Source organism: Bradyrhizobium hereditatis (assembly GCF_020329435.1).
Lineage (GTDB): Bacteria > Pseudomonadota > Alphaproteobacteria > Rhizobiales > Xanthobacteraceae > Bradyrhizobium > Bradyrhizobium hereditatis.
Map to the genome: position 1 here is coordinate 844,097 of NZ_JAGKJK010000001.1, position 56,478 is coordinate 900,574.

55 protein-coding genes, 2 tRNA genes and 2 pseudogenes (2 of these 59 only partly in view) are annotated in these 56,478 nt (G+C 62.5%); 15 read left to right on the forward strand and 44 right to left on the reverse strand.

Going from position 1 to position 56,478, the window contains the following annotated elements:
* On the reverse strand, positions 1–1,121 hold the 5' portion of the coding sequence (locus J6524_RS04160; RefSeq protein ID WP_225669077.1) for a caspase family protein. It extends 1,318 nt beyond the left edge of the window; 1,121 of the gene's 2,439 nt are visible here — the first part of the coding sequence; its start codon is at positions 1,119–1,121; its stop codon lies off the left edge, out of view.
* Positions 1,122–1,359: 238 nt separating this feature from the next.
* Here J6524_RS04160 and J6524_RS04165 point away from each other — a divergent pair, with 238 nt between their 5' ends.
* Positions 1,360–1,827, forward strand: coding sequence for an aminoacyl-tRNA deacylase (locus J6524_RS04165; RefSeq protein WP_225669078.1), 468 nt, complete (start codon positions 1,360–1,362; stop codon positions 1,825–1,827).
* Positions 1,828–1,952: 125 nt separating this feature from the next.
* Here the strand turns inward: J6524_RS04165 and J6524_RS04170 are convergent, their stop codons facing one another.
* The 6 genes and pseudogenes from J6524_RS04170 to J6524_RS04195 form a co-directional block, all read right to left on the reverse strand.
* On the reverse strand, positions 1,953–2,372 hold the full coding sequence (locus J6524_RS04170) for a CBS domain-containing protein (RefSeq protein ID WP_225669079.1): 420 nt from the start codon (positions 2,370–2,372) through the stop codon (positions 1,953–1,955).
* 186 nt (positions 2,373–2,558) lie between these two features.
* Positions 2,559–3,019 (reverse strand): annotated as a pseudogene (gene adh, locus J6524_RS04175) (aldehyde dehydrogenase); the annotation flags it as partial.
* A complete protein-coding gene (locus J6524_RS37575; RefSeq protein WP_312002296.1) occupies positions 2,995–3,195 on the reverse strand; it encodes a hypothetical protein in 201 nt (66 codons plus the stop codon). The pseudogene adh and the gene J6524_RS37575, both read right to left, overlap by 25 nt.
* A gap of 479 nt (positions 3,196–3,674) precedes the next feature.
* The gene (locus tag J6524_RS04185; protein WP_225669080.1) at positions 3,675–4,118 is read right to left on the reverse strand and encodes a DUF2846 domain-containing protein; all 444 of its coding nucleotides are present in this window, start codon (positions 4,116–4,118) and stop codon (positions 3,675–3,677) included.
* A gap of 241 nt (positions 4,119–4,359) precedes the next feature.
* Complete coding sequence (dnaE, locus tag J6524_RS04190) at positions 4,360–7,863, reverse strand: DNA polymerase III subunit alpha (protein WP_225669081.1); 3,504 nt, start codon at positions 7,861–7,863, stop codon at positions 4,360–4,362.
* Positions 7,864–8,316: 453 nt separating this feature from the next.
* On the reverse strand, positions 8,317–9,063 hold the full coding sequence (locus J6524_RS04195) for an outer membrane protein (RefSeq protein ID WP_225669082.1): 747 nt from the start codon (positions 9,061–9,063) through the stop codon (positions 8,317–8,319).
* A 290-nt stretch (positions 9,064–9,353) separates the two neighbouring features.
* On the opposite strand from J6524_RS04195, the gene J6524_RS04200 reads away from it, so the two are divergent.
* Together J6524_RS04200 and J6524_RS04205 are read left to right on the forward strand one after the other, a co-directional pair.
* Positions 9,354–9,644: a DUF3551 domain-containing protein gene (locus J6524_RS04200; RefSeq protein ID WP_225669083.1), complete on the forward strand. Its 291-nt coding sequence runs from the start codon at positions 9,354–9,356 to the stop codon at positions 9,642–9,644.
* A gap of 132 nt (positions 9,645–9,776) precedes the next feature.
* Positions 9,777–10,040 (forward strand): DUF3551 domain-containing protein, encoded by a 264-nt coding sequence (locus J6524_RS04205; RefSeq protein WP_225669084.1) that lies wholly within the window; start codon positions 9,777–9,779, stop codon positions 10,038–10,040.
* A gap of 8 nt (positions 10,041–10,048) precedes the next feature.
* On the opposite strand, the gene J6524_RS04210 is transcribed toward J6524_RS04205, so the two are convergent.
* From J6524_RS04210 to J6524_RS04245, 8 genes are all read right to left on the reverse strand, one after another.
* On the reverse strand, positions 10,049–10,747 hold the full coding sequence (locus J6524_RS04210) for an ABC transporter ATP-binding protein (protein ID WP_225669085.1): 699 nt from the start codon (positions 10,745–10,747) through the stop codon (positions 10,049–10,051).
* Between the two features lie 7 nt (positions 10,748–10,754).
* Positions 10,755–12,035 carry a lipoprotein-releasing ABC transporter permease subunit gene (locus tag J6524_RS04215; RefSeq protein WP_225669086.1) on the reverse strand — a complete coding sequence of 427 codons (1,281 nt, stop codon included), beginning with the start codon at positions 12,033–12,035 and terminating at the stop codon, positions 10,755–10,757.
* Between the two features lie 69 nt (positions 12,036–12,104).
* Entirely contained in the window at positions 12,105–13,424 is a 1,320-nt protein-coding gene (gene proS / locus J6524_RS04220) for a proline--tRNA ligase (protein WP_225669087.1), read from the reverse strand.
* 224 nt (positions 13,425–13,648) lie between these two features.
* Positions 13,649–14,152 carry a copper chaperone PCu(A)C gene (locus J6524_RS04225; RefSeq protein WP_225669088.1) on the reverse strand — a complete coding sequence of 168 codons (504 nt, stop codon included), beginning with the start codon at positions 14,150–14,152 and terminating at the stop codon, positions 13,649–13,651.
* Between the two features lie 105 nt (positions 14,153–14,257).
* Positions 14,258–14,764: a TlpA family protein disulfide reductase gene (locus J6524_RS04230; protein ID WP_225669089.1), complete on the reverse strand. Its 507-nt coding sequence runs from the start codon at positions 14,762–14,764 to the stop codon at positions 14,258–14,260.
* Positions 14,761–15,975 carry a sialidase family protein gene (locus tag J6524_RS04235; RefSeq protein ID WP_225669090.1) on the reverse strand — a complete coding sequence of 405 codons (1,215 nt, stop codon included), beginning with the start codon at positions 15,973–15,975 and terminating at the stop codon, positions 14,761–14,763. Before J6524_RS04235 ends, J6524_RS04230 begins: the two co-directional genes overlap by 4 nt.
* A 29-nt stretch (positions 15,976–16,004) precedes the next feature.
* Complete coding sequence (locus tag J6524_RS04240) at positions 16,005–18,389, reverse strand: TonB-dependent receptor family protein (RefSeq protein ID WP_225669091.1); 2,385 nt, start codon at positions 18,387–18,389, stop codon at positions 16,005–16,007.
* A 94-nt stretch (positions 18,390–18,483) separates the two neighbouring features.
* Positions 18,484–18,855, reverse strand: coding sequence for a DUF2946 domain-containing protein (locus J6524_RS04245; RefSeq protein WP_225669092.1), 372 nt, complete (start codon positions 18,853–18,855; stop codon positions 18,484–18,486).
* Between the two features lie 461 nt (positions 18,856–19,316).
* On the opposite strand from J6524_RS04245, the gene J6524_RS04250 reads away from it, so the two are divergent.
* From J6524_RS04250 to J6524_RS04265, 4 genes are all read left to right on the forward strand, one after another.
* On the forward strand, positions 19,317–19,718 hold the full coding sequence (locus J6524_RS04250) for a globin (RefSeq protein WP_225669093.1): 402 nt from the start codon (positions 19,317–19,319) through the stop codon (positions 19,716–19,718).
* 153 nt (positions 19,719–19,871) lie between these two features.
* Positions 19,872–20,891 carry a sugar ABC transporter substrate-binding protein gene (locus J6524_RS04255; RefSeq protein ID WP_225669094.1) on the forward strand — a complete coding sequence of 340 codons (1,020 nt, stop codon included), beginning with the start codon at positions 19,872–19,874 and terminating at the stop codon, positions 20,889–20,891.
* A 6-nt stretch (positions 20,892–20,897) separates the two neighbouring features.
* Positions 20,898–22,400 carry a sugar ABC transporter ATP-binding protein gene (locus J6524_RS04260; protein WP_225669095.1) on the forward strand — a complete coding sequence of 501 codons (1,503 nt, stop codon included), beginning with the start codon at positions 20,898–20,900 and terminating at the stop codon, positions 22,398–22,400.
* Positions 22,401–22,410: 10 nt separating this feature from the next.
* Entirely contained in the window at positions 22,411–23,448 is a 1,038-nt protein-coding gene (locus tag J6524_RS04265; protein WP_225669096.1) for an ABC transporter permease, read from the forward strand.
* Positions 23,449–23,605: 157 nt separating this feature from the next.
* Here the strand turns inward: J6524_RS04265 and mtnK are convergent, their stop codons facing one another.
* Complete coding sequence (mtnK, locus tag J6524_RS04270) at positions 23,606–24,913, reverse strand: S-methyl-5-thioribose kinase (protein WP_225669097.1); 1,308 nt, start codon at positions 24,911–24,913, stop codon at positions 23,606–23,608.
* Between the two features lie 147 nt (positions 24,914–25,060).
* A complete protein-coding gene (locus J6524_RS04275) occupies positions 25,061–25,666 on the reverse strand; it encodes a class I SAM-dependent methyltransferase (protein WP_225669098.1) in 606 nt (201 codons plus the stop codon).
* A gap of 228 nt (positions 25,667–25,894) precedes the next feature.
* Here J6524_RS04275 and J6524_RS04280 point away from each other — a divergent pair, with 228 nt between their 5' ends.
* Both J6524_RS04280 and J6524_RS37825 read left to right on the forward strand, forming a co-directional pair.
* Positions 25,895–26,533, forward strand: coding sequence for a class I SAM-dependent methyltransferase (locus J6524_RS04280; RefSeq protein WP_225669099.1), 639 nt, complete (start codon positions 25,895–25,897; stop codon positions 26,531–26,533).
* Between the two features lie 370 nt (positions 26,534–26,903).
* Positions 26,904–27,494, forward strand: a complete 591-nt coding sequence (locus J6524_RS37825) for a PilZ domain-containing protein (RefSeq protein ID WP_376711972.1) — start codon at positions 26,904–26,906, stop codon at positions 27,492–27,494.
* A 28-nt stretch (positions 27,495–27,522) separates the two neighbouring features.
* On the opposite strand, the gene J6524_RS04290 is transcribed toward J6524_RS37825, so the two are convergent.
* The 22 genes from J6524_RS04290 to J6524_RS04395 all read right to left on the reverse strand — a co-directional run bounded on the left by J6524_RS04290 (position 27,523) and on the right by J6524_RS04395 (position 47,834).
* Complete coding sequence (locus J6524_RS04290; RefSeq protein WP_225669100.1) at positions 27,523–27,798, reverse strand: DUF1467 family protein; 276 nt, start codon at positions 27,796–27,798, stop codon at positions 27,523–27,525.
* A gap of 6 nt (positions 27,799–27,804) precedes the next feature.
* Positions 27,805–28,209: a methylmalonyl-CoA epimerase gene (mce, locus tag J6524_RS04295; RefSeq protein ID WP_225669101.1), complete on the reverse strand. Its 405-nt coding sequence runs from the start codon at positions 28,207–28,209 to the stop codon at positions 27,805–27,807.
* A gap of 66 nt (positions 28,210–28,275) precedes the next feature.
* Complete coding sequence (locus J6524_RS04300; protein ID WP_225669102.1) at positions 28,276–29,946, reverse strand: ribonuclease J; 1,671 nt, start codon at positions 29,944–29,946, stop codon at positions 28,276–28,278.
* Positions 29,946–30,752 carry a biotin--[acetyl-CoA-carboxylase] ligase gene (locus tag J6524_RS04305; protein ID WP_225669103.1) on the reverse strand — a complete coding sequence of 269 codons (807 nt, stop codon included), beginning with the start codon at positions 30,750–30,752 and terminating at the stop codon, positions 29,946–29,948. The genes J6524_RS04300 and J6524_RS04305 overlap by 1 nt, the downstream gene beginning before the upstream one ends.
* Positions 30,753–30,813: 61 nt before the next feature.
* The gene (gene nuoN / locus J6524_RS04310; protein WP_225669104.1) at positions 30,814–32,250 is read right to left on the reverse strand and encodes an NADH-quinone oxidoreductase subunit NuoN; all 1,437 of its coding nucleotides are present in this window, start codon (positions 32,248–32,250) and stop codon (positions 30,814–30,816) included.
* 66 nt (positions 32,251–32,316) lie between these two features.
* Positions 32,317–33,828, reverse strand: coding sequence for an NADH-quinone oxidoreductase subunit M (locus J6524_RS04315; protein ID WP_225669105.1), 1,512 nt, complete (start codon positions 33,826–33,828; stop codon positions 32,317–32,319).
* Positions 33,828–35,900, reverse strand: coding sequence for an NADH-quinone oxidoreductase subunit L (gene nuoL / locus J6524_RS04320; RefSeq protein WP_225669106.1), 2,073 nt, complete (start codon positions 35,898–35,900; stop codon positions 33,828–33,830). Before nuoL ends, J6524_RS04315 begins: the two co-directional genes overlap by 1 nt.
* A 9-nt stretch (positions 35,901–35,909) precedes the next feature.
* On the reverse strand, positions 35,910–36,218 hold the full coding sequence (nuoK, locus tag J6524_RS04325) for an NADH-quinone oxidoreductase subunit NuoK (RefSeq protein WP_171712524.1): 309 nt from the start codon (positions 36,216–36,218) through the stop codon (positions 35,910–35,912).
* Complete coding sequence (locus J6524_RS04330; protein ID WP_225669107.1) at positions 36,215–36,853, reverse strand: NADH-quinone oxidoreductase subunit J; 639 nt, start codon at positions 36,851–36,853, stop codon at positions 36,215–36,217. Before J6524_RS04330 ends, nuoK begins: the two co-directional genes overlap by 4 nt.
* Positions 36,854–37,057: 204 nt before the next feature.
* A complete protein-coding gene (gene nuoI, locus J6524_RS04335) occupies positions 37,058–37,552 on the reverse strand; it encodes an NADH-quinone oxidoreductase subunit NuoI (RefSeq protein WP_028345787.1) in 495 nt (164 codons plus the stop codon).
* Between the two features lie 7 nt (positions 37,553–37,559).
* Positions 37,560–38,630, reverse strand: a complete 1,071-nt coding sequence (nuoH, locus tag J6524_RS04340; RefSeq protein ID WP_225669108.1) for an NADH-quinone oxidoreductase subunit NuoH — start codon at positions 38,628–38,630, stop codon at positions 37,560–37,562.
* Positions 38,631–38,640: 10 nt separating this feature from the next.
* Positions 38,641–40,716, reverse strand: coding sequence for an NADH-quinone oxidoreductase subunit NuoG (nuoG, locus tag J6524_RS04345; protein ID WP_225669109.1), 2,076 nt, complete (start codon positions 40,714–40,716; stop codon positions 38,641–38,643).
* Between the two features lie 7 nt (positions 40,717–40,723).
* Entirely contained in the window at positions 40,724–41,209 is a 486-nt protein-coding gene (locus tag J6524_RS04350) for a hypothetical protein (protein ID WP_225669110.1), read from the reverse strand.
* Positions 41,210–41,214: 5 nt separating this feature from the next.
* Positions 41,215–42,540: an NADH-quinone oxidoreductase subunit NuoF gene (nuoF, locus tag J6524_RS04355; protein WP_225669111.1), complete on the reverse strand. Its 1,326-nt coding sequence runs from the start codon at positions 42,538–42,540 to the stop codon at positions 41,215–41,217.
* A 21-nt stretch (positions 42,541–42,561) separates the two neighbouring features.
* On the reverse strand, positions 42,562–42,777 hold the full coding sequence (locus J6524_RS04360) for a hypothetical protein (RefSeq protein WP_376711973.1): 216 nt from the start codon (positions 42,775–42,777) through the stop codon (positions 42,562–42,564).
* Entirely contained in the window at positions 42,774–43,385 is a 612-nt protein-coding gene (nuoE, locus tag J6524_RS04365; protein WP_225669112.1) for an NADH-quinone oxidoreductase subunit NuoE, read from the reverse strand. Before nuoE ends, J6524_RS04360 begins: the two co-directional genes overlap by 4 nt.
* 12 nt (positions 43,386–43,397) lie before the next feature.
* The gene (locus J6524_RS04370) at positions 43,398–44,354 is read right to left on the reverse strand and encodes an FkbM family methyltransferase (protein ID WP_225669113.1); all 957 of its coding nucleotides are present in this window, start codon (positions 44,352–44,354) and stop codon (positions 43,398–43,400) included.
* On the reverse strand, positions 44,354–45,544 hold the full coding sequence (locus J6524_RS04375) for an NADH-quinone oxidoreductase subunit D (RefSeq protein ID WP_225669114.1): 1,191 nt from the start codon (positions 45,542–45,544) through the stop codon (positions 44,354–44,356). The genes J6524_RS04370 and J6524_RS04375 overlap by 1 nt, the downstream gene beginning before the upstream one ends.
* Before the next feature lie 5 nt (positions 45,545–45,549).
* On the reverse strand, positions 45,550–46,161 hold the full coding sequence (locus J6524_RS04380; protein WP_225669115.1) for an NADH-quinone oxidoreductase subunit C: 612 nt from the start codon (positions 46,159–46,161) through the stop codon (positions 45,550–45,552).
* Positions 46,162–46,172: 11 nt separating this feature from the next.
* A complete protein-coding gene (locus J6524_RS04385; RefSeq protein WP_225669116.1) occupies positions 46,173–46,763 on the reverse strand; it encodes a NuoB/complex I 20 kDa subunit family protein in 591 nt (196 codons plus the stop codon).
* Positions 46,754–47,119, reverse strand: coding sequence for an NADH-quinone oxidoreductase subunit A (locus J6524_RS04390; protein ID WP_225669117.1), 366 nt, complete (start codon positions 47,117–47,119; stop codon positions 46,754–46,756). Before J6524_RS04390 ends, J6524_RS04385 begins: the two co-directional genes overlap by 10 nt.
* 199 nt (positions 47,120–47,318) lie before the next feature.
* Positions 47,319–47,834, reverse strand: a complete 516-nt coding sequence (locus tag J6524_RS04395) for a MarR family winged helix-turn-helix transcriptional regulator (protein ID WP_225669118.1) — start codon at positions 47,832–47,834, stop codon at positions 47,319–47,321.
* A 255-nt stretch (positions 47,835–48,089) separates the two neighbouring features.
* Between J6524_RS04395 and J6524_RS04400 the strand changes: the two are divergent.
* Together J6524_RS04400 and J6524_RS04405 are read left to right on the forward strand one after the other, a co-directional pair.
* A pseudogene (locus tag J6524_RS04400) lies at positions 48,090–48,413 on the forward strand (SRPBCC family protein); the annotation flags it as partial.
* A gap of 320 nt (positions 48,414–48,733) precedes the next feature.
* Positions 48,734–48,928 (forward strand): hypothetical protein, encoded by a 195-nt coding sequence (locus J6524_RS04405; RefSeq protein WP_057840492.1) that lies wholly within the window; start codon positions 48,734–48,736, stop codon positions 48,926–48,928.
* Positions 48,929–49,024: 96 nt separating this feature from the next.
* Here J6524_RS04405 and J6524_RS04410 read toward each other — a convergent pair.
* Positions 49,025–49,101 (reverse strand) — tRNA-Asp (locus tag J6524_RS04410).
* 318 nt (positions 49,102–49,419) lie between these two features.
* Here J6524_RS04410 and J6524_RS04415 point away from each other — a divergent pair.
* From J6524_RS04415 to J6524_RS04425, 3 genes are all read left to right on the forward strand, one after another.
* The gene (locus tag J6524_RS04415) at positions 49,420–49,719 is read left to right on the forward strand and encodes an HU family DNA-binding protein (RefSeq protein WP_225669119.1); all 300 of its coding nucleotides are present in this window, start codon (positions 49,420–49,422) and stop codon (positions 49,717–49,719) included.
* A 115-nt stretch (positions 49,720–49,834) separates the two neighbouring features.
* Positions 49,835–51,091: a peptidase T gene (pepT, locus tag J6524_RS04420; RefSeq protein ID WP_225669120.1), complete on the forward strand. Its 1,257-nt coding sequence runs from the start codon at positions 49,835–49,837 to the stop codon at positions 51,089–51,091.
* A gap of 69 nt (positions 51,092–51,160) precedes the next feature.
* On the forward strand, positions 51,161–51,538 hold the full coding sequence (locus J6524_RS04425) for a hypothetical protein (RefSeq protein WP_225669121.1): 378 nt from the start codon (positions 51,161–51,163) through the stop codon (positions 51,536–51,538).
* A 418-nt stretch (positions 51,539–51,956) separates the two neighbouring features.
* Here the strand turns inward: J6524_RS04425 and J6524_RS04430 are convergent, their stop codons facing one another.
* Positions 51,957–52,817 (reverse strand): class I SAM-dependent methyltransferase, encoded by an 861-nt coding sequence (locus J6524_RS04430; RefSeq protein WP_225669122.1) that lies wholly within the window; start codon positions 52,815–52,817, stop codon positions 51,957–51,959.
* Between the two features lie 319 nt (positions 52,818–53,136).
* Between J6524_RS04430 and J6524_RS04435 the strand changes: the two genes are divergently transcribed.
* Positions 53,137–53,802 (forward strand): hypothetical protein, encoded by a 666-nt coding sequence (locus J6524_RS04435; RefSeq protein WP_225669123.1) that lies wholly within the window; start codon positions 53,137–53,139, stop codon positions 53,800–53,802.
* A gap of 137 nt (positions 53,803–53,939) precedes the next feature.
* Here J6524_RS04435 and J6524_RS04440 read toward each other — a convergent pair.
* From J6524_RS04440 to lon, 3 genes are all read right to left on the reverse strand, one after another.
* Positions 53,940–54,016: transfer RNA gene (locus J6524_RS04440), tRNA-Val, on the reverse strand.
* Between the two features lie 216 nt (positions 54,017–54,232).
* Positions 54,233–54,634: a GFA family protein gene (locus J6524_RS04445; RefSeq protein WP_225669124.1), complete on the reverse strand. Its 402-nt coding sequence runs from the start codon at positions 54,632–54,634 to the stop codon at positions 54,233–54,235.
* Positions 54,635–54,723: 89 nt separating this feature from the next.
* Positions 54,724–56,478: the 3' portion of an endopeptidase La gene (gene lon / locus J6524_RS04450; protein ID WP_225669125.1), read on the reverse strand. It continues 672 nt past the right edge of the window; only the last 1,755 of its 2,427 coding nucleotides appear in the window; its start codon lies off the right edge, out of view — the gene reads right to left on this strand; it ends in the stop codon at positions 54,724–54,726.

Sequence of the window (56,478 nt, forward strand, 5' to 3'; positions counted from 1 at the left end):
AATGTCGGCGGCGGCTCGAGCGGCGCTGTGAGAATGGCCAGCCGGCGGCGCGCATCGGCCGCATGTGGCCCCCGCGGATAACGTTGCAGATACGACCAATAGGCGTTCGGGGTATCCGTGCGGTAGGTGCGACGCCAGGTGATCGCTTCACGCCGCGCCGCCGCGATCGCCCTCACCCGCTTGGCCAAAGGATCGCTCCCATAGGCGGCGAGAAACTCCTCATATCCCTGCAGCGTGTCGCGCTCGAGCGCCGCGGCGTAGGCTTCCTGCACGCCGAGATCGCGGATTGGTTTATCGCGGATGGCGGCGACCTGATCAGGCGCCCCCGGGGCCGGCGCATCGGGGGCGCGTTCGAAGAAGGTGAAGATAGCATCGACCTTCTGGCTGTCCCACGGCACCTGTGCGCCCTTGCTCGCTTCGTTGACGCGAAGCCGCACGCGATTGAACACCTCCGGCAGCGGCAAACCACCGGTGCGGATCATCTCGGCCAGCGACTGGGCGTAGATCCCGTACGGCCCCTGCTCGGTCGGCGCCACGGTGCCGGGCGCCGCATTGAACGCGATCAGCATGTGCGGGTCCGCCTCGACCAAGGCGAGACCGCTTGCGATCTGTCCGTTGACGAAAGGCTGCTGCCGCGCTGCGTCCAGCACGACGATTCCAGCCTTCAGCGGCAACGACGCGAGCTGCCGGATGTAGTCGCCGGTGCGCAACGCCTCGATTGGAACATCGGTGTCACGGTTGATCGCTGAATCCACCGGAACGAAATAATTGTCGCCCGCCAGCTGCAGCCCGTAGCCGGCGAGATACACCATCGCGACCGTATCCGGTCCCGAGCTTTCGGCCTTCTGGATGAAATCGCGGAAACTCTTGCGCAGCGTGTCGCCGTCGAGATCGCGGGCGCCGATCACGTCGAAGCCGGCCGCCTGCAAGGTCTGCGCGATCAGGCCCGCATCATTCGCCGCTGTCGCGAGCGGCGATTTCGCGTAAGCGCCGTTGCCAACCACGAGCGCAATTCGCTTTTCCGGTTGCTGTGCGGCGGCGGCGTGGAAATAGCCAGCAACGCCGGCCGTCGCCGCGAGACAGATCGAAAGGATCGACAAACTTCTTAGTAACCGCCGCATGGATCCCACCCTGTCGCCGCCCGAGTGCCGTATGGAAGGCGCCTCAAGCTGAACATTTCTTGAACAATTGCGCTCTCAGCAAGGCATCGCAGCCGGCTTCGTCCGGTTCCGGCACCGAAATCGGCATTGTCGGCGCTTCCCGGCGGGCGTATCCTTTCGCTCAGATCGCCCGCATCGTGAGGCGACGGCGCGAGTTCCTCCCGATGTGGCGGATTGCCCATGCAATGGAGGAGCCGCCATGACCGTTTCCCCGACCCTGCAAAAATACCTGGATCAAGGCGTCAGTTACGACCTGATCCCCCATGCCCCAACCATGTCATCAACGCGCACGGCCGAAGCCTGCCACGTGCCGGGCGACGCGCTGGCCAAAGCGGTCGTGCTGCGGCGCGACGGCGGTTACATGATGGCCGTGCTTCCGGCCTCGCATCACCTGCACCTGTCCGCCCTGAAAAGTCAGCTCGGCCACAAGGTCGACCTGGCGAGCGAGGACGAAATCGAACGGCTGTTCGGGGACTGCGAGCGCGGCGCCATACCGGCGCTGGGCGAATGCTACGGGCTCGACGTCATCGTCGACGACAGCATCGACGCGCAAGGCGACATCTACATGGAAGGCGGCGATCACACGACGCTGATCCGCATGGATGGTGAGGAGTTCGCACGGCTAACGGCGAAGGCCTGGCGCGGCCACTTCAGCACCCACGATTGAGGCCGCGCGATCCGCCGGCCGCGCCAGCGCGGTCGAGTGATTTCAAGGAGACCCGCGCGCCTGTTCGCGATCAACAGGCGCGAAGGGTCTGACACGTATCATTTCAATCGCGCGAGGGCGCGGCTTCAGTGATGGGCCGCAACGCTCTTCACGCAACCGGCCAGCAAATCATTAGGCGCCAGGCGGCCGACGTCGCCGAGGCTGATCATGCCGACCATTCGCTTGTTCTTGTTGATCACTGGCAGCCTGCGGATCTGCAGCGTCTCCATGTGATGGACCGCCTTAGCAAGGTCGTCGTCCTCCCGGCAGCAATGAATGCCTTCGGTCATCACGTCGCGCGCCTTCGCGCGGGCGGCATCGAACTTGCCGTCTGCAAGTCCTTTGCAGACGATGTCGCGATCGGTCACCATCCCGATCAGCTTGTCGTCCTCTCCAATCGGAATGCAGCCGATGTCATGTTCGCGCATCAGTTTCGCGATTTCGGTAATCGGGGTGTCGGGATTGACCCAGTCGACCCCCTTGTGCATTGCGTCTTTGACTTTCATGGCGGACCTCCGTCACTGCGATTTCAGGTGATAATTCACGTGATGCAGCACAGTTTCCCCCTTTGAACCGCGATTATACGACGCATCGGGTTGGGCCGGAATCGCAAAGGCAATGACAACTTCTTGAAGAAGTTGAAGGCGCAGCGCACAGACCGGAGTGGTCCGTGCGCCACGCCATTTTGCATGTCAGAGCCAAGTTGCAGATCGGAAGAAGCCGAGCTTCTTCGGGCTGTAGCTGACCAAGAAGTTCTTCGTCTGCTGGTAGTGGTCGAGCATCATCTTGTGGGTCGCGGCCGACGCCCGATTGCTTGTAGCCGCCGAACGCGGCGTGCGCCGGGTAGGCGTGATAACAATTGGTCCAGACCCGGCCCGCCTGGATGGCGCGACCGAAGCGGTAGAGCCGGCTGGCATAGCGGCTCCAGATACCGGCGCCGAGGCCGTAGAGCGTGTCGTTGGCGATCGCGATCGCCTCGTCATCGTCTTTGAAGGCGGTGACCGAAACGACGGGGCCAAAGATCTTCTCCTGGAAGATGTGCATCTTGTTGTTGCCCTTGAACACCGTCGGCTTGACATAGAAGCCGCCGGCAAGATCGCCGGGCAGTTCGTTGCGCGCCCCGCCCCGTCAGTACCTGCGCGCCTTCCCCGCGCACTCCTCGCTCCAGACCGTTCCGGTCCACAGGCCACACGCCTTGAACGTCTCGTCATCGGAGACGGGGCCGCGACGGTCGACCGGCACGCCGTTGCGATCGGCCAGCAGCACGCAACAGCCGCCGCCGCCGACCGCCAGAAACAGCCGGTCGAGATTGGATTGCGCGGCGCGCACCAGCGGGTCGATCTGCTGGCGCGTTTTCGAATTCGGCCTGACTCAAGCGACGCGGCAGATTGCGTTCGGCGGGATCGAGACGATGAAAATTCGATGAGCGTCGCCAGGACGCGACCATGGCCGATGTTGCGGCCTAGCCATGCGCGAGCGTCGCCTGCACCTGATCGGCATGCCGCTTGGTAGTCTGCGCCACGCTCCTTCCTCCCCGAATGCAATCCTACCCGGCGAGCGTGACATAGCGAATTGATCTGGATCAAACGAGGGCGATCTTGGTCTATCTCGCGTCAAGCTGCAGGGGGTCGTGGCCAGCACCGCGCCGCTTAGCAGGCGCTGCGCGCGCGACGTTTCTACCTAGCTTCGGTGAAATAGATCCGTGCTCTGTAAGCTCCGAGAGCGCCGATGCCGACATGACATGGCTGTCGCGACGGCGATGGACGCGTCGCTTCACCGGCGTAACGGCAAATCATGCCACCGGCGGGCTATTGGGCCAGCTTAAGCTCCGCGATGGTCATCCTCGCGGCTGCCTCGTCCAGCGGAAAAAAATCGATCGGCCCGGGATTGTCATAGCCCGACGTAAAGGCGGTGCCGAGTGCCAGCCCCAATATTCCGCCGCCGGTAGCGCCCGCGGCGGCGATCATGGCGTTCTTTCTTTTACTTGTCCGCGCCACGAAGAAATAGGTTTGGCCGGCTTGGGCCGTGATTTCATGCCTGGTCACGCCCGGAAACGCGGCCTCCGTAGCTCCCAATTCATGCTTGCCGCTTGGACGATCGGCGAAGGCAAAGGTGCCGGTCTTGAGACCGGACATCGGCGTTCCATCGAGCTGAACGTCCCACGCCCCATCGACAATGCCGCCGAAGCCCTTTTCGCGCAGCACGACGATGCGTGCGTGTCCTGCCTTCGGCGGGCCCACCTTCTGCGCCATCGCCGAGTAATCCAAACCCTCCCTTTGGGTCTCACAGCCACCAAGTAGCAAGACGGAGATCAGTAACGCCACCGCACGCCAAAACACATCACGCCCCATTCCATTCCCCAAGCTTGTCTAGCCAAGGCCGGGAACCGTTGCAATGATACGCGTAGCACCGAACCGATAAAATTAAAGGTTGTTGTCAAAAAGCACCGGCTGCCAATTGTGCAGCGGCACGCCGGATCGCGAACTTCAAGGCCTATAGCGTCTGCACGTCCACCACGCCGGCCACCGCCTTGATCGCACCCGCGATTTGCGGCGAGACCTTGAAGCGGCCCGACAGCTTCATTTCGACCTCGGTCTGCAGGTCGAGCATCATGACGAGCGAGACGTCACCATCAGCGCTGCCGGACGGCGCGGGTGCGGGCTTTGCCGGCTGGCCCTTCGCCAGACCGTTCGATGCTGTGGCTTCCGGCATGTTGAGCCGTCGCGCGATGGACTCCAGCGGCTTGGTGTCGCGAACGAAAATCCGCAGGCCCTTTTGCGTCTTGGCCGCGGCGTCATCCAGCGGCTCGGCATGCAGCACTCGCGCCCGCACGTCCTCGCCCTGCAACTCGGCACCGAGCTGCAGCAAGACGGCAGCTCCCGGCTCCAGTACATCGCGATATTGCGCCAGCCCTTCCGAGAACAGCACGGCCTCGAAATGGCCGGTCGGGTCTGACAGGCCCATGATGCCCATCTTGTTGCCGGTCTTGGTGCGCCGCTCCATCCGCGACACCACGGTTGCCGCGACCTTGCCTGCGGTCGCGCCGGTCTTCACGGCGCGCGAGAATTCCGCCCAGGACTGCACGCGCAGCCGCTTCAAGACGGTCGCGTAGTCGTCGAGCGGATGGCCGGACAGGAAGAAGCCGATGGCGTCGTATTCGCGCCGCAGCCGCTCGGCGGGCAGCCACGGGTCGATCTGCGGCAGCATGATGGTCGGCGCGTCGGACGCATTGCCGAACATGTCGTTCTGCCCGATCGTCGCGGCCTCGTGGCTGCGCTGGCAGGCAGCGAGAATGGCGTCGGCCCCGGCAAAGACGCGGGCGCGGTTGGATTCGAGCGTGTCGAAGGCGCCGGCGGCGGCCAGACTTTCGATGATGCGCTTGTTGATGGCCCGCGGATTGACGCGCGCGGCGAAGTCGGCCAGCGAGGTGAACGCGCCTTTCTTGCGCTCTTCGACGATTTGCTCCACCGCCTGCAGGCCGACGCCCTTCAGTGCGGCCAGCGCATAGTAGATGGTGTTCTCGCCGACCTCGAAGGTAGCGCCCGAGCGGTTGATGTTCGGCGCCTCGACCTTGATGCCGAGCCGCTGCGCCTCGGAGCGGAATTCCGAGAGCTTGTCGGTGTTGTTGAGTTCGAGCGTCATCGACGCCGCCAAAAACTCCACCGGATAGTGCGCCTTCATGTAGGCGGTGTGGTAGGACACCAGCGCGTAAGCCGCGGCGTGGCTCTTATTGAAGCCGTAGTCGGCGAACTTGGCGAGCAATTCGAAGATCGTCTCGGCCTGCCCTTTCGGCACGCCGTTCTTGACTGCGCCGGCGACGAATATCGCGCGCTGCTTATCCATTTCGGCGCGGATCTTCTTGCCCATCGCGCGGCGCAGCAGGTCGGCGTCGCCGAGCGAATAGCCGGCCATCACCTGCGCGATCTGCATCACCTGTTCCTGGTAGATGATGACGCCGAAGGTCTCCTTCAGGATCGGCTCCAGGACGGGGTGCAGATATTCCGGCTCCTCGTCGCCGTGCTTGCGCGCGCAATAGGTCGGGATGTTGGCCATCGGGCCCGGGCGATAGAGCGCCACCAGCGCGATGATGTCCTCGAAGCGGTCGGGTCGCATGTCGATCAGCGCGCGGCGCATGCCCTGGCTTTCCACCTGGAACACGCCGACCACATCGCCTCGCGCCAGCATCTGGTAGCTTGCGGCGTCATCGATCGGCAGCGTCGCCAGATCGACATGGATGTTGCGCTGCCTGAGCAGCTTCACCGCGACATCGAGCACGGTCAGCGTCTTCAGGCCAAGGAAGTCGAATTTGACGAGGCCGGCCGGCTCGACCCATTTCATGTTGAACTGGGTCACGGGCATATCGGATTTGGGATCGCGATAGAGCGGCACCAATTCGCTCAAGGGACGATCGCCGATCACGATGCCGGCGGCGTGCGTCGAGGCATGCCGCGTCAATCCTTCGAGACGCTGGGCGATGTCGAAGGCGCGCGCCACCACCGGGTCCTCGTCGCGGAACGCCTGCAGCTTGGGTTCGCCCTCGATCGCCTGCGCCAGCGTCACCGGAGCGGCCGGATTTTGCGGCACCAGTTTGGTCAGCTTGTCGACCTGGCCGTAGGGCATCTGCAGCACGCGGCCGACGTCGCGCAGCACGCCGCGCGCCTGCAGCGTTCCGAAGGTGATGATCTGCGCCACCTGATCACGGCCATAGCGCTGCTGCACGTAATCGATCACCTCGCCGCGGCGGTCCTGGCAGAAGTCGATGTCGAAGTCCGGCATCGAGACGCGCTCGGGATTGAGGAAGCGCTCGAACAGCAGCCCGAAGCGGATCGGATCAAGGTCAGTGATCGTCAATGCCCAAGCAACCAGCGAGCCGGCGCCGGAGCCGCGGCCCGGCCCGACCGGAATGTCGTGCGCCTTGGCCCATTTGATGAAGTCGGAAACGATCAGGAAGTAGCCCGCATAGTTCATGCGGTTGATGACGTCGATCTCGAAGGAAAGACGCTTCTGATACTCCTCTTCCGTCGCGCCGGGCGACAGACCGTGAACCTGCAGGCGCCTTGCGAGCCCCTCCTCGGCCTGGCGCTTCAGCTCGGCCGCCTCCTCGCTCGCCGCATCGGAGGCAGAGCCGGCGCCGACGGTGAAACGCGGCAGGATCGGCTTGCGCGTCTTCGGGCGGAACGAACAGCGCTCGGCGATCTCGATCGTCGAGGCGAGCGCCTCCGGAATGTCGGCGAACAGTACCGCCATCTCGGCGCGGGTCTTGAAGCGGTGATCTGGCGTGAGCTGCTCGCGATCGGTCTCGGCGATCAGCTTGCCGCCGGCGATGCAGAGAAGCGCGTCATGCGCTTCGTAATCGTCGGTCGACGCGAAATATGGCTCGTTGGTCGCGACCAGCGGCAGGCCCTTGGTATAGGCGAGATCGATCAGGCCGCCCTCGACGCGCCGCTCCTTATCGATCCCGTGGCGCTGTAATTCGATATAGAGACGATCGCCGAACAGGCTCGCGAGGCGCTCGCAGCGCGCGGCGGCGAGCGCAGCGTGATCGACCTGCAAGGCCAGCGAGATCGGACCATCCGGGCCGCCGGTCAGCGCGATCAGATCCTCCGCGTCGCCTTCCAGCCAATCCAGCTTGACGTGCGGGGACTGATGGACTGGCGTTTCCAGAAACGCCCGCGAGTTCAGCCGCATCAAGCTGCGGTAGCCGCGCTCTTTTGCCGCCAGCAGCACGATTCGCGATGGCCCCAGCGCCCCACGCGCGTTCGGGTCCTGATCGCCGAAATCGACGGCGAGCTCGCAGCCGACGATCGGCTGGATGCCGTAGCCCGCCATCTTGTCGGAGAATTCCAGCGCTCCGAACATGTTGTCGGTGTCGGTCAGCGCGAGCGCCGGCTGGCGATCGGCTTTCGCCAGTTCGCCGAGCTTGGCGATCTTGATGGAGCCCTTCAGCAGCGAATAGGCCGAATGAACGTGGAGATGAACGAATCCGGCGCTGGACATGGTCGCTGAACGGGCTCTCGCATCATGGTGGGAAGCGATCATCGGCCGCTAGCGCATGCCGACTCGCTCCCGCAATGGTGATGCCTTGGCCGTGCCGAGTCTACGCGGAACGCGCCGTGCGCATCCGTCTTTTCCCCAAGCCGTCGAGGCGGCCCTGGCAACGCCCGATCAAAGCTGCGGAATCACCTGCGCCCACACCGCGATCATGCCGATAAACAGCGCAATCGAGGCCAGCGCCGCCGCTTCTTCCACGAACATCCGCAACATGATCCGACTCCTTACGAGGTGAGAACATATGCGGAACATTGTTCCATTTTTGTTCTAGGAGTCAAGGGCCCGCTCCGAAGGGCCCGTGCGACAATTCCAGCTTGGTTAACCCGCTGCCGCTCCGCCACAACAAAAAGCCCCGGGCAGCGCCCGGGGCTTTCGATGATTCGCGAGAATAGCGAATGATCAGTACTTCGCGACCGCCGGGCCGCCGAAGCGATAGTTCAGGCGAGCCGTGACAAGGTCGACGTCCTGACTGATGCGGTCGGCGCCGAAGAAGCCGCCGGCCGGCGTGGTGAAGGTGTAGGTCCGGTCCTGCATGAACAAGTGATTGTACTCGACGCCAACCGACCAGTTCGGGGCGAAGCCGAACTCGATGCCTGCGCCGACCGTGCCGCCCCAACGGGTGTCGTCGCCGGTGACACCAGCGAGCGCGCCGCCAAGGGTGGTGACGCGGTAGCTATTCGAGGTCACGGCAGCACCGCCCTTGACGTAGAGCAGGACGTTGTTGACGGCATAACCGACCTGACCGGTGAACAGGCCGAACGCATCGACATTCGTGTGGTTGCGGAAACCGGGGAACAGCGTGCTCGCATTGCTGCCCGAGAAGTCGGCCCAGTTGCCCTGGGCTTCAACGCCGAACACCCAAGTGCCGGCCTGCCAGCGATAACCAACCTGGCCACCGACAGTGCCGCCGGTCGCGTCATGGGAGCCCTCCGGGCCAACCAAAACGGTCGGCGGAACTGCATCCCAGTCGTTGCGGCTCGAACCCCAGCCGCCGTTCGCACCGATGTAGAAACCGGTCCAGTCATACACAGCAGCGACCATCGGGGGCGCCTTGGTGTAAGGACGCGCAGCGAGATCAGCAGCGACAGCCGGCGCAGCCGCGCCGAGCGCGATCAGACTGGCCGTAACAAGCAAAACCTTCTTCATTCTTATTCCCGTTCCTTCTTTAACAGCCCCCAAGGCCGCGCATGCTCATAGCATCGTCCGCTCGAATTGCTGTAACCCTACTGCAACAACGCACACCAAACGGCCGCAGTGCGAACGCAAGTTAATGTTATCTCGCAGGCATCTTTTGAAACATTGCGCCGGAGCTCGCCGCAAAACACTCACATTTGATTTTGCGCGGTGATTCACACTGGATTGGGTTGACGAGATTGCGCAGGTACGGCTTGTTTCGATCAACGCGCAGCGCTGATGCGGTGAGAAGGAGAATAGAAATGCGTGGAGCGATTCTGGCCGTACTGACCGCAAGCGGACTGGCTGTCATCGGCGCTGCGCCCGCCGAAGCCGTCGGCACGCGATATCCGTTCTGCCTTCAGGGAAATGAATATCCGGGGCTGAGCTATTGCACGTTCACGAGTTACGAACAGTGTCAGGCGACCGCATCGGGACGTTTTCTCTACTGCATTGCCAATCCCTATTATGTCGGCGAAAGCGAGCCGCCGCCGTCCGCGTATCGCCCGTTGCCCGGCCGCGCGCTGCCGCCGGCCCCGAGCTACGGCAGATAGCAAAACGGCGTCGCCGAGACGCCCCTCAATCCAGCTCTTGCAACGCGCGAACGTGATTTGACGCTCGCAGGCGTTGAATGTCTGCTGGCGTCTGTAAACCCGGACCAATTGCAGCTCTCATGGGAGATTCGGATGCGCGTTCTGGCTTTGGCGATTTTGGCGATCGGTGCCGGAGCGGCGGTGGCACCGGCGCAAGCACAGACATACGATCCCAGCTATCCGGTTTGCCTGCATGTGTATGGCCGGATCAGCTATTACGAATGCCGGTACACCTCCCTGCCCCAATGCAACATGTCGGCATCGGGCCGCTCGGCGCAGTGCGTGATCAATCCATACTACGCATATGCTGGGGTGCCCTCGGCGCATCGCAACAAGCGGTATCGTAGCGCCTACTGACGGTATCGCTATTCGAGCTCGACGACCTGACCGTCGACCAGCGATACCCGCCGATCCATCCGTCCCGCCAGCTCCATGTTGTGGGTGGCGATCAGCATCGCCACCTGCGTCGCCTTCACGAGCTGCATCAGCGCTTTGAAGACATGCTCGGCCGTGGTCGGATCGAGATTGCCGGTCGGCTCGTCGGCGAGTAGCGCCCGGGGCGCGTTGGCGACCGCGCGCGCGATCGCGACACGCTGTTGCTCGCCGCCGGAGAGTTCGGCCGGCCGATGCGAGATGCGATCGCTGAGACCGAGATAGCCCAGAATTTCCTGCGAGCGCTTGATCGTCTCGGATCGCTTGAGGCCGCGGATCATCTGCGGCAGCATAACGTTTTCGAGCGCGGTGAATTCCGGCAGCAGCCGATGCGACTGATAGACGAAGCCGATGTCGGAGCGCCGGATCTGGGTGCGATCGATGTCTGACAATTGCGAGGTCGGCGTGCCCGCGACATAGACCTCGCCGTCATCGGGGCTTTCGAGCAGGCCCGCGATGTGCAGCAGCGTCGATTTGCCCGAGCCCGACGGCGCCACCAGCGCCACCGATTGCCCCGCCCATAGCGCGAGCTTGGCGCCGTTGAGGATGGTCAACGTCGCCTCGCCCTGCCGGTACTCGCGTTTTATCTCGTGGAGATAGATAACGGGTACGTCTTCCGCCTCCTCGGCCATCACGTCCTCACTCGTACCGCAGCGCGTCGACGGGATCGAGGCGCGCGGCACGCCAGGACGGATAGAGCGTCGCCAGGAACGACAGCGTCAGCGCCATGATAACGACCGCGGTGGTCTCGCCGAAATCGATCTCGGCCGGTAGCTTCGAGAGGAAATAGAGTTCCGGCGAGAACAATTCGGTGTTGGTCATCCAGGACAGGAACTGCCGGATGGATTCGATATTCAGGCAGATCAGCATGCCGACGAAGAATCCGGTCAACGTGCCGACCACGCCGATCGCTGCGCCCGTGATCAGGAATATCCGCATGATCGAGCCCTGCGAGGCGCCCATGGTGCGCAGGATGGCGATGTCCTGACCCTTGTCCTTCACCAGCATGATCAGGCCGGAGACGATGTTGAGTGCAGCAACCAGCACGATCATGGTCAGAATCAAGAACATCACGTTGCGTTCGACCTGAAGCGCGTTGAAGAAGGTCGAGTTGCGCTGTCGCCAGTCGACCAGGAACACCGGCCGCCCCGCCGCTTCCGTTACGGTTTTGCGGAACGCGTCGATGCGATCCGGATTGGTGGTGAATACCTCGATCGCGGTGACGTCGTCCCTGCGGTTGAAATAGGCCTGCGACTCCGGCAGCGGCATGAACACAAAGCTGGCGTCGTATTCGGACATGCCGATCTCGAACACCGCCGCCACCTTGTAGGGTTTTATGCGCGGCGTCGTGCCCATCGGCGTCACCGCCCCCTTGGGCGCGACCAGCGTGATGGTGTCGCCGGCATGCAGCGACAATTGATCGGCCAGGCGCCGCCCGATGGTGACGCCCTGCCCCTCGTCGAATCCTTCCAGCGTGCCCTGCTTGATGTTCTTGGCGATCGAGGTGAGGTTGTTCAGGTCAGCCGCCCGCATGCCACGTACCAGCACGCCGGCGGCGTTGAAGGCGGATGACGCTAGCGCCTGGCCGTCGACAACAGGTGCGGCAAGGCGGATGCCCTCGACTTGGCTGATGCGCTCGGCAACATCCTTCCAGTCGGTCAAAGGCGATTCCAGCGGCTGCACCAGTATGTGTCCGTTCAGCCCGAGGATCTTGTCCAGGAGTTCCTTGCGGAAACCGTTCATGACCGCCATCACGATGATCAGCGTGGCGACGCCAAGCATGATGCCGAGGAACGAAAACCCGGCAATGACCGAGATGAAACCTTCCTTGCGACGCGCCCGCAGGTAACGCCCCGACAGCAGCCATTCGAAGGGCGCAAAAGGCCGAGTTCGGGCGTTCTCGTTCATGGTCTCATCCATTACTCGATAATCCCATGATTCGGGCCAAATGTGGCCTTATTGGCCAACATTACCGCCACAGTGGATATCTTATCCCGCGATCCTTGCCACCACTTCCGCAGAGCTGAGATTCTCGCGCGAGCCGTCGCTGCGCCGCTTGATCTCGAGCTTGCCCTCGGCGAGGCCCTTCGGCCCGACCAGTATCTGCCAGGGAATGCCGATCAAGTCGGCGGCCGCGAACTTCGCGCCGGCGCGCTGGTCGGTATCGTCATAGAGCACATCGACGCCCCTGGCCTGCAGCTCCCGATAAAGCTTTTCGCACGCGCCATCAACGGCAGTATCCCCCTGCTTCAGGTTCAGGATCACGGCGGTGAACGGCGCGACCGCCTCCGGCCACTTGATGCCGGCATCGTCATGGCAGGCTTCGATGATGGCGCCGACGAGACGCGAGACGCCGACGCCGTAGGAGCCGCCATGGATCGGCACGTCGACACCGTCGGGACCGGCGACGAGCGCCTTCATCGCATCGGAATATTTGGTGCCGAAATAGAAGATCTGCCCGACCTCGATGCCGCGCGTGTTGACGCGCCGGTCGGCGGGCACCTCGCGCTCATAGCGCGCGGCATCATGGACGTCCTCGGTCGCCGCATAGACCGACGTCCATTGCTTGATGATCGGTGTCAGATCGCCGTCATAATCGATATCGTCGGGCGGGATCGGCAGGTTGAGCACGTTGCTGTCGCAGAACACGCCGGACTCGCCGGTCTCGGCGAGCACAATGAATTCATGACTGAGATCGCCGCCGATCGGGCCGGTCTCGGCGCGCATAGGGATTGCTTTCAAGCCCATCCGCGCAAATGTGCGCAAATAGGCGACGAACATCTTGTTATAGGCACGACGCGCCGCCGCCTCGTCGATGTCGAAGGAGTATGCGTCCTTCATCAGGAATTCGCGTCCGCGCATCACTCCGAAACGCGGGCGCTGCTCATCCCGGAACTTCCACTGGATGTGATAGAGATTGAGCGGCAGGCTCCTATAGGACTTGACGTAGGCGCGAAATATCTCAGTGATCATTTCCTCGTTGGTCGGCCCGTACAGCAATTCGCGCTTGTGGCGATCGCTGATGCGCAGCATCTCCGGACCGTAGGCGTCGTAACGGCCGCTCTCGCGCCAGAGATCCGCGAGCTGCAGCGTCGGCATCAACAGTTCCAGCGCGCCAGCGCGGTCTTGTTCCTCGCGCACGATCTGCTCGATCTTCTTCAGGACCCGAAAGCCCAGCGGCAGCCACGCGTAGATGCCGGCCGCTTCCTGCCGCATCATGCCGGCGCGCAGCATCAACCGGTGCGAGACGATCTCCGCCTCTTTCGGATTCTCTTTCAGGATGGGCAGGAAAAACCGCGACAATCGCATGGGTCAGCTCAAGGAATCAGGTGGGCTAGCGGAAGCAGGTGCAGTGAAACCGGATCAGGTGCGAAAATACAAGGCCGGGAAGCGTGAAAAGCGGCCGGAAACGCGGAATTCGGGCGATTTGCGGGGGGTCGCAGGATGGTTTCGCTGCCCTCTACTCAGCCGATAAGTGTCCCTTCTGGTCGCGCGGAACTGAACGCGCCGTCATATCCTACGAGGCCGCCGCCCTACTTCTTCATGCCGGAGTGATCGTGCTTCATTGCGCCGCCGGGTGCCTGCGCACCGACCGCCTGCACGTCGAGCGACAGCGAGATCTTGCCCGCCTTCTCGAACTCAAGCGTGAGCGGCACCTTGTCGCCCTGCTTGAAAGGCTGCTTGAGATCCATCAGCATCAAATGGTAGCCACCCGGCGCGAGCTTGACGGTCTTGCCCGGCTCGATGGTGAGACCCTTATCGAGCGGCCGCATCGTCATGACGCCGTTTTTCATCGCCATCTCATGAACCTCGACCTTGCCGATGTTCTCGCCGGAGGCGCCGACCAGCCGGTCCGCCGCAGAGCCCTTGTTCTCGACGGTGAGATATCCGCCGGCGATCTTTGCGCCGCTCGGCGTGGCGCGGCTCCAGGCCTGCGTGATGACGAGGTCGCCAGCCTTGACCTCCTGGGCGTGCGCGGACCCATTCATCAGAGCTAACAGGAGGACGAAGCCGAAGAATTGCATGACAGTTTTCATTGTACGTCTTTCGATCGAGTACGCCGGACACGGCCGGCGAACGAGGCCGCTGCTGCATTAACTTGAGAACACAACTTTCATATTCACAATAGCGGGATTGAACCTTTATTTGCTGGCCGCCTTCTGCCCGTCCAGCCATTTTTGGAGGTCCGGAATTTCAGCCGAGCCTTCTATCGTGGTAACGGTTCCGTCCCGCGCAATCAGCAGCGTGCGGGGGATGTCACCCTGCCAGGCCGGGTCGATCTCAAATCGGAGACGTTCGACAAAGCCGTCGCTGAAAATCCAGTTCTCCGCCGACGCGAGGCCAGCCTTCTCCAGCATCGCGCGGGTTGGGCCTTCCAAATTCGGAACGAGATCGGCGCTGATCATTACGACGTCCAGCTCGGAATGCTCCTTCATGAATTGACCGAGCAGTGGCAGTTCGACCTTGCACGGTCCGCAGGTGACGCCCCAGAAATGCACCAGCGTCGGCCGCCCGGCGTGCGAACGCAGCATTTCCTGCCAGCTTCCCCGCACGAACGGCTTGAGCGCGGGCTCGGACGGCGCCTCGGCTGCAGGCGCCGCGTTAAGACACGCAAGGAGGAATATGACGGCGAGCAGGAGGCGCTTCATGATCCATCTCCGATCTGCAAAAGGCGATATCCGTCGGCCTTGGTCATCCAGGAAAGGTAGACCTTGTGCCCATCGCTCACCAGCAGCGGGTGGTCGGACGTGTCCGTCGTCGTGGCGATCGTTGATGGCGTCGACCAGCTCTTGCCCTCGTCACGCGAGGTCATCGCGTTGATCGCGGTCTTCTCGCCGTCGAACTCCTTCCAGACCATGGTGGTGCCGTGCGGGCCGGCAAGAACATAGGGCCGCGTCGGATTGCGATCGGCGCGGCCGAGCGGAAGCGGATCGGAGAAGGTGCGGCCCTCGTCCTGCGAGCGCGCATAGAACAACCCTTTGCGCACCTTGCCGCTCGTGAACCAGGTCACGTGGTACGTGCCGGCGGCCGAGATGGAAAGACTGGGACCATGATGGGGGCACGCGGCGATCTGCCAATTGTCGTTGCTGATGCGGCGAACCTCGCCGCGCGTGGCCGGATCGGCAAACGTCATGACGGCGTGATCGCGCACGCCGCCTTCGAAGATGTTCCTGAACACGACCACGGGATGGCCGGGGCTAGCGAACGCAAGGCCAAGCCGGCAGCATTCGCAGATGTTGTCGGCGGCGAGCTGTGTTTCGGAATAGGTCGCGCCGCCGTCCTTTGATGAGGCGAAAAACAGCCCCGCCCCTTCGTATTTCCGGCCCTCCTGTTGCGCCGGCACGCGGTTGCGCTTGTCGATCCAGGCGGCAAACACCGAACCATCCGCATCGAGGCCGAGCGCCACAAAACGCTGGCTCTCGTTGTTCGACGTGATCGGCGTCGGGTCGGCAAAGCTCTGGCCGCCATCGGCCGACTTGGTGGTGAGTACCTGGCCGTTAAAGGCCTTGTCCCTGAAGGTCGAAAACGCCAGCGCGATGCCGCCGTTCTTCTCGGCAACGATCTGGGGACGCGCATCCGGTCCCCAATCTAGCTTGAGCCTTTCTTTTGTCACCTGAACCGGTGCAGAAAAACTGCGCCCCTGATCCTTCGAACTCGCCACCGATATGTGGCCGCCCGCCATGAAGGCGAGCCACAGCGTGCCGTCAGGCGCAAAAGCCGGCGTGACCTTTGAGGCGCAGCGCAACGCGACCTCCTCACACGCCGCTTCGGCGGCGTGATGATTATGGCTTATTTGCGCTTGCGCTGCGCTCTGGCAAAGCGAGAGAGCGAGCGTCGCGATGAGGCTCATTCGCAGCATGGCTTTACTCCTCCTGCGTGGTTGTCCGGTCATTTGAAAGCCAGCTTCATTCCGGCGATGAACGCGCGTGGCGATCCGGCGTAGATCGATCCACCGGTGTTCGCCAATACGGCGGCGGGATTCTGGATGCCGCCCGCCGTCACCGAATTGGCGATGTTGTTGGCGGAGGCCACGTAGGTCCGGTCGAACACGTTTCTCACTTCGACAAACATGCTCAACGACTTGAAGTAATCGGACACGAGATCTGTCTTGTAGTGAACGTTGAGATTGACCAGTTCGTAACCCGGCGCCTTCAGGAGATTGGCGTTGTCCATGTAGAACGAATCTTTCCACTGGACCTCAACGAAGGCTCCGAGACCAGCGAGCGGCCCCCACATCTGTTCATAGCCGAGCCGTGCCGTGAGTTCGTTCGGCGAGATGCCGGGAATCTTGTTGCCCGCGCGGTTGAAGCTGAACGTTGCGCCGTTGACGATATTCTCGGTGTACTCCGTATAGAACTGGTCGAGATAAGTGTAGGCCGCCGTCAATCGCCAGCCCGGCAGGAACTGCCAGTCGGCCGCCAGCTCGACGCCGCGATGCTCCGATCGCGGCGCATTGAACGTATAGCTCGCATTCGGCGCGCCGACCTGGGTCGCCTGGGTCACCAGTTCGTCCTTGAAGAACTCGTAGAATCCCGTCGCGCTGAACCTGAGCGTGCTGTTCGGCCTCCAGTCGAAGCCGATGTCGTAGCCGATGTTCTTCTGCGTCCTTAGCTGCGTGTTGTTGCCGTTCTGACCGTTCGCGAGAACGAAGAGGTTTCCGACCTGCGGCGTGCCGTAGCCGGTGGCGACGCGCGCCCGGAACAGCCACTCCGGATTCAGCTTGTAGAGCAGCGCCAGCTCAGGCGCGGTGTTCTGAAATTGCCGGTCGGCAGACACCAGTCTCGGCGTCGCCGTCGGCACATTGGGCGTGTTGTAGGCGTAGGGGGTATTGATCCCCTTCAGAAGCGTCGTTTCCCATCCGATCCCGGCGATCGCCGTCAGGTTAGGAGCCAGTTTGAGTTCTTCGCGCGCGCGGACACCGTAGTTCGTGGTGGAGCTCCAGGTATTGCTTTGCAGAAGGCCGAGCTTCGCATTGCCGCCCGGCATCACGTTGCGCGTATCGCTCGACGCGGTCAGCGTGTTGTAGAACGCGCCGAAATACGTCGTCGATTCCATGCCGAGGATTTCGCCCTGCTTGGTCACGTCGCTCATATAGTTGTAGGACGGGAAATCGCCGATCGCGCTGGTTGCTCCCGTAGGCTGATTGATATTGCGATCGTCGAACACGAACTGGTTGCGCCAGGTCGTCGTATTGTCGAAATCGTGCTCCCATCTGCCCCCGACGATGGTGCGGCGATCCTCGCGGCCAAGCCCGGCCTGCACGGCGGTGATCGGAGTTCTCGTTCCGTTGAAGCCGTTGTTGAGGAGATTTACCGAGGCGCAGCCGGCGACGCCGGCCATCTCGCAGCCCACCTGAAAGGGGTTCTGATAGTACTGATTGAGCGACAGCCGGATCGGCAGCCGTGTATCAAGATTGTTGTTGATGAACTTGACTGTGAAGCGGTCGTCGGGCGTCGCGTGCAGCGTGCCGAGAAAGTTCACGGTTTGGGTATTGAACCAGCTGTTCTGGATAAATCCGTCGCCGCGCGCGTCGCTGGTAAACAGCGAGTACTCGAAATTGCCGACCTTCTTGCCTGCGGCGAGGTAGTTGTTGAGATAGCCGAAGCTGCCGTCTTCGACGCCGTATTCGACCCCGTCGATGCTGTGGCCCGGCCGGGTGCGGAAGTTGAGCGCGCCGCCGGTCGCATAGTTGCCATAGAGCGCCGATGACGGTCCCCGGATGACATCAATCGCGCTGTAGGCCTTGGGATCGATCAGGTCGCTGCGGGACAGCCCGTCCGGCTGGGTGACCGGAAAGCCGTCCTCGAAGATCACGAGATTGCGGATGGCAAAACCATTGCGGGCGTTGGAGCCGCGAATCGAGATGCCGATATCGCGCGGCCCGTTGCCCTGCTTCACCGAGATGCCCGGGCTCTCGCGCAGCACGTCGGCCACGGAGAACGCCGGCCGGTTCTCGAACTGGCTGCGGTCGATGGTGGTTTCGGTCTGGCCATTGGGTGCCTGGTAAAGCAGCGCGCGCGCCACGCTCGGGGTGATGCCCGCGGTGAGCGACAATGAGGCAGGCGCGGGGTTGGCCGCAGGCGGCCTCGCCTGCGTCCGACTTGCCGAGCGGACGGCCGGTTTGCGAGCCGCAGGTTTGGCGGCCGTGGCGCGCGGCGCCTCGATGGTGACCGCCGGCAGCGCCGTCTGGGCGGTCGCGTTCGACGGGTCAAGGGATAGCGCACTGCCGAGCACAAGCAGGCTCGCGCTTCCCAAGGCACGATGGGGGTACATAAGACATTCCTGACGCCAGCTCTTTGGCCGGCTTGCTCAACTGAACGAAACTGGCACGACCGCAGGTCGCACCGTTTACGAAGGTCAAGTGAGGTCAGGAGATAGATGGAGGCGCACGCGCCTGCGCGTGGCTGCCGGCGCGAGCGTTCGCCAGCCGGAAAGCAAAGTCGAACCAAGCCACCCGCTCGGCAACCCGATCGACGTCGATCGCCGCAGCCTCCGGCACGTCCACCGGCGCGCCGGTCTGCAGCACACTGCAAACCGAACAGCATCCGTCATGGGCGCGGTGGTTGATCTGGTCGGCCTGCCCGGCACCGGGCGCGCCATTGCCGTGACAGATCACGGCACCCGCAAACGGATCGGAAGCTGCGATGCTCGCCGCCCAGCACGCGCCGATCGGTGCAAAAATTTGCACCACCAGTGCAATCAGGACAATTGGCAGAAACTTCTTCAGCCGCCGGCGCATCGCAAACCCATCCGCTTCAGACGTTAATCACCTCTGGAGTCCGAAGTCGAGGCGAGGTTCCTGGAATTATGTTGCAGCTTCAAGGAGGGATGCAGGCGAAAAACGATGCGTTTTGCAGCATTTGAGAGGCGCCCTACCATGATACCAAGCCGCGGGCGTAGTGTAGCTAAATCCACAACCGCCAGTAGCACCTTCTCAATCATTTCGCAGAGTGCTGGAATTTTGAACAAACGTTGCTGAAAATGATGACAAGACGAAAAAGATGGTCTACCAATTTAAGCTCAGGCTGGCCGAGAGGCAAAGCTTGGTGGTCCAAGTCTCGGGAGGAGCCCTGACGCGCACAAGCAGCGTCGCCTCGACAATCAAGAGCAAATCTCACATTTCGAGGAAACTAAGGGTCGACACAATTTTTGAGCAGGGCTTGGTGCCCTGCTCTTTTTTTGCGACGATCGCAGACGACAATGGCGGCATCGTCAAATCCAATCGAACGAAGTTTTGAACTGGCCGCGCTGCGCTGCGCGGATCTGACACCGCTGGTCTATCGCCGTCTGTTCGACGCGCATCCCGAAGCACGCACGATGTTCCGAACCGAGGGCAGCGAGCTCGTCAAGGGCTCGATGCTGGCGATGACGATCGAGGCCATCCTGGATTTTGCAGGCGAGCGCAACGGCCATTTCCGCCTGATCACTTCGGAGATTTACTCGCACGATTCCTACGGCACGCCGCGCGAATTGTTCGTCGCGTTCTTCGGCATCCTTGCGCAGACGCTGCGCGAGGTCATCGGCGCGGACTGGTCTGATGACATCGACGCGGCATGGCGAGAATTGCTCGGCGATATCAAAATTCTCGTTGCAGCGCAGTGAAGCGACGAGCACCAAAGTCTCCCGACGTTGATTGAGACAGACGATCAAGTCAGCCGGTGGCGCAATCGCGCCGAGTGTGAAAGACTGCCTCGATCCGCGGTGCGTGCAATCGATGCCGACGGCGATAACAATGACAAAGCGAGGGAGCAAACGATGTCCGGAACTGACAAATCCGTAACGACCAGGCGCGACCTTCTTCAGGCGGCGGGCGTGGCTGGCGCAGCGAGCGCCCTGCTCGGGGGACTGGCCATAAACCCGGCGCTGGCAGCCGCCGCACGTTCTGAAAAGCCGCTGAAGGCCGCGTTCTCCAATGCGGGCCTGCAGGCCACCTGGTGCGCGCAAGGCAAGCAGGCGGCGGAATGGTGGGGCAAGCTGTTCAACGTCGAGGTCACCTGGTTCGACGGTCAGCTCGATGCGGTCAAGCAGCGCGCGGCGATCGATAACATGGCCTCGCAGAAATGGGATTTCGTCGCGATCCAGGCGTTCGGCATCGGCACGCTGACCCAGCCCGTGCAGAAGATGATCGACGCCGGCATTCCCGTGATCGACATGGACACGCTGATCGCCCCGCTCGACCAGATCAAGGTTCATTCGTTCCTGGCGCCCGACAATGAGTTCATGGGCGCATCCGTGACGCAGGCGCTCTGCAACGCGATCGGCGGCAAGGGCAAGATCATCATGACGCAGGGCGCGCTCGGCCACACCGGCGCCCAGGGCCGCGCCAAAGGTTTTCAGTCCGTCGTCAAGCAATTCCCGAACATCGAGGTGCTCGACACCCAGCCCGCGGACTGGGACGTCTCGAAGACGGCGCGTCTCTGGGAAACCTATCTGACAAAATACCCGCAGATCGATGCGGCCTTCTTCCACAATGACGACATGGCGCTGGCCGCCTACAACATCATGAAGGCGCGCAACCGCACCAACATCCTGATCGGCGGCGTCGATGCCATGCCGCCGGCGATCCAGGCCGTCAGCGAAGGCCGCATGTTCGCGACCGTCCGCAATCCCTCCTGCCGCATCCATGGCGGCGCCATCGTCGCCGGCGTCGCCGCGGTAACTGCGGGCGAGAAGAGCGGCCAGGGCATCCCGAAGCATGTCATCACGGATGGGCCTGTCGTGACCAAGGCCAACGCGGCCGGCATGCAATGGATGGAGGACCACTTCCTGATCTGATCCCCCATGCCCTCGGGACATCAGCCCATCCTCGAACTCAACGACATCACGAAGACCTTCGGCGGCGTCGAGGCGCTTCGTGGTGTCGACTTCGCGCTTTCTCCCGGCGAGATCCATGGTCTCGTCGGCGAGAACGGCGCGGGCAAAAGCACGCTGATGAAGATCATCGCCGGCGTGCACGCGGATTTTTCCGGCCGGCTCAAACTGGACGGAAGGGAAACCCGCTTTCGTTCAGTGCGCGATGCCCACGCGGCCGGCATCGCGATGGTACATCAGGAACTTAGCGTCGCACCCGATCTGTCGGTAGCCGAGAACGTTTTTCTGGGCAACCAGCCGACCAATCGCCTCGGCTTCGTGCAATGGCGGCGCATGGCCCGCGAGGCCGGCGAGCAGCTCAAACGCTTCGGCATCGACGTCGACCCGATGTCGCGGCTCGGCGACCTCCCGATTGGCCTGCAGCAATTGATCGAGATCGCCCGGGTTCTGTTTTCTGGTGCCCGGATCATCATTCTCGATGAGCCGACCTCGGCGCTGTCGCCGCCGGAAGTCGAACGCCTGTTTGCGACGCTGAAACGGCTGCGCGAAGAAGGCACCAGCATCGTCTTCATCTCCCATTTCATCGAGGACATCCTGCGCGTCTCCGACGTGGTGACGGTGTTCCGCAACGGCAGGAAGGTCGCGGAAGCGAAGGCGGCGGAGACCAGCAAGTCCGCGCTGATTGAGGCGATGATCGGCAAGGGCCGCGAGGCGCTGGAAGAGACCTACACGCACGACATCATGTTGCCGTCGCCCGCCGAGAAGCCGGTGGTGCTGAATGCCAGCGGGCTTTCGCTCGCCCGCAGCCTGCGCGATGTTTCCTTCGACGTCCGCGCCGGCGAAGTGCTCGGCATCTACGGCTTCATGGGCTGCGGGCAGCTCGAGCTGGCGCGAATTCTCTTTGGCAAGCTTAGGCCTGACCAGGGCACGCTGGCGGTCGCTGGCAACCAAAAGACATTCCGCAGCACGGCCGATGCGCGCCGCGCGGGCATCGCCTTCGTGCCCGAGAGCCGGCGCGACATGCTGTTCCACCAGGAGCCAGTCTACAAGAACATCTCGATCAGCGTTCTCGACCGCATCTCATCGCTGCTGCTCAAGCCGTCGCGCGAACGCGAGATCGCCACGCGCCAGGTCGATCAATTGCGGATTCGGCCCGCGGCGGTCGAGCTCGATCTCGGCATGCTCTCGGGCGGCAATCAGCAGAAGGTGGCGCTGGCGAAATGGCTGAGCTACCCGCCGCGGCTGCTCGTGCTGTGCGAGCCGACCCGCGGCATGGATGTCGGCGCCAAGAACGACGTCATCCACATCGTCAGGGACCTGGGCGCCAAGGGGCTCGCCATCATTGTGCTCTCGACCGAGCCGGAGACGGTGCTGTCGCTTGCCGACCGCGTCCTCGTGCTCAAGCGCGGCGCGGTGGTGCGGGAATTTTCCAACGAACGGATCAGCAAGGACCGCCTGCTCGAAGCGGCGTGAGGAGAGCGACATGACTTCAGGTGAAAGCGTGACCGTCCATGCTTCGGATCGCAAGCGCCCCCACCGGCTTGCTGCGATACTGCGCTCCCAGATGCGCAACATCGCGCCGTTTCTGACGCTGATCTGCCTGTTCGCTTTCTTCTCCGCCGCGAGTCCCTCGTTCGCGACGCTGGATAATCTCGGCAATATCCTCACCCAGATATCGGTCACCGGCATCATCGCCGTCGGCCTCACCTTCGTGATCCTGTGCGCAGAGATCGATCTGTCGATCGCCGCCATTGCCAACGTCACCGGCATTGCGGTTGCTTATTTCACGCTGCAGGAATCCTACGTCAACATCGCCAACGTGCCGATGCCCGGATGGGCCGCGATCCTGCTGGCGCTGGCGCTGTGCGCCCTGCTGGGCCTCGTCAACGCTTTCGGGCTGACTGTCATCGGCATCCCCTCGTTCATCATGACGCTGGCGATGATGCAGATCGCGGCCGGCATTTCTGCACTACTCGTGCGCGGGCAGATCGCCTACAAGGTGCCGCCGCTGGTCTCGACGCTCGGATCGACATCGATCGGCGGGATACCTTGGATCGTGATCGTGGCGGCGCTAATGCTGCTCGGCGGCCACCTGGTGCTGACTTACACGCGCTTCGGCCGCTATGTCTACATGGTCGGGGGAAATCGCGAAGCAGCCGAATATTCCGGCCTCAACGTCAAACTGATCCTCGGCAGCGTGATGGTAATCTCGGCTGTTTGCGCCGGCATCGGCGGGATGCTCGGGGTCGCGCATTTCGGCAGCGCGCAGCAGAACGAGTTCGACACTTACCTCCTGGATTCGATTGCCGCCGTCGTGGTCGGCGGCACCAGCCTCTTCGGCGGCCGCGGCGGCATCGGCAACACCATCGTCGGCCTGTTCGTGCTCGGGGTCCTCAACAACGGGCTCGACCACGTAAACATCGACAGTTTTCTGAAGATCTTGATCCGCGGGCTCATTCTGCTGGCGGCGCTGATCATCAACGTCTATGCGCAGCGCTTGCGGGAACGGACGGCCGAATAGCGCCTCGCCATCCGTGTCCCGGACGCGGCGCAGCGCATAGTGCTGCGCCGCTGAGCCGGGACCCACCGTCTCTGCACGTGGACCCCGGATCAGCAGCGCACCACGCCGCGAAGCGCGGCGTGCTGCACTGCATCCGGGGTCCCCTTACCTGAAGCAATCAGGCAAAATCCGGCCGCCAGCCGCGCACCTTGCGCGCCGCCTTCGTCACGTCGCCGATGCTACGGAACAAGGCCACATCCACCATCATCGCCCGCGCCAGCCGCAGGCTCCTCGCCTCGCATACCGCCCGCCGCTTCGGATCCTCGATCAATTCGAAATCGATATTGTGTGCGAGCCCCAGAATGCGGCGGATGATTTTTGCCGCCGAGAAGCCGACCGTGTCCTCGAACAGCCGCGCCATATAAACTTGCCGCTCCGCCTCCAGCCGCGCCGCGCCCGCCTCGCCTTCAAACAGCATCACCGGATACGCGTCGCCCTTGGCCTCAATGCGCCACAGCTCCAGGAACTTGCGCGCGAACTCCGTCCACACGCCCTCGATCGTGCCAAGCACCCACGCCTCGAACGCCCGCCGCTCGCCGGGCGCACGCTCGTGCCCCGACGACGCCAGATAGGCCATCAAGAGATTGGCGATGACGGCGCCAATATCAAAGCCCATGGGGCCATAGAAGGCGAATTCGGGGTCGATCACCTTCGTCTCGTTTTCCGTCACCATGATCGAGCCGGTGTGAAGGTCGCCATGGATCAGCGCTTCCGGCGCATTGAGGAATTTCAGTTTCAGCCGCGAGATCGCGACGTGAAGATCGAGGTCCTCGCGGAACGCGGCGGCGGTCGCGTCGAGCCAGGGCGCTGTCCAGCGATTCTGCTCGGCCACGCGATAGGGATCGGTGAAGATCAGGTCCTCGGTGATCTTGCAGAGCGCATGGTTGCCCGCGAACGCGGCGATCCCCTCCTTCTTTTCGGCGGCTGATACCGCGAGATCGGAGGAAAGAAAAAGCGTGCGCGCCAGAAACGTCGTGATGTCCTGGACGAAGCGCGGATAGATCGTGCCGGCCACCATCCCCTTGCGCATGATGATGTGCAGCTCGAGCAGCTCCATGACGACGAGCGCAAGCGCGTCGTTGTGGTGCAGCACCGCGGGCACGAGACCGGGCGCCAGCTGTGCCTGATGCGTCAGCGCCAGATACTCGTAATGCGAGCGCGACAGCGGCAGCGGCCAGCTCTCGCCGACGAGCCGCACGTAAGGCAGCGCCTGCTTGACAGCGATACCGCCTGTCGTCCCCTTGACGATGAAGACCAGGTTGAGATTGCCATCGCCGACCTCGCTGATCGACCATGAAGCCGGCGAGCCGCCGAGCCGGCTGGCGATCTCGGGAAATTTTGCGAGATAATCCCGCAGATCGGCCTCATGAAGGATTCGATATTCGCTCTGTCGCGGATCAGCCAGTGATCGGCGCTGTGAACTCATCGCGGCCCCCCCCCAAGTTGCCGGTCCCGGGAGTTGCGGTTCACTCCCGTTTCAGGAAATCCCAGCCGGCTTTTTCTTTCGCCAGATCATAGCCACAAGGCGTCGCCCGGGGCCAGCATGTTCGCTGTCCCGGCTTGCCCCAGCGTCTCAAATGCGCTGCGCAAGCCAGATGGTGTGGCCGCCACAATCCGGGTCCTCGACGATATGCGAGATCACACGAAAACCGTTTCGATCGAGCAACGAACGATATTCGGCAGGGTCGAGGCTCGCGTGGTACAGCGGCTCGCCTCCGAAATCTCCGATCGCCTCGCCATGGGCCGGACCGCTGGTAAACATCAGGGCGGCGTCTGGCGCTGCGTGCTCTCGGAACAGCGGAAACATTCGGCGCTGGTCGTCGTGGCAGAGGTGAAAGAAGCTGTCCCAGGCAAGAAGGCCGGAAAAGGTCCGTCCCAGCGCAAGCTTTCGTATATCGGCGACGATCCATTCCTGCTTCGGGAAACGGTCGCGGCAGACGTCGATCATGGCCGCGGAGGAATCCACGCCAGTGACCGGATGGCCGAGACCGATGAGGTACGCAGCCATCGGCTCGGCGGAGCCGCAGCCAAGATCGAGGACTGAGCCGGCAGGCAGCAGCGCCCGAAAGCGATCAAGCCAGGTCTTTTCAAAGAAGCCGGTGCGCGCGCGACTCTCGATCCAGTCCGATGCCTTGCCCTGATACAGGTCGATGATCCCTGAGACTTCTTCTGACGGCATCCTCGAACTCTCGCGCCACGTATCGCCTGGATCTGGGTCAGCACGAACGACAGTAAATGTCGGATGATCCATAACGAGCCCAAATGCGGCCGCCTGGAATCGAATCGCCTACATCCAGGATAGGGATCGGTCCGTCGCGGTCATACATTTGCGTTTATCAATGCTTCAGATTTCCGCAATTTCGTTGTCTCAAGCATATAATAGGCTCTGGCCAAAGGTGGACAGCACATGAGCATTGCAAGCGACGCCCGTTTCTGGGACAGGTCTTCCCGCAGATACGCCAAATCCCGCATCGCGGATCCGAACGGATATGAGCGCACGCTCGAACGCACACGCGCCCATCTGCAGCCCTCAGACAATGTGCTGGAACTGGGTTGCGGCACGGGGACGACGGCGTTGCGACTTGCGGATGGCGTGCGCAGCTATCTCGCGACGGACATTTCCGGCGGGATGATCGCGATCGCCAAACAGAAGCTGGCGGTCGAGCCAATCCCAGCACTTTCCTTTCGCACTGCCACCGCCGAAGAACTGGTCCACGAAGAAAGCCGATTCGATGCCGTTCTGGGCTTCAACTATCTGCATCTGGTGCGCGACGTGCCGGGCACGCTACGCAGCATCCATGCCCTGCTGAAGCCCGGGGGCCTGTTCATCTCCAAAACGCCTTGCCTGGGGGACATGAACCTGCTGATCCCGCTGATCCTGTTGCCCGTGATGCGAGCCATCAAGATGGCGCCGCATGTCAGCTCCGTCGGCGTGTCCGCACTGGAGCGGCTGATCATTGACGCGGGGTTCGATGTCCTTGTCAGGGAAAGCCACGCCAGCAAGGGTAAGGATCAACGCCCCTACATTGTAGCCCGGAAGCGATGATCCAAACGCCCGGGATCAACTCAGGCCTCGCCGGAGAGCCGTCATCTGGCTTGGATAAGCCAGTCGCCTAGAATGTCTCCCGTTCCAGAAAGTTCGACCCGATGTCGGCCTTTTCTTGATGGGATCCTAGTCGCAAGAGACCCTGTCAGCGACCAGCGTGTAGCTCGGGATAACCACAAGCAATACTAAAATACGCTGAAAATTCATTCATTTCCCCAGCCGGAACAGACCGGGCATTAATTAGCCGATCCCGCCGGATTTGTTAGAACCGGAATGTTACCCAATGAATCCGCCGGCGGGCTATTGTCCCGACAACTCGGATGCGAGTAACGGTAGTGTCCAGCATTCAAAATCGGATCAGGGACGTCCGATGACGACTGACGATCTTGAAACAATTGCGTTGCGGCCCACCGTCATCGGCGGCGCCCGCCAGGACGACGACTATGAGGTGGTTTGGCGCGGCTTCCCGGTCGGACGGATCATGAAGCAGGCGGATAGCCCGCACTGGTGGTGGGCTTGCACGGTCTATGGGCTCCCACCGACCCCGAATGACCGGGGATCCGCCATCAATTTCAAGGACTGCCAAGTCCGCTTCCGACTCGCCTGGGCCAGAATGAGACCGACGTTGACCGACGAAGTCATCCAGGCCGCAACGCGGCACGCCGAAGGACTGCTGCAGCAAACAGAAGCAAAGCCCAATGCGCCAGAACCGCTTCAGGTTCTGGAGAACCACCGCGCCGCGCCCCGGCACCGGGTATTGAAGGCAGGATCGATCGAGTTCAATGGCGGCATCATCGACTGCACCATCCGGAATATATCGGACACCGGTGCGGCGCTTGAAGTCGCCAGTCAGCTCGGCATTCCCGATAACTTCTGGTTGGTGATCTCGGGCAGCAACACGCCTCGCCACTGCCGGGTTGCCTGGCGAAACGACAAGCGAATCGGTGTCGCATTCGACTAGACCAGATGGCAATGCGATTTGCGCCGCATCAGAACGGCAGCCCCATCAGCTTCGACAACCGCTCGATGTTCAGATAGCCCTGCTGATACGCCCACATCCCGATGCCGAAGACGATGCCCGAGATGATCGTGGTCCAGAACAGCTTCCAACCCATCCGCGCCATGACCGGTGCGCCGGGGTCGGTGCCGGGCGCGCCCTCGCCGTCCTCATGCTGGCTGCGGACGCCGAACGGCAGTGTCACGAACAGCACGACCCACCAGAGCACGAAGTAGATCGCAAGCGAGGTGGAGATGCTGTAGGCCATCTTGCTTCAAGCCTGTTCGATTTCGACGAGCGCGCCGGAGAAATCCTTTGGGTGGAAAAAGAGCACCGGCTTGCCGTGCGCGCCGATCTTCGGCTCGCCGTCGCCGAGCACGCGCGCGCCTTCGCTGATCAGCCTGTCGCGCGCGGCGAGAATGTCAGGCACCTCGTAGCAGATATGATGGATGCCGCCGTCGGCGTTGCGCTCGACGAATTTGGCGATCGGCGAGGCCTCGCCGAGCGGCTGGATGAACTCGATCTTGGTGTTGGGCAGCGTCACGAACACCGTGATGACGCCATGCTCGGGCAGCGGCACCGCACTCGAGATTTCAGCGCCGAACGCGCCGCAGTAAATCTTGGCGGCTTTCTCCGCGTCCTTGACGGCGATTGCAACGTGATTGAGCCGGCCCAGCATGACACTCCACTCCCTGCTTCAATGCGCCTTCGCGGCACGTTCGCGCGGTTCGCTAGCGCTTTTACCTCAAACCGTTAGAACATGAACGAGGCAAATCGGCTTCTTGCCCCACTGTTCGTTGATGACAGCCCGCACCGCGCGGCGCACTGACTCCGCGGTGGCGTCGGGATCGCGCCGCCGCGGCCGCGGCAGGCTCTCTATCGTCGACATCACCGTATCGAACACGATTTCGTCAATGGTCTCGCCGGCCACATTCTTCTCGGGGATGCCGACGAGATCAACCTCGGGATCGTCGGCGAGTTCGCCTTGCTGGGTCATGGCGATCGCCACGAAGGCGCAGCCGGAAAATCCCATCCGCCGCCGCTCCACCACGGCGCGGGATTTGGCATCCTCCAGGATCGCGCCGTCCTTATAGAGCCGCCCCGACGGCAATTCGTCGATAATGCCGGGCTCGCCGGGGCCGAGCTTGACCAGATCGCCGTTGCGGCAGGTCAACACCTTCGGCACGCCAGCCGCGCGCGCCAGCTTGGCATGCTCCGACAGATGCAGCGCCTCGCCATGGACCGGGATCAGGATATGTGGGCGCACCCAGGAGATCATGTCGCGCAATTCGTCGCGGCGCGGATGGCCGGAGACGTGGACGAGATCGGTGCGGTCGGTAATGACCTCGATGCCCTGCACCACCAGCCCGTTGATGATAGCGTTGACCGCCTTCTCATTGCCGGGGATCGTGCGTGAGGAAAAGATCACGCTGTCGCCCTTGTTCAGCGTGACCTGTGGATGGTCGTCACTGGCGATGCGCGCCAGCGCTGCGCGCGGCTCACCCTGGCTGCCGGTGCACAGCGCCAGCACCTTGTCCGGCGGGAAGTGGCCGTAGTATTCGGCGCTGCGGAAATTCTGCACGCCGTCGAGATAGCCGGTCTCGCGGGCGACCTGCACCACGCGCTCCATGGCGCGGCCGACCACGACCACCTCGCGATCGGCGTCCCTGGCAGCATCCGCCACAGCCTTCACGCGTGCGACGTTGGAGGCAAAGGTAGTAACGGCAACGCGTCCCTTGGCGGCGCCGACCAGCTTCTTGATGGTGGCGGCAACCTCGGTCTCCGAGGGCGAGCGCCCGTCCCGCACCGCATTGGTGGAATCGCCGACCAGCGCCAGCACGCCGGCATCCCCAAGCTCGCGCAGGCGCCGCTCGTCGGTCGGCTGGCCGATGATTGGCGTCGGATCGATCTTCCAGTCGCCGGTATGCAGCACGGTGCCGGCGGAGGTGTGGATCGCCAGCGCATGCGATTCCGGAATCGAATGCGCAACCGGAATGAACTCGACGCTGAACGGCCCAAGATCGACGCGTCCACCCGACGGCACGACCGTGACCGGAATTTTCGGCGGATTGCGCTCGGCGGCGCATTTGGCTTCGAACAAGGCGGCACTGAACTGGGTCGCATAGACCTTGCACTGCAGCTTCGGCCAGAGATCGATGATTGCGCCGAAATGGTCCTCATGGGCGTGCGTCAGCACCAGGCCCATCAGGTTGTCGCGTTCCTTCTCCAGGAAACTGATGTTGGGCATGATCAGGTCGATACCCGGCAGATGCTCCTCGTCGCCAAAGGAGACACCGAGATCGACCATCAGCCAGGACCGCTGGTGGCGGTCGCCGAGGCCGTAGATCGACAGGTTCATGCCGATCTCGCCGACGCCCCCGAGCGGGGCAAAGGTCAGTTCATCCGGCCGCGCCATCAGGCCGCTCCCACCGATGCCGCGGTGCCGAAATAGACTTCCCCGGCCGTGATCGGCATGCGCTTGCCTTCCGCGGTGCGGACGATCAGGCAGCCGGTATCATCGATCGTATCGAACGTGCCTTCCACCGTAGCGGTTCCGGTCTTGATCGCGACCCGCTCGCCGACGCCAAAGGCACGTTCCAGCCACGCTTTGCGGATCTCGCCAAAGCCGCGGCCATCGTCCCAGATGCCGCGGAACTCGACCCAGGCCTCCGCCAGCGCCTTGAACAATTCCTCAGCGCCGACGTGGACTCCGAGAGCTGCGAGCGAGGTCGCCGGCGTCGGCGTCCCCTCGGGCGCGGCAACGACATTGGTGCCGATCCCAACCACGACAGCGAGCCCGCTTTCGGCGACCGCCTCCGCCTCCAGGAGGATGCCAGTGAGTTTCTGACGCTCCGCCAGCACGTCATTCGGCCATTTCAACGCAAATTTCAGGGGCTCCGCCCGGCGCAGATTGGCCTCGACGCTGAGCTTCTGAAGCGCGCTTTCCAGCGACAGCCCGGCGGCAAAGCCGAGGGTTGCCGCAACCGCCGGAGATACATCCATGACCTCGAGAATGCTGCTGGCGAGGTTGCCGCGCGGCGCGACCCAAGCCCGTTGCCGGCGGCCGCGCCCCGCCGTCTGTTCGGTGGTGACGAACCACATCGGCCCGCGCTCGCCCGCACGGGCGCGCGCCATGGCTTCGGTATTGGTGGAACCGATCTTGTCGAAGGCGGCGAGACGGTAACCCGCCGATGTGGCTTTGGGACCGAGCGAAAAATTCATTTCCTGTTTCTGCGCAGGATCCTCTCCGAAAACCGGAGACCACTCTGCGGGATCATGCGCCTCAAAAAAGCGACTTCGCCGCCGCCGTGGCCACGCTGACCAGCGGCCCCGGATAGACGAAGAAGAAGATGTTGAAGATGCCCGCGACCGCCAGCACGGTGCGCAATTCGATACGCATCGGTTCGATCTGGCCGGCGGGCTCGTCGAAATACATCACCTTGACGATGGTGAGATAGTAGAACGCGCCCACGACGCTGGTCAGCACGCCGATGACAGCAAGCGTGAACAGGTCCGCCTTGATCGCGGCGACGAACACGTACCATTTGGCGAAGAAGCCCGCGAGCGGCGGAATGCCGGCCAGCGAGAACAGCAGCATGGCGAAGAAGAACGCCAGCAGCGGATTGGTGCGCGATAGCCCAGCGAAGTCGCTGATCTCTTCCATCGGCTGGCCGTTGCGCTTCATGGAAAGGATCACGGCGAACGAGCCCAGCGTCATCGCGACATAGATCGCGATATAGACCAGCACGCCCTGCGCGCCCTCCACCGTGCCGGAGGCGAGCCCCACCAACGCAAAACCCATATGGCCGATCGAGGAATAGGCCATCAGTCGCTTGATGTTCTTCTGCCCGATGGCCGCGAACGAGCCCAGCGCCATCGAGGCGATCGCCACGAAGACGAGGATCTGCTGCCACTGCGGGACGATGCCCGGGAACGCCGTCAGCGTCACGCGGGTGAACACGGCAAGCGCCGCGACCTTCGGCGCCGAAGCAAAGAACGCCGTGACCGGCGTCGGCGCGCCTTCATAGACGTCGGGCGTCCACATATGGAACGGCACGGCCGATACCTTGAAGCAGAGCCCGGCCAGCAGGAATACGAGGCCGAACACGATGCCGACGCTGCCGGTCTTCACGGCGGCTGCGATGCCGGCAAAATCGACCGTGCCGGTGAAGCCGTAGACCAGTGACGCGCCGTACAGCAGCATACCGGACGACAGTGCGCCGAGCACAAAGTACTTCAGGCCGGCTTCGGTGGACTTCACGTTGTCGCGGTTGGAGGCGGCGACCACGTAGAGCGCGAGCGACATCAGCTCGAGCCCGAGATAGAGCATGATCAGATCGCCGGCCGAGATCAGCACCATCATGCCGAGCGTTGAGAGCAGCACCAGGATCGGATATTCGAAGATCCGCCGCGATGGATCGGACAAGAATTCCGCCGAGAGTATCAGCGTTGCCGCCGAGCCGATGATCGCGAGGACCTTCAGGAAGCGGGCGAAGTCGTCGACGATGAAACTACCGCCGAATGTCGTCAGCTTGCCGGCCGGCAGCATCAGCACCAGCATGCCGGTGACGACGAGCAGGACTACCGCGAGGCTGGTGATGATCCGGGTCGTCTCCTGTCCGCGATAGGCGCCCAGCATCAACAGCGCCATGGCGCCGACCGCCAGCACCAGCTCCGGCAACACCGGCAGCAACTGATATCCTGCACTGGAAAAGCTCATGGCGCTTTTATCCTTGACGCGTTTTCTTCATGCGAACCGGATTCCACTTCGCTTGAAAACGCTACGTTATTGCACGACCAGCGCGGCTGCCTTCACGGCAGTCACGGCGGCATTGTAATTATTGACGAGTTGCTGGACCGAGGCCGCCGACATGTCGAGCACCGGCTTCGGATAGACGCCGAACAGGATTGTCAGCGCCACCAGCGGGAACAGCGTCAGGCATTCGCGGGGGGTCAGGTCCTTGATGCTGGCGAGCGACGGCTTGGTCAGCGCGCCGAACACCACCTTGCGGTAGAGCCACAGCGCGTAAGCCGCCGACAGGATCACCCCGAGCGTGGCGAAAGTCGCCGTCGGGATCGAGACCTTGAAGGTGCCGAGCAGAGTCATGAACTCGCCGACGAAGCCGCTTGTTCCGGGCAGACCGACATTGGCCATGGTAAAGACCATGAACACCATCGCATAGAGCGGCATCCGGTTGACGAGGCCGCCATAGGCCGCGATCTCGCGGGTATGCATGCGGTCGTAGACGATGCCGACGCAGAGGAACAGCGCGCCGGAGACGATGCCGTGCGACACCATCTGGAATACGCCGCCGGCGATGCCCTGGGTGGTGCCAGCGAAAATGCCCATGGTGACGAAGCCCATGTGAGCGACCGACGAATAGGCGATCAGCTTCTTGACGTCCTCCTGCATCAGCGCCACCAGCGAGGTGTAGACGATGGCGATCACCGACAGCGAGAAGATCAGCGGCGCAAAATCATGCGATGCCAGCGGGAACATCGGCAGCGAGAAGCGCAGGAAGCCGTAGCCGCCCATCTTCAGGAGGATCGCGGCCAGGATCACTGAGCCCGCGGTCGGCGCCTCGACGTGGGCGTCCGGCAACCAGGTGTGCACCGGCCACATCGGCATCTTCACCGCAAAGGAGGCAAAGAACGCCAGCCACGCCCAGGTCTGCAAGCTGCGCGGCACGGCCGTCTGCATCAGCGTCGGGATGTCGGTGGTGCCGGCATTCCAGTACAGCGCCATGATCGCGAGCAGCATCAGGACCGAGCCGAGCAGCGTGTAGAGGAAGAACTTGAATGACGCATAGACCCGGCGCGGGCCGCCCCAGACGCCGATAATCAGGAACATCGGGATCAGGCCGCCTTCGAAGAACAGGTAGAACAGCACAAGGTCGAGCGCCGAGAAGGTGCCGACCATCAGCGTTTCCAACAGCAGGAACGCCATCATGTATTCGCGCACGCGCACCGTGACGGATTTCCAGCTCGCGATGATGCAGAACGGCATCAAGGCGGTGGTCAGGATCACGAAGGGGAGCGAAATGCCGTCGACGCCCATGTGATAGGTAATGCCGCTCGCGAGCCAGCTCGCCTTCTCGACGAACTGGAAGTCCGCGCTGGAGGCATCGAAGCGCCAGACCAGGATCAGCGACACCGCGAAGGTGACGAGCGTGGTCCACAGCGCGATCCAGCGCGCATTGCGCCGTGCCGCCTCGTCGTCGCCGCGGGTGATGTAGATCGCCAGCGCGCCGATAACAGGCAGGAAAGTAACGACGGAAAGAATCGGCCAGGTTGTCATTACTGGGCTCCCAAGCCGAACATGAACCAGGTGATCAGCCCGGCGACGCCGATCAGCATCGCAAAGGCATAATGATACAGATAGCCGGTCTGGATCTTCACCACGTTGCGGGTGACATCGAGCACGCGCGCCGAGACGCCGTCCGGACCGAAGCCGTCGATGACGAAGCCATCGCCCTTCTTCCAGAGCTGATAGCCGATCCACTTGGCCGGGCGGACGAAGATGAGCTCATAGAGCTCGTCGAAATACCATTTGTTGAGCAGGAACTGGTAGAGCATCGGGTGTTCGCTGGCGAGCTGGACCGGGATGTAGGGCCGACGGATGTAGAACAGCCACGACACCAGGAAGCCCACGACCATCATCACCGTCGGCAGGAACGCGATCCCCGGAGAGATGTGGTGCATCTCTTCGATGATGTTCGGATGCATCTTCAGCGAGTCGCGGAAGAACTCCTCCACCCCGTGCCCCGCGAACACTTCCTTGAACGGGAAACCGGCCAGGATCGATCCGGCGGCGAGAATGCCGATCGGGACCAGCATCCACATCGGCGATTCATGAGCCGCCTCGTAATGGTGCTGATCATGCGGCTCGCCGTGGAACGTCTTGAAGATCAGGCGCCAGGAATAGAATGAAGTCAGGCCGGCCGCGACCACCGTCATCGCGAAGCCGTAATACGCCAGCGGGTTGTGCGAGACGTAAGCCGACTCAATGATCGCGTCCTTGGAGAAATAGCCGGCGGTGAGCGGGAAGCCAGTCAGCGCCAGCGTGCCGATCACCATCACGGCATAGGTGTAGGGGATCTTGTCCTTCAGCCCGCCCATGTTGCGGATGTCCTGCTCGTGATGCATGGCGTAGATTACCGAGCCGGAGCCCAAGAACAGCAGCGCCTTGAAGAAGGCGTGGGTGAACAGGTGGAACATGCCGACCGAATAGGCCCCTGCTCCCATCGCCACGAACATGTAGCCAAGCTGCGAACAGGTCGAATAGGCGACGATGCGCTTGATGTCGTTCTGCACCAGGCCGACGGTGGCGGCAAAGAACGCGGTGGTGGCGCCGAAGAACATCACGACGGCCTGCGCGTTCGGCGCGAGCTCGAACAGCGGCGACAGCCGTGCCACCATGAACACGCCGGCGGTGACCATGGTCGCGGCGTGGATCAGCGCGGAAACCGGCGTCGGGCCTTCCATCGCGTCCGGCAACCAGGTGTGCAGCAGGAACTGGGCCGATTTGCCCATCGCGCCCATGAACAGCAATAGGCAGATCAGCGTCAGAGCGTCGGCATGCCAGCCGAAGAAATTGATGGTCTTGCCAGTCAGCCCCTGGGCGCCGGCGAAGATCGTCTCGAAATCGGTGGTGTTGAGCAGCATGAAGACGGCGAAAATGCCAAGCGCGAAACCGAAGTCGCCGACGCGGTTGACAATGAAGGCCTTGATCGCCGCCGCGTTCGCCGACGGCTTCTGATACCAGAAGCCGATCAGGAGGTAGCTGGCGAGACCCACGCCTTCCCAGCCGAAGAAGAGCTGGACCAGATTGTCCGCGGTCACCAGCATCAGCATCGCGAAGGTGAACAGCGACAGATAGGCGAAGAAGCGCGGCCTATGCGGATCCTCGTCCATGTAGCCGATGGAATAGAGGTGCACCAGCGAGGAGATGGTGTTGACCACCACGAGCATCACGGCGGTCAGCGTGTCGACGCGCAGGGCCCATGACACCTGCAGATCGCCGGAATTGATCCACGGGAACAGCGCGATCCGTGCGTCCTGGTGCAGGAAGCCGACATTGACCAGCACCACCCAGGACAGCGCGGCGGAAACAAATAGCAGTCCTGTCGTGATCAGCTCGGCCGCGCGCGAACCCTGCGCCGGCGGCTCGGAGACGTGATGGTCGTCATGGCCATGGTCGTCATGGGCAACGGCGGCGTGCGCGTGATCGCCAAGGCCTTGATCGTGATGCCCGTGATCGTGATGCTTGACCTCATCGCCGCTCGGGTTGCGCGCATGCGCTCCGACCAACGCGATCAGGCCGGCCAGGATGGCGCCCAGCAGCGGCAGAAAGACGATTGCCTGAACCATAGCTGAGCCCTAGCCCTTCATCAGATTGACGTCTTCAACCGCGATCGAACCGCGGTTGCGGAAATACACGACCAGCACGGCAAGACCGATCGCGGCCTCGGCGGCGGCGACCGTCAGCACCAAAAGCGCGAACACCTGCCCGACGATGTCGCCGAGGAAGGTCGAGAACGCCACGAGGTTGATGTTGACGGCGAGCAGGATCAGCTCGATCGACATCAGGATGACGATGATGTTCTTGCGGTTCAGGAAGATGCCGAGGATCCCGAGCGTGAACAGAATGGCGGCGACCGCGAGATAGTGTCCCAGACCGATCGTCATTTCACCCACTCCGCCGCGTCGGAATCCTGCAGCCCCTGCCCCGGCGCCACCTTGCGGATGGCCATCGCCAGCTCGGGCGTGCGGGCGTTCTGCACGTTGATGTCTTGCCGCTTGACCTTGGCCTTGTGGCGCAGCGTCAGCACGATGGCGCCGATCATGGCGACCAGCAGCACGATGCCCGCGATCTGGAAGTAATGGATGTACTTCGTGTAGAGCACGAGCCCGAGCGCCTCGGTGTTGCTGACATTGGCCGGGATCGCCGCCGTGATCTGCTTGGCGGTATCGGGCCTCATGACCCATCCGCCCGCGACCAGCAGCAGCTCGGCGAGGAAGATGCCGCCGATCACAAGACCAATCGGCAGATACTCGATAAAACCTTCGCGCAGCTCGGTGAAGTCGACATCGAGCATCATGATCACGAACAGGAACAGCACGGCGACCGCGCCGACATAGACCACGATCAGCATCATGCCGAGGAATTCGGCCCCCATCAGGATAAACAGGCCGGAGGCGTTCACGAAGGCCAGGATCAGATACAGCACGGAGTGCACGGGATTGCGCGAGACAATCACCATGACAGCGGACGCTATGCAGACGCCGGCGAAGAGATAGAAGAACAGCGCGGGAAGGATCATGCAGCCCTCCCACTTTGGAGCATTGATCTAGACAAGCACACAACTGCGTTCCCTCCCCCCTTGCGGGGGAGGGCTAGGGAGAGGGGTAAGCCACGCGCACCGACCCCGGGGCTTACGCCTCTCTCCCACTCTCCCCCGCAAGGGGGGAGAGGGCCCACCGCGTGCGCGGCAAATGCGTGCGTCTCAACAGCCACGTTCATCACCTCACCGGTACGGCGCGTCGAGCTCGATTGCTTTCGCAATCTCGCGCTCCCAGCGGTCGCCATTGGCGAGCAGCTTGGCCTTGTCATAGTAGAGTTCCTCGCGGGTCTCGGTCGCGAATTCGAAATTCGGTCCTTCGACGATGGCATCGACCGGGCAGGCCTCCTGGCACAGGCCGCAATAGATGCACTTCACCATGTCGATGTCGTAGCGCACGGTGCGGCGGGTGCCGTCGTTGCGGCGCGGGCCGGCCTCGATCGTGATCGCCTGCGCCGGGCAGATCGCCTCGCACAGCTTGCAGGCGATGCAGCGTTCCTCGCCGTTCGGATAGCGGCGCAGCGCATGCTCACCGCGGAAGCGCGGCGAGATCGGATTCTTCTCGAACGGATAGTTGATGGTCGGCTTCGGCTTGAAGAAGTAGCGCATGGCGAGAAAGAACGCCGATACGAATTCGCTCAGCAGAAGCGCCCGGGCGGTTGCGTTGACGTTGACACTCATGACGGCCTCACTTCGGCGCAATGCCGGCGAACTGGAGCACAGCGGCCACAATCACCACCATCGCCAGCGACAGCGGCAAGAACACCTTCCAGCCGAGTCGCATCAGTTGATCGTAGCGGTAGCGCGGCACCATCGCCTTCGCCATCGCGAACAGGAAGAACATGAAGAACAGTTTCAGCGCGAACCACACGACACCCGGAATCCAGGTGAACGGCGGCAGCGACACCGGCGGCAGCCAGCCGCCGAGAAACATGATCGTAGCCAGCGCGCACATCGTGGTGATTGCGACATATTCGCCGAGCATGAACAACAGATATGGCGTCGAGCCGTATTCGACCATGAAGCCGGCGACCAGTTCGGATTCCGCTTCCACCAGATCGAACGGCGGACGGTTGGTCTCGGCAAGCGCCGAGACGTAGAACACCACGAACATCGGGAACAGCGGCCACACATACCAGTTCAGGATGGTGAGCTGCGGCAATCCGATCAGGCTGGCGAGGCCACGGGCATCCTGCGCCTCCACCACGGCCGAGAGATTGAGCGAGCCGGCGCACAAGAGCACCGTGATGATGACGAAGCCGATCGAAACTTCGTAGGACACCATCTGCGCCGCCGAGCGCAGCGCGGCCAGGAACGGATATTTGGAGTTCGACGACCAGCCGGCCATGATGATGCCGTAGATCGACAGCGACGAGATCGCGAAGATGTAGAGGATGCCGACATTGATGTCGGAGATCACCCAGCCAACATCCATCGGAATCACGGCCCAGGCGGCGAGCGCCAGGATACAGGACACCAGCGGCGCCAGCAGGAATACGCCCTTGTTGGAGCCGGACGGAATGATCGGCTCCTTCAGCACGAACTTCAGAAGGTCCGCGAAGGATTGCAGAAGACCCCAGGGGCCGACCACGTTGGGGCCACGGCGGATCTGCACCGCCGCCCAGATCTTGCGGTCGGCGAGCAGGATGTAGGCGATCGCGATCAGGAGCACGACGAGCAGGAGCAGGCTCTGCGCGACCATCACGATCAGCGGCCAGAGAAAGCCGGTCCAGAACGAGCTTGCGAACAAATCAGCCATCAGATCACGCTCACTCCGCTGCCGTCAGCATTCGCCCGGCCGCCAGCCGGGAACATTCCGCCATCACCGCCGAGGCCCGTGCGATCGGGTTGGTCAGATAAAAATCCTCGACGGAAGATTTCAGCGGGCTCTTGTCGACCTTGCCGCCCTTGGCCGCCAGCGCCTTGACCTGCTCGGCCTTGCCCGGCTCGATCTGGTCGATCCGCATCAAATGCGGCACAGCCTTGAACAGCGCCTGGCGCAGCGCCTGCAGGGAATCATAGGGCAGCTTCTTGCCGAGCACGTCAGACAGCGCGCGGGCGATCGCCCAGTCCTCGCGCGCGTCGCCGGGCGGAAACGCGGCGCGGGCCGCGATCTGCGCCCTGCCCTCGGTGTTGACATAGAGGCCGGATTTTTCGGTATAGGCCGCGCCCGGCAGGATGACATCGGCGCGATGCGCACCGCGGTCGCCATGGGTGCCGATATAGACCACGAACGTGTCGTCCGGCACCTTCACCTCGTCGGCCCCCAGCAGGAACAGCACGTCGAGTGTGCCGAATGTCGTCATCTGCGCCTGACTGAGACCGCCCTTGCCAGGCGCAAAGCCGATATCGAGCGCGCCCGCGCGCGAGGCGGTGTCCTGCAGCACCGCAAAGCCGTTCCAGCCGTCCTTGAGCGCGCCCGTGCCCGTCGCGATCTTGGCTGCCAGCGCCAGCACCGCCGCACCGTCATGCCGCGACAACGAACCGGCGCCGACCAGTACGATCGGGTTCTTGGCGCCCTTCAGCACCTCGGTGAAGGAATGCTTGCCGCTGGCGAGGTCGGCGAGCGTATCGGTGCCCGCGCCGAGATAGTCGTAGTCATAGGTGAGATCGGCCTTGGGGCCGACCACGGCGACCTTGAGCTGGCCGGTGCGCCAGCGCTTGCGGATGCGCGCGTTGAGCATCGCCGCTTCCTTGCGCGGATTGGAGCCGATGATCAGGAGCGCGTCAGCCTGCTCGATCCCCGCGATGGTCGGATTGAAGATGTAGGTCGCGCGGCCGAGCTTGGGGTCGAAGGCATCGCCGCCCTGCACCGCCAGATTGGTCGAACCATATTGGCCGAGCAGATCCTTGAACGCGAACATCTCCTCGACCGCGGCGAGATCGCCGGCGATCGCCCCGATCCGCTTGCCGTCGCTCATCCTGAGCTTGGCCGCAACGGCTGCGAAAGCCTCCTGCCAGGACGCGGCGCGAAGCTTGCCGTTCTCACGGATATAGGGCCGGTCGAGCCGCTGCGTCCGCAGGCCGTCGACGATGTGGCGGGTCTTGTCGGAAATCCATTCCTCGTTCACGGCCTCGTTGATGCGCGGCAGGATCCGCATCACCTCACGGCCGCGGGTGTCGACGCGGATTGCCGAGCCCACACCATCCATGACGTCGACAGACTGCGTCTTGCCGAGCTCCCACGGCCGGGCGGCGAACGCGTAGGGTTTTGAGGTCAGCGCGCCGACCGGGCAGATATCGACAAGGTTGCCCTGCAGCTCGGACGTGAGCGCCTGCTCCAGATAGGTCGTGATCTCCATGTCCTCGCCGCGACCCGTCGCGCCCATTTCCGGGACGCCGGCGACTTCGGCCGAGAAGCGGACGCAGCGCGTGCACTGGATGCAGCGGTTCATCGAGGTCTTGATCAGGGCGCCCAGATACTTGTCCTCGACCGCGCGCTTGTTTTCGGCAAAGCGCGAAGTGTCGACGCCGTAACCCATCGCCTGGTCCTGCAGGTCGCACTCGCCGCCCTGATCGCAGATCGGGCAATCCAGCGGATGGTTGATCAAGAGGAATTCCATCACGCCTTCGCGCGCCTTCCGGACCATCGGCGAACGCGTGGAAATCTCCGGCGGCTCGCCCTTCGGGCCCGGACGGCAGTCGCGCACGCCCCAGGCGCAGCTTGCGACCGGCTTCGGGCCGCCCTTGATCTCGACGAGGCACATCCGGCAATTGCCGGCGATCGACAGCCGCTCGTGATAGCAGAAGCGCGGAATTTCGGCGCCCGCGGCCTCGCACGCCTGCAGCAGCGTGTATTCCGCAGGCACATCGATCTCTTTGCCGTCGATGATGAGTTTGGTCATAGCTGTCTCAAGTCTTTCCCAGCTTGCAGTCTGGCGGTGTAACGCTGGCGGTCTTCAGCGATGCCGTGATCCATCGCTGGGTGTCGGCGCCATAGGTCGCGAGATAGGCCGGCTGCGCTGCGTTCTTCTCGCACAGGAATGGCAGATGCGGTTTCAGGTCGTAGTCGCAGGAGGCCTGCCACTCGCGCTTGCCCGCGAACGCGCTGATCGCTTCCTCGCAGGCATAAAGGAAATAAGTGACGAAGCTCTCGTACTGCACGTGCTCGTCGCCGCCCGCCTTGATCTTCTCATAGTCCGGCTGCGCGAACTTCGGATTCTTGAACGCCAGATCGGTGTAACCCAGAAACGCCTGCCGCGCGCTGGAGGCGCGGTTGCCGGTGCGGATTTCGTTGATCTGGAACAGGATCGCAACAAAGCCGAGCAGCGCCACGGCCGCCTGCGCCATCTGCGCCAGCGTCCCGTATCTCTGCCACCAAAAGCTCGGTTGCGACATCGCGATCACTCCGCCGCCACCATGTTCACGGGGTCGCGCACGCCGATATCGTCGATGTCAGCCTTGTGCGAATACTGGGCGATCCGCTCCTCGATCTCGTGACGGAAATGCGCGATCAGGCCCTGGATGGGCCAGGCGGCGGCGTCGCCGAGCGCGCAGATCGTGTGTCCCTCGACCTGCTTGGTCACTTCCAAGAGCATGTCGATCTCGCGCTTGTGCGCGCGGCCCTCGGCCATGCGCGTCAGCACGCGCCACATCCAGCCCGTGCCTTCGCGGCACGGCGTGCACTGGCCGCAGCTCTCGTGCTTGTAGAAATAGGAGATGCGCGCGATCGCCCGGATCAGGTCGGTCGACTTGTCCATCACGATCACGGCGGCGGTGCCGAGGCCGGAGCGCAGCTTGCTCAGGGAATCGAAATCCATCGGCGTGTCGATGATCTGCTCGGCCGGCACCATGCGCACCGACGAACCGCCGGGGATCACGGCCTTCAGATTGCCCCAGCCGCCACGAATGCCGCCGCAGTGCTTTTCGATCAGCTCGCGGAACGGAATGCCCATCGCCTCTTCGACGTTGCAGGGCCGCTCGACATGGCCGGAGACGCAGAACAGCTTGGTTCCGACATTGTTCGGCCGGCCGATCGCCGCGAACCACGCCGCGCCGCGTCGCAGGATGTCGGGCGCAACCGCGATGGACTCGACATTGTTGACGGTGGTCGGGCAGCCATAGAGGCCGACATTGGCCGGAAATGGCGGCTTCAGCCGCGGCTGGCCCTTCTTGCCTTCGAGGCTTTCGAGCAGCGCAGTTTCCTCGCCGCAGATATAGGCGCCGGCACCGTGCGCCACATATAGGTCGAACGGCCAGCCATGGAGGTTGTCCTTGCCGATCAGCTTGGCGTCATAGGCCTGATCGATGGCGGCCTGCAGGCGCTCGCGTTCGCGAATGAACTCGCCGCGCACGTAGATGTAGCAGGCATGCGCGCCCATCGCGAAGCTGGCCAAGAGGCAGCCTTCCACGAGCAGATGCGGATCGTGCCGCATGATCTCGCGGTCCTTGCAGGTGCCGGGCTCCGACTCGTCGGCATTGACGACGAGGTAGCTCGGCCGGCCGTCGGTGGATTCCTTCGGCATGAACGACCATTTCAGGCCGGTCGGAAAGCCAGCGCCACCACGACCACGCAGGCCGGAAGCCTTCATCTCGTTGATGATCCAGTCGCGGCCCTTGTCGATGATCGCTTTCGTGCCGTCCCACGCGCCGCGGCGGCGCGCGCCCTCCAGCCCCCAATCGTGGAGGCCGTAGAGGTTCTTGAAGATGCGATCCTTGTCGTCGAGCATGACTTGAAGCTTCCTAGCGGATCAACGGTTGGACTGCGCATAGGCAAGGCCCGCGGCGCATCCGCCGAAGGTCAGCGCCCACAACAGGCTGGATTCGAGCGTTGCGTTCAGCCCGTAACGCTGCAGCAGAAAGATGAACGTCGCCGCCACGACGGCGTGCATGCCGATATAGCGCCAGTTCTTCATCGCGCTGACCCTCCCCAGCCCGCCTGCGGGCAATGTGCCGTCACGCATCATGTGGATTCCTTCAGCGTCGTCGGCCCGCCCGCGGGCGCCGAGAACTGACGGTCGATCTGCGGTCCCGGCTTCGGCGGATTGCCCGAGGCAAAGCCGTCCAGCACCTTGCCGAAGGTTTCCTTGGTCAGGTCCTCGTAGGTGTCCTTCCAGATCTGCACCATCGGCGCATTCACGCAGGCACCCAGGCACTCGACCTCTTCCCAGCTGAAATTGCCGTCCTTCGACAGATGGAAGGGCTCATGATGGATGCGGCTCTGGCACACCTCGATCAGATCGCCGGCGCCGCGCAGGCGGCAGGGCGTGGTGCCGCAAACCTGCACATGGGCCTTCTTGCCGACCGGCTGGAGCTGGAACATGGTGTAGAACGTCGCGACTTCCAGCACTCGGATGTAGGGCATATCGAGCATATCGGCGACGACGCGGATCGCGGCTTCCGACAGCCACCCTTCATGCTGCTCCTGTGCGCGCCACAGGATCGCGATCACAGCGGAGGCCTGACGGCCCGGCGGATATTTGGCGATCTGCGCCTTGGCCCAGGCGAGATTCTCGTCCGTGAACGCAAAGCTCGCGGGCTGCAATTCCTTCGGGGCAAGGCGGCGGACGGACATCGTTTCAGTCTCTCATTGCACGCGGCGCGCGGCCTTCGCATTGAGCGCTTCCATCCGGGCGAGCCAGAATGCGCTTGCGGTGCCGAACACGTTGTAGCCGACATGGGTTGAAACCTTGATCCGATCAAGGATCGATAGATCAGTCACGGTTTCAAGGCGATGGCTGCGCGGATCGTAGACGATCAGCTTCAGCGATTGGTCGAGGATGTAGCGCGATACGGTGTGCTTGGGATCGTTGCCGTGCTCCTCGCACAAGAGCACGCTGTCGCCCTGCATCAGCCGCGCGCCGCCCTTCATGGCCTCGATCTCGACGCCTTCGACGTCGAGCTTGATTAGATATTTGCCGCCGGGCGCGATCTTGCCGTCGTCCAGGAGGTTATCCAGCGCGATGACCGGCACCTCCTCGCCGCCGGACTGGTCGCCGGCGATGCTGAAGGCCTCATGCTTGGTGCCTGATAGCCGCGCGGTGCCGCGCGCAGCACCAATTGCGCATTTCATGGTCTCGAAGCGATTGCCGTTGATGCGAGCGTTGTTGGCGAGCTTTGGATAGTTCTGCCCCGATGGCTCGATCGCGATCGCCTTGTGCGATCCGAATGGCTTGCTCGACACCAGAACCGACCAGTAGCCGTAATTGGCGCCGCAATCGAGCAGCGTGTAGTCAACATCGGCGGAATCCTGGAACAGCAGCTCCAGTTCATCCTCGTAATGGAAGCTGCGATTGAGCAGCTTGCTCCAATAGCCATCGCCATAGGGAAATTCGAACACTGCATCGTCGTTGAGTTTGACCTGGATACCGCGCTCCGGCAGCGTCGTGCGCAACAGGTTGGCGCACATGTTGTAGCCACGATGCGAAAAGTTCGACGCCACCTTCGAGCCCAACACCAGCGCGAGGGCGGCCAAGCGCTCCCACGCGTTCGCACCTTCGAGTGCGCCCGATGCCCGGTCGAACTGGATGGGCGCCTGCGCCATCACCGATCGACCTCTCCGAACACGATGTCGAGCGAGCCGAGGATGGCCGAGACGTCGGCGAGCAGATGGCCCTTGCAGATGTGATGCATCGCCTGCAGGTGCGCAAAGCCCGGCGCGCGGATCTTGCACTTGTAGGGCCTGTTGCTGCCGTCGGAGACCAAATAGACGCCGAATTCGCCCTTCGGCGCTTCCACCGCGGCGTAGACCTCGCCGGCCGGCACGTGCACGCCTTCGGTGTACAGCTTGAAGTGATGGATCAGGGCTTCCATCGAGCGCTTCATCTCGCCGCGACGGGGCGGTGCGATCTTATTGTCCTCGACCACGACGGGCCCCTGCCCGTCAGGTGCTCTAAGCTTCTGGATGCACTGCTTCATGATGCGCACCGACTGGCGCATCTCTTCCATGCGGATCAGGTAGCGGTCGTAGCAGTCGCCGTTCTTGCCGATCGGGATGTCGAAATCCATCTCGGCATAGCACTCATAGGGTTGCGCCTTGCGCAGATCCCAGGCCGCGCCCGAGCCACGCACCATCACGCCCGAAAAGCCCCACTCCCAGGCTTCTTTCAGCGAGACGACACCGATATCGACGTTGCGCTGCTTGAAGATGCGGTTGCCGGTCAGGAGCGTATCGAGATCGGCGACGACCTGCAGGAACGGATCGCACCAGGCCTCGATATCGTCGATCAGTTTTGGCGGCAGGTCCTGATGCACGCCGCCCACGCGGAAATAGGCCGCATGCATGCGCGAGCCGGAGGCGCGTTCATAGAACACCATCAGCTTTTCGCGCTCCTCGAATCCCCACAGCGGCGGGGTGAGCGCGCCGACGTCCATTGCCTGCGTGGTGACGTTGAGCAGATGCGACAGGATGCGGCCGATCTCGCAGTAGAGCACGCGGATCAACTGGCCGCGGCGCGGCACCGCGATACCGAGCAGCTTTTCCGCCGCCAGGCAGAACGCGTGCTCCTGGTTCATCGGCGCGACGTAATCGAGCCGGTCGAAATACGGAATCGCCTGCAAATAGGTCTTGTGCTCGATCAGCTTCTCGGTGCCGCGGTGAAGCAGACCGATGTGTGGATCGACGCGCTCCACCACTTCGCCGTCCAGCTCAAGAACGAGACGAAGCACACCGTGCGCCGCAGGATGCTGCGGTCCAAAATTAATGGTGAAGTTGCGCAGGTTCTGTTCATTCATGATCGTCAGGCCTTCGGCTCAGCCTTCTCATCGCCGGGCAGCGGATAGTCCGCGCCTTCCCACGGCGAAAGGAAATCGAATTTGCGGAATTCCTGATTGAGGCGGACGGGCTCGTAGAGCACCCGCTTCTCCTGGTCGTCATAGCGGACCTCGACGAAGCCGGTGAGCGGAAAATCCTTGCGCAGTGGATGGCCGTCGAAGCCGTAATCGGTCAGCAGCCGGCGCATGTCGGGATGGCCGGTGAAGATCACGCCGTAGAGGTCGTAGGTTTCCCGCTCGAACCAGTCGGCGCCGGGAAACACCTCGATGATCGAGGGCACCTGCGTGGTCTCGTCGGCCTCGGCGCGGACGCGAATGCGCTCGTTCAGGGTCGGCGACAGCAGGTGATAGACCACGTCGAAACGCTTCTCGCGGCTGGGGTAGTCGACAGCGGTGACGTCGGTAATGTTGACGAAGCGCAGCGCCGGATCGTCACGCAGGTGCTTCATCACCTCGACGATCTTCGCCACGTCGACCGTAATGGTGAGCTGATTGAACGCGACCGCATGCGCCGTGGCTGCGCCCGGAAGCGCGCTAACAATCGTCTGCCCAAGGGCCTCGAGCTTGCCGTCATCCATTACCTAAAACCTTAGCGTTCGATAGTCCCGATGCGGCGGATCTTCTTCTGCAGCAGCAGAACGCCGTAAAGCAACGCCTCCGCCGTCGGCGGGCATCCGGGCACGTAGATGTCGATCGGCACGATGCGGTCGCAGCCGCGCACGACCGAGTAGGAATAGTGATAATAGCCGCCGCCGTTGGCGCACGACCCCATCGAGATCACGTAGCGCGGCTCGGGCATCTGATCGTAGACCTTGCGCAGCGCCGGCGCCATCTTGTTGGTTAGCGTGCCCGCCACGATCATCACATCGGACTGCCGCGGCGAGGCGCGCGGTGCAAAGCCGAAGCGCTCGACGTCATAACGCGGCATCGACACCTGCATCATCTCGACCGCGCAGCAGGCGAGACCGAACGTCATCCACATCAAGGAGCCCGTGCGCGCCCAGGTGATCAGATCATCGGCGGCGGCGACAAAGAAGCCCTTGTCGGACAGCTCGTGATTGACCTCGAGGAAGAACGGGTCATTGGCCCCGACCGGCTTGCCGGTCGAAGGATCGAGAATGCCCTTCGGCGCCTGCGCGATATCAGGCGAAGAGCCGATTATTCTCTCGCTCAATCCCATTCGAGCGCGCCTTTCTTCCATTCATAAGCAAAGCCGACCGTGAGGACAGCGAGGAACACCATCATCGACCAGAAGCCGGTGGCCCCTAACTTGCCGAACGCGACCGCCCACGGGAACAAGAACGCCACTTCGAGGTCGAAGATGATGAAGAGGATCGCAACCAGGTAGAAGCGCACGTCGAACTTCATACGGGCGTCGTCGAATGCGTTGAATCCGCATTCATAGGCGGAGAGCTTCTCCGGGTCCGGCTGCTGGAACGCGACCAGGAACGGCGCAATCAGGAGCGCCAGACCGATCAGGCTCGCCACCCCGACAAACACGACAAGTGGAAGGTAATTTTGCAGGATGCCGTTCATCGGCGGTGCCTTTTCCTGCGGATTTCGACCGCAGATTCGTTGATTGGAATTATTCTTGCCTTAGCGCAGCGCAACAGAGGGCGCAAGACGAGCCCTCCTGACGCCTCGGCCTGCCCCCGATGCGTCGGCAGAACACCAAAAAGTGTTGCGTTCCTGCCTCTCCTGACCAACGCCTGCCGGCCAGCATAGTGCCCCAACTTCAGCTCAAATGCTTCTCATCCGCAAGCATCTGGGCGGCCGTGTCCGTGAGCCGGTCGATCTGATCAAGCAACACCGCCAGCTCGTCCTTGCTGAGCTGTTCCAGAAGGCGCTGGTTGCGCTCCTGAGCGCCGGCCACAATGGCGTCATGGGCGGCCAGCCCCGCCTTGGTGAGGCAAACCAGCGTCTCGCGATTGTCCCGCGGATTGACCTCCCTGGCGACCAGCTTGCGCGCGACCAGTTCCGCCAGCGCGCGGCTGATCTGGCCCTTGTCCATGCCGACCGCCTCCGCGAGGCGGATCACGCTCATCGGTGGCCGCCGCCCGAGCGAGGCCACCAGGCCGAATTCCACCGAGGACAGCCCCGTCAGCCGCTTGTAACGCAGGATCGCGCCGCGCTTGAGTAGGTTCGCCAGCACCATCAGTCGCGATGACATCATCGCGGTGATCGGCGCCAGCTCCGCGGCATCATCTGACGGAGGCGAAGGCGTGGTCTGCTTTCCCAGCTTCCGGCTCATTTGCAAACCTCTGCCAACAAAGCGGGGCGGTGCCAAGAGCATCGCGCACGCCCGCAGATAAGACGCTCGAATAGCGCTATCGGATAAGCCAATCGACAAATCGTTGACACTGTCATCGATCCTGCTTTCACTGATTGGAATAATTCAACGACCGCGGCGGCAATGCCGTGGCGGGAGGAGACGGATGACCATCACGCAGCGGGATCGCGATCTCGGGACCGGCTACGCCTTGAAGCCGCCCACGACCCGAACGGCATCTATGTCGCCGGCCGGGTGAAGAATGCAGGCGATATCGGCCGCATGCGCTCCAAGTTCAATGGCAAGTTCTGGTGGGACATGACCGAGCGGGAGCACCAGCAATTCCCCGGGGATTACGAGGCGCAGGTCGGCCAGGGTCCGGTGACGATTCATTCGGAAGAGCATTTCGGCCAGAGCGACCGCGGCATCCTGATGATCCGGCGGATGCTGAGCGATCAGCTCGAGGCGATCGCTGCGGGGCGCGATCCGATTGGCGTTTCCTTCGAGAGAGACGCGCCGCCGGTCGAATTCGAGGCCGGCAATTTCATCCGCGACGCCTGACGCGACAAAGCCGCACGGCCGTCGCTCCGGCTACTAATGCCGGCGCTGCTCACCGTCGTCTATGCGCTGAACTCCTCGACGGCACCATCTTCAATGTCCTGACCGAACCAGGGGTTCGCGCTCAGCGACATTATGGGCCTGCTCGCCGGCTCCGACCAACGCCGCCTGTATGTGATGTACATCACAGATGACATCGCGAGAAACCGGCCAAAAACCGTCCGAATGAAACCATTTTGCCGAAACCGCGAAACGATCTTGAAACAGACAGGGCGTACCTCTCTCGCCAACACAGGACGTCAAAGGCGTCCGGGAGGCATCATATGAACCATTCATTTCATTCGGCAGATCGCGCCACCCATTTGAAGATCGTGGTTGTTGCCCTGGTGGCAGGCATTGCGGTTGCGGCGTTCGGCATTTCCGCCCGGACCGGCGCGGATTACAGCCAGACCGCCCAGGTCGTGAAGGCCGGCAAGCCGGTGGTCGTCACCAGCTCGAGCACCTCGACGGTCCGTTAAGCGATATTGATAATACCGGAATAAAAACGGCCGCCTTCAGGGCGGCCTTTTTGTTTGCAGCGGTTTCGGAGACCAGCACTAAGCCATTGATAAAAATGGCGCGAGAGACGGGACTCGAACCCGCGGCCTCCGCCGTGACAGGGCGGCGCTCTAACCAACTGAGCTACTCCCGCGGATGCCGTATCATATCCTGATCCGCGCAGAACCGAGGGCATAAAGGCCTGCTTCCGCTTAGTCAAGGACGTTGCGAATGTCCGCGTCAAATGGGTATTTTTGCGATTACGGTACGAATAGTCGCCTGTTTTCGGGCAAAACTGCGTAGGTAGCAATCGGTCGAATCGTTTAACGCCTGCACTATCCGGGTTTCTTGAAACCCTCCGCGCTCCCGTCGCAGCGGATCTTTGGGTTTCCCGTCACCTCCGACGCATTTTCCGGCGCCGGCATTCACAAACGCGCTCAAAAGTCATTGCAAGCAACGAGGAGGGCCAGACATGGCAAAGAAGGCAGCGGCTCCAGCCACCATCACACTCAAGCATCTGGCAGCGGCTCTTGCCGAGGAACATGAACTGTCGAAGAAAGCCGCCGAGGCGCTTCTGACCGACATGGTCGCCAAGATCACCAAACACCTCAAGAAGGGCGACCGGATCCGCATCGTCGGGCTCGGCATCCTCCAGGTCCGCAAGCGTGCCGCCCGCATCGGCCGCAACCCGGCGACCGGGGAACCGATCCAGATCAAGGCCAGCAAGAAGGTCGCCTTCCGGGCAGTCAAGGAGCTCAAGGAAGCCATTTGAGGCTTCACCTGACGTTTGCCTTGGCGGCCACCAGAAGTGCGCCATTTCCGGCGGGGACCCGGAATGGCCTTTTCTGTTATAGAGCCTTCCTGTCGCTCATCTTTTCCGGATCGTCATGTCCCCTTCTTCCCTCGCCTTCACCCACGACGTCACCGAGCGCTTGCTGCGCTATGTCGTGATCGACACCCAGTCCGATCCGAACTCGCCGACCTGCCCCTCCACTGAGAAGCAGAAAAATCTCGGCCGCCTGCTGGCGTCCGAGTTGCAGGCGATGGGGCTCAAGGACGCCCATCTCGACGAGCACGGCTATGTCTACGCGACCATTCCCGCCAACACCGACAAAAAGGTGCCGGTGATCTGCTTCTGCTCGCATATGGACACCTCGCCGGATTGCACCGGCGCCAACGTCAAGCCGCAGATCGTGAGGAATTACCAGGGCGGCGATATTGTGCTGCCGGCCGATCCCACCCAGGTGATCCGCGCCGCCGACCACCCCGCGCTCGCCGGCCAGATCGGGCATGACATCATCACGACCGATGGCACCACGCTGCTTGGCGCCGACAACAAGGCCGGCCTTGCCGAGATCATGGATGCGGCGCGGTTCCTGGTTGAGAACCCGCAAGTCAAGCATGGCACCATCAAGATCCTGTTCACGCCCGACGAGGAGATCGGCCGCGGCGTCGACAAGGTGGACCTGAAAAAGCTCGGCGCCGACTTCGCCTACACGATGGACGGCGAAAGCGCCGGGAATATCGAGGACGAAACCTTTTCGGCCGACGGCGCCACCATCACCATCGAGGGCGTCTCGACCCATCCCGGTTTTGCCAAGGGCAAGATGGAGCACGCAATCAAGATCGCCGCCGCCATCATCGAGCGCCTGCCCAAGGATACCTGTTCGCCGGAAACGACGGAAGGCAAGGAAGGCTTTCTGCATCCGATCGGCATCAAGGGCGAGCTGGAAAAGGCCACCATCGGCTTCATTGTCCGCGATTTCACCAATGAGGGCCTGAAGGAAAAGGAAGCCCTGCTCGAAGGCATCGTCAAAGACGTGATGAAAGGCTATCCGCACTCGACGTGGCGGATGGAGGTCAAGCCGCAATACCGCAACATGAAAGAGGTGATCGACCGCCACCCCGAAACCGTCGACTACGCGATCGAGGCGATCAAGCGCGCCGGGCTTACGCCGGTTAGAAGCTCGATCCGCGGCGGCACCGACGGCTCGCGCCTGTCGTTCATGGGCCTGCCCTGCCCCAACATCTTCGCCGGCGAACACGCTTTCCACTCGCGCCTCGAATGGGTCAGCCGCCAGGACATGGAAAAGGCCGCCGAGACTATCGTGCATCTGACGATGATCTGGGAAGAGCGGGCATAATCAGACCGAAAGACGTAGCTTCGATAGCGGCCGTCAGTGTAGTTTTTGCGTGGAAACGAGGAAGTCTACATGCGGTTGTCAAAACTCGCCGCTTGCACGCTTATCGTCGGAGCCACAGGCTCAATGTCCGCGCCTTCAGCGCTGGCCGCTTCTGACTGTCCAATATTGGTCGAACTGGCGGACTGGGGCGAGAACCCCACCGGCGACGTCAGCGTCGCGTCCGGGCAAAGTTGCCAGTTTTCGATCAAGATGCGCGGCACGGTGAGTAGCTCGGAGATTCAGCAAAAGCCGGCACGCGGCAAATTGAAAAAGCTCAACGCAACTACTTACGAATACAAGGCGAAGGCTAGATACAAAGGAAGCGATACGTTTGCCATCAAAGCAACAGGTCAGGGACCGACGGCTTCTGGCACGTCGGTGATCACCGTGCACGCGACGATCAAGTAGAGTTCCTTGCGTGCATTGCATCGCAGACGCGCTGCCGTCCAACAAGCCAACCTACGGCAGCGATCCTCGCAAGCCCACGACACCAGTATTCGGGGTGACTTGGCTACCGTTCTCTGGGGCGGCGCGCGTGCGGACCTCACTCTGCTCGGACATAGTGATGACGCGTACGAAGATCACGCCGAGCACAACGACCGCGATCGTAATCAGCCCGGCCCGGGCCGGAGTTGGATTTGAATTGGGTACGCGCATCACTGCTGCTACTCGTGCGCATCCGCCAGCCCGCTGCGACAAGCATCGCTGAGTCGCCCGGCGATTTGGTGGCGTGACGGTGGCGATCCGGCGTTCAATTGGAATGGGCGGCCGTCCCCGCGCTACTCTCTCCGCGTCATTGCGGCGGCACGAGGGTCGCTCGCCTTACTCACGACGCCCGCGCCGTCACGATCCAAACCGACGCCGGCAGCAGCACCGCATCGCCCTTGGCGAACGGCGTCAGCGCCTCGCGGATCGACGCGGCGACGGCAGCGCGGGCATCTTCCGGCTGTCCCTCCAGCGCCCGGCTCACCGGACCGATTTCCAGCGCCCCCTGTACCGCGCCATCGAGCCCGCGCCCGATCGCAGCATCCAGCAGCAGCGGACACGCTTCCATCTCGACGCCGGTAAAGCCGGCCTCGCCGAGAATGCGGCGCACGCGCTCCTCGGAGGCAAACGCGAACGGCCCGGGATCTTCCGGCCCCTGCTGCGGCAGTTTCGGCACGTGCTTGTAGGCGGCCGCAAGCGGCACCATGAAGAACGGATTTTCGCGCGGCTCGCGCCAGCAGGCGAATACCAGACGGCCGGTCGGCCGCAGAGCTTTTCGCATATTGGCAAACGAGAGCGCCGGATCGGCAAAGAACATCACGCCGAAGCGCGAGGCCAGCACATCGTAGCTCGCCGGCTCGAACGGATAGACGGTGGCATCGGCCAGAACAAAATCGATCGGCAGGTCCTTCGGCGTAGCCTGCCGCGCCCGCTCCAGCATCGGGCCCGAGACGTCGATACCCAGCACGCGGCCTGTCGGCTCGACCGCTTGCGCGAACGCAATTGCGGTGGCGCCGCTGCCGCAGCCGACATCGATGACACGCTCGCCCGGCTGGAAGCCGGCCCGATCAACGATGAGATCGGCGACCGGTTTGAGCAGCACGTCCTGCGCCGCCTGACGATCGGCCCAGCGCTGCCCGGCGGGACCGTTCCAGTAAGCGACCTGGTCGGCGTTTTGATCGTGGCTGGCTGGAGCGTCCATTCGCGCGGGTCCCTTCTTGATTGTTTTGGGAAGTTCGGGATCAGTCCGCCTTCGCTCGCCGAGCTTCGGCGCGACAGCCTTCGCCCTGCAAAAAAAGAAGGTACGAAAGTTTTGATCACATGTCAGCCCGGCACGCCACATAGAAAGCGCAACCGGCAGGCGCTTGCAGTTCATGCCGGAAGACTGAGCGCTAACGCCGAATTAATCTCAACAGCCTATTATCCCAGGCAGTTCTAGTTGGGTGTCGCGTAAAGGAGCCGTCGCGAGGGACGATCCAGCGACGGCTCCTTTTTTGTTTCACTCATTGAGGTTGACGCACGTGACCACGACACCTGAAAAGCAGAGCCCAACCGAACAACCCGAATCGACCGCACCGAGCAAGCCATCGAGCCGGAAATCGGTCCTGGCATTCGCAATCTTCGCTCTTGGCATAAACACGAGTGCGGCAATTTATACGCTGTCGCCGTCCGACTTTGCCCTGCCGGATATCAGCCATCTGGCCGAACTGCTTCCGCAGTACAAAGCCTCCGATCCGATACCGGATCCGGCTGTCGCCGCGTTGAAGGACATTCAGTCGGCCCAGCAGCAACACGTTGCCGCGCTGCAAGAGAGCAATATCTTACTGCAGCAAAACACAGCTCTTCTTCAGCAGGATTCAATTGCGCTTGCTTCCCTGAGACAGAGCGTCGTGGACGAGCAGGCCGGTGTGAAGAAGTTATCTGCTCAGATAGCGGATGAGCATGAAGACGTGAAAAAGATGTCTGCTCAGATTTCCAGGCTCATAGCGAAGGTCGACTTGCTGCAAAATGCAATAAGCCCGGAGGTGACTTCCTCCATTCGCACCGGGCACGCTCGTAACCGGCTATCTCAGGTGACGCGCAAAAAGATGGCTCGGCAGCCGAAACCTGCAGGACCTGTAGGACCTGTTTCGCTTGGAGGAGCGCCCCTAATTCTCTCGCCGACCACGACAGTCCCACAAGGCTGAACGAAAAGAGAGTGAGGCGCCAGTCCGCCTTCGCTCTTCGAGCTTCGGCGCGAAAGCCTTCGCCCCTGCGCAGGCGCAAACGTGGCACTACCGCCACGAACGATGGCTTGCCCAGCCGTAGCCCGCAGGGCGAAGGCTGGTAGGCGGTGAGAGATTCGAACTCCCGACCCTCTCGGTGTAAACGAGATGCTCTAACCAGCTGAGCTAACCGCCCGTGAGCCGCCCCTATCTACAGCGCCGCAAGGTGTGAACGCAAGCGAGGCTGTTGCCGACAAATGGCCCCAAATCGGCACATTTGCCGGGAAATACGGACCATACGGCGATATCATGAAACCTTTCCTGCGCAACGGCCTGCTGGCGGTGACGGTTTCGTGTTGACGACCATCAAACCCTCACTGCTGACGCGCATCTCACGCGCCATAGACTGAAGTTAGTCAGTATCGCGCCCCGGCAACCCCGCGATATCCTTGATCCAGGGCGCGGCGGAGCGGCACCAGATTTGCCGAGCCGGCCTGAGTTCGCCGCGCTGGCGGATGCTACCCCAGCGGATGCCCCAATCGTCCGCCCCGCCCTCGCCGCTCGTGAACATCGGCGAGCCGCAGACCTCGCAAAAATGCTGGAAGCGCGTGCGGCCGTTGTCGCCCTTCTTGGGATAGATCTTTGCCGGCGCGCCCGTCATCTGGATCTGCTCGGCGGAACAGAGCACCGTGACGCGATATGGCGAACCGGTAAGGTTCTGGCAGTCGGTGCAATGACAGATCGATACCTTCTCCGGATCGATAACGGCCCGATAGGTCACCCGCCCGCAATGGCACTGCCCGTCGATTTCCATGCCCGTCAACTCCGCTTGCTCACGTAAGATCCGCACAAACAAAAACGGCGCCCGAAGGCGCCGTTTTATCATCGATCAGTAGATCGGGCTTAGTGGGCGGTCAGACCACCGCCGGCTTCCTCGCCTGCGTCGGGCTTCACGTCCACCTTGGTCTCCTCTTCCCAGACGATCGGCGTCGGCGTGCGGACCAGCGCCTTGGCGACCACCTCATCGAGCCTCGCGACCGGGATGATCTCCATGCCGCCCTTGATCGCATCGGAAATCTCCGTCAGATCCTTGGCGTTGTCCTCGGGTATCAGCACCGTCTTGATGCCGCCGCGGGCCGCAGCCAGCAGCTTCTCCTTCAGACCGCCGATCGGCAGCACGCGGCCGCGCAGCGTGATCTCGCCAGTCATCGCGACATCGTGCCGGACCGGAATGCCGGTCATGACCGAGATGATCGCGGTGGCCATTGCCACACCCGCCGACGGTCCGTCCTTCGGGGTTGCCCCCTCCGGCACGTGGACGTGGATGTCGCGCTTGTCGAACAACGGCGGCTCGACGCCGTAGTTGATCGCCCGCGAGCGGACGTAAGACGCCGCTGCCGAGATCGACTCCTTCATCACGTCGCGCAGGTTGCCCGTGACGGTCATCTTGCCCTTGCCGGGCATCATGACGCCTTCGATGGTCAGCAGCTCGCCGCCGACATCGGTCCAGGCAAGGCCGGTGACGATACCGACCTGCGGCTCGCTCTCGATCTCGCCGAAGCGGAATTTCGGCACGCCGAGGAAGTCCTCTAGGGTCTTCTCGGTGACCTTGACCGACTTCTTCTTGGAGATCATCAGCTCCTTCACCGCCTTGCGGGCGAGTGTGGAGAGCTCACGCTCCAGGTTACGCACGCCCGCTTCGCGGGTGTAGCGGCGGATCATCAGGAGCAGCGCATCGTCGTCGATCGACCACTCCTTCGAGTCGAGGCCATGCTTGGAGATGGCGTTCGGGATCAGGTGCTTGCGCGCGATCTCGACCTTCTCGTTCTCGGTGTAGCCGGCGATCCGGATGATCTCCATGCGGTCCATCAGCGGACCCGGAATATTCAGCGTATTCGCGGTCGTGATGAACATGACGTTCGACAGATCGTAGTCGACCTCCAGATAGTGGTCGTTGAAGGTCGAGTTCTGCTCGGGGTCCAAAACCTCAAGCAGCGCCGATGATGGATCGCCGCGGAAATCGGCGCCCATCTTGTCGATCTCGTCCAACAGGAACAGCGGGTTCGAGGTCTTCGCCTTGCGCATCGACTGGATGATCTTGCCGGGCATCGAGCCGATATAGGTGCGGCGGTGACCGCGGATTTCCGCTTCATCGCGCACGCCGCCGAGCGAGACGCGCACGAACTCGCGGCCCGTCGCCTTCGCGATCGACTTGCCGAGCGAGGTCTTGCCGACGCCGGGAGGTCCGACCAGGCACAGGATCGGTCCGGTCAGCTTGTTGGCGCGCGACTGCACCGCAAGATACTCGATGATGCGGTCCTTGACCTTCTCGAGCCCGTAGTGGTCGGAATCGAGCACAGCCTGCGCCGCCTCGAGGTCCTTCTTGACCTTGGACTTCTTGTTCCACGGGATCGACAGCAGCCAGTCGAGATAGTTGCGCACGACGGTTGCTTCCGCGGACATCGGCGACATCTGGCGCAGCTTCTTCAGTTCGTGCTGCGCCTTCTCCCGCGCTTCCTTGGAAAGCTTGGTCTTGGCAATCTTCTCTTCCAGATCGGCCAACTCGTCGCGACCTTCGTCGTCGCCGAGCTCCTTCTGGATCGCCTTCATCTGCTCGTTCAGATAATACTCGCGCTGGGTCTTCTCCATCTGGCGCTT

Coding starts and splice junctions, on each gene's coding strand:
- J6524_RS04165 (WP_225669078.1), top strand. CDS start 1,360: ATGACCGTTTCCCCGACCCTGCAAAAATACCTGGATCAAGGCGTCAGT.
- J6524_RS04170 (WP_225669079.1), bottom strand. CDS start 2,372: ATGAAAGTCAAAGACGCAATGCACAAGGGGGTCGACTGGGTCAATCCC.
- J6524_RS04185 (WP_225669080.1), bottom strand. CDS start 4,118: ATGGCGCAGAAGGTGGGCCCGCCGAAGGCAGGACACGCACGCATCGTC.
- dnaE (WP_225669081.1), bottom strand. CDS start 7,863: ATGTCCAGCGCCGGATTCGTTCATCTCCACGTTCATTCGGCCTATTCG.
- J6524_RS04195 (WP_225669082.1), bottom strand. CDS start 9,063: ATGAAGAAGGTTTTGCTTGTTACGGCCAGTCTGATCGCGCTCGGCGCG.
- J6524_RS04200 (WP_225669083.1), top strand. CDS start 9,354: ATGCGTGGAGCGATTCTGGCCGTACTGACCGCAAGCGGACTGGCTGTC.
- J6524_RS04205 (WP_225669084.1), top strand. CDS start 9,777: ATGCGCGTTCTGGCTTTGGCGATTTTGGCGATCGGTGCCGGAGCGGCG.
- J6524_RS04210 (WP_225669085.1), bottom strand. CDS start 10,747: ATGGCCGAGGAGGCGGAAGACGTACCCGTTATCTATCTCCACGAGATA.
- J6524_RS04215 (WP_225669086.1), bottom strand. CDS start 12,035: ATGGATGAGACCATGAACGAGAACGCCCGAACTCGGCCTTTTGCGCCC.
- proS (WP_225669087.1), bottom strand. CDS start 13,424: ATGCGATTGTCGCGGTTTTTCCTGCCCATCCTGAAAGAGAATCCGAAA.
- J6524_RS04225 (WP_225669088.1), bottom strand. CDS start 14,152: ATGAAAACTGTCATGCAATTCTTCGGCTTCGTCCTCCTGTTAGCTCTG.
- J6524_RS04230 (WP_225669089.1), bottom strand. CDS start 14,764: ATGAAGCGCCTCCTGCTCGCCGTCATATTCCTCCTTGCGTGTCTTAAC.
- J6524_RS04235 (WP_225669090.1), bottom strand. CDS start 15,975: ATGCTGCGAATGAGCCTCATCGCGACGCTCGCTCTCTCGCTTTGCCAG.
- J6524_RS04240 (WP_225669091.1), bottom strand. CDS start 18,389: ATGTACCCCCATCGTGCCTTGGGAAGCGCGAGCCTGCTTGTGCTCGGC.
- J6524_RS04245 (WP_225669092.1), bottom strand. CDS start 18,855: ATGCGCCGGCGGCTGAAGAAGTTTCTGCCAATTGTCCTGATTGCACTG.
- J6524_RS04250 (WP_225669093.1), top strand. CDS start 19,317: ATGGCGGCATCGTCAAATCCAATCGAACGAAGTTTTGAACTGGCCGCG.
- J6524_RS04255 (WP_225669094.1), top strand. CDS start 19,872: ATGTCCGGAACTGACAAATCCGTAACGACCAGGCGCGACCTTCTTCAG.
- J6524_RS04260 (WP_225669095.1), top strand. CDS start 20,898: ATGCCCTCGGGACATCAGCCCATCCTCGAACTCAACGACATCACGAAG.
- J6524_RS04265 (WP_225669096.1), top strand. CDS start 22,411: ATGACTTCAGGTGAAAGCGTGACCGTCCATGCTTCGGATCGCAAGCGC.
- mtnK (WP_225669097.1), bottom strand. CDS start 24,913: ATGAGTTCACAGCGCCGATCACTGGCTGATCCGCGACAGAGCGAATAT.
- J6524_RS04275 (WP_225669098.1), bottom strand. CDS start 25,666: ATGCCGTCAGAAGAAGTCTCAGGGATCATCGACCTGTATCAGGGCAAG.
- J6524_RS04280 (WP_225669099.1), top strand. CDS start 25,895: ATGAGCATTGCAAGCGACGCCCGTTTCTGGGACAGGTCTTCCCGCAGA.
- J6524_RS37825 (WP_376711972.1), top strand. CDS start 26,904: ATGACGACTGACGATCTTGAAACAATTGCGTTGCGGCCCACCGTCATC.
- J6524_RS04290 (WP_225669100.1), bottom strand. CDS start 27,798: ATGGCCTACAGCATCTCCACCTCGCTTGCGATCTACTTCGTGCTCTGG.
- mce (WP_225669101.1), bottom strand. CDS start 28,209: ATGCTGGGCCGGCTCAATCACGTTGCAATCGCCGTCAAGGACGCGGAG.
- J6524_RS04300 (WP_225669102.1), bottom strand. CDS start 29,946: ATGGCGCGGCCGGATGAACTGACCTTTGCCCCGCTCGGGGGCGTCGGC.
- J6524_RS04305 (WP_225669103.1), bottom strand. CDS start 30,752: ATGAATTTTTCGCTCGGTCCCAAAGCCACATCGGCGGGTTACCGTCTC.
- nuoN (WP_225669104.1), bottom strand. CDS start 32,250: ATGAGCTTTTCCAGTGCAGGATATCAGTTGCTGCCGGTGTTGCCGGAG.
- J6524_RS04315 (WP_225669105.1), bottom strand. CDS start 33,828: ATGACAACCTGGCCGATTCTTTCCGTCGTTACTTTCCTGCCTGTTATC.
- nuoL (WP_225669106.1), bottom strand. CDS start 35,900: ATGGTTCAGGCAATCGTCTTTCTGCCGCTGCTGGGCGCCATCCTGGCC.
- nuoK (WP_171712524.1), bottom strand. CDS start 36,218: ATGACGATCGGTCTGGGACACTATCTCGCGGTCGCCGCCATTCTGTTC.
- J6524_RS04330 (WP_225669107.1), bottom strand. CDS start 36,853: ATGATCCTTCCCGCGCTGTTCTTCTATCTCTTCGCCGGCGTCTGCATA.
- nuoI (WP_028345787.1), bottom strand. CDS start 37,552: ATGAGTGTCAACGTCAACGCAACCGCCCGGGCGCTTCTGCTGAGCGAA.
- nuoH (WP_225669108.1), bottom strand. CDS start 38,630: ATGGCTGATTTGTTCGCAAGCTCGTTCTGGACCGGCTTTCTCTGGCCG.
- nuoG (WP_225669109.1), bottom strand. CDS start 40,716: ATGACCAAACTCATCATCGACGGCAAAGAGATCGATGTGCCTGCGGAA.
- J6524_RS04350 (WP_225669110.1), bottom strand. CDS start 41,209: ATGTCGCAACCGAGCTTTTGGTGGCAGAGATACGGGACGCTGGCGCAG.
- nuoF (WP_225669111.1), bottom strand. CDS start 42,540: ATGCTCGACGACAAGGATCGCATCTTCAAGAACCTCTACGGCCTCCAC.
- J6524_RS04360 (WP_376711973.1), bottom strand. CDS start 42,777: ATGATGCGTGACGGCACATTGCCCGCAGGCGGGCTGGGGAGGGTCAGC.
- nuoE (WP_225669112.1), bottom strand. CDS start 43,385: ATGTCCGTCCGCCGCCTTGCCCCGAAGGAATTGCAGCCCGCGAGCTTT.
- J6524_RS04370 (WP_225669113.1), bottom strand. CDS start 44,354: ATGGCGCAGGCGCCCATCCAGTTCGACCGGGCATCGGGCGCACTCGAA.
- J6524_RS04375 (WP_225669114.1), bottom strand. CDS start 45,544: ATGAATGAACAGAACCTGCGCAACTTCACCATTAATTTTGGACCGCAG.
- J6524_RS04380 (WP_225669115.1), bottom strand. CDS start 46,161: ATGGATGACGGCAAGCTCGAGGCCCTTGGGCAGACGATTGTTAGCGCG.
- J6524_RS04385 (WP_225669116.1), bottom strand. CDS start 46,763: ATGGGATTGAGCGAGAGAATAATCGGCTCTTCGCCTGATATCGCGCAG.
- J6524_RS04390 (WP_225669117.1), bottom strand. CDS start 47,119: ATGAACGGCATCCTGCAAAATTACCTTCCACTTGTCGTGTTTGTCGGG.
- J6524_RS04395 (WP_225669118.1), bottom strand. CDS start 47,834: ATGAGCCGGAAGCTGGGAAAGCAGACCACGCCTTCGCCTCCGTCAGAT.
- J6524_RS04405 (WP_057840492.1), top strand. CDS start 48,734: ATGAACCATTCATTTCATTCGGCAGATCGCGCCACCCATTTGAAGATC.
- J6524_RS04415 (WP_225669119.1), top strand. CDS start 49,420: ATGGCAAAGAAGGCAGCGGCTCCAGCCACCATCACACTCAAGCATCTG.
- pepT (WP_225669120.1), top strand. CDS start 49,835: ATGTCCCCTTCTTCCCTCGCCTTCACCCACGACGTCACCGAGCGCTTG.
- J6524_RS04425 (WP_225669121.1), top strand. CDS start 51,161: ATGCGGTTGTCAAAACTCGCCGCTTGCACGCTTATCGTCGGAGCCACA.
- J6524_RS04430 (WP_225669122.1), bottom strand. CDS start 52,817: ATGGACGCTCCAGCCAGCCACGATCAAAACGCCGACCAGGTCGCTTAC.
- J6524_RS04445 (WP_225669124.1), bottom strand. CDS start 54,634: ATGGAAATCGACGGGCAGTGCCATTGCGGGCGGGTGACCTATCGGGCC.